Origin of the sequence: Collinsella sp. CLA-AA-H167 (genome assembly GCF_040095305.1) — a bacterium.
Lineage (GTDB): Bacteria > Actinomycetota > Coriobacteriia > Coriobacteriales > Coriobacteriaceae > Collinsella.
The window spans coordinates 1-57,006 of record NZ_JBBNGA010000006.1 but is presented as its reverse complement, the minus strand read 5'-3'; the positions used below and the strand labels follow the sequence as shown (position 1 = coordinate 57,006).

The window sequence follows — 57,006 nt, the reverse complement described above, 5'->3', positions numbered from 1 at the left end:
TTGCCAATCTCGCAGCTGGCAAAGCCGCACTGAGGCGACAGGTACAGGTTCTCGAGCGGAACATACTTTGCAGCCTCGTGAATACGCTCGACGATGGCATCCTCGTCCTCAAGCTCAGCGGCCTTGGTGGTCACTAGGCCCAACACGACCTTCTTGCCGGGGGCAACGTACTTGAGCGGCTCAAAGCCACCGGCACGCGGCGTATCGAACTCAAGGTAAAACGCATCGACGTTCTCGTGTGCGAACAGGTACGGCGCGATGGGGTCATAGCCGCCCTCGAAGGCATAGGTGGAGTGGTAATTACCACGGCACACATGCGTGTTGATGACCAGGTCGTCGGGCTTGCCCTCGATGGCGGCGTTGTTGAGCGCCACGCCCAGCTCGGACACCTTTTGCAGGTCGACCGGGCTCATACCAGTCTTTGCCACAAAGTCGGTATCGCAATAGATGCCCCAGGTGCAGTCATCAAATTGAATGTTGCGGCAGCCTGCGGCATACAGGTCGGCAATCACGGTGCGGTATGCCGCCGCGATGGCGTCGGCGAGCTCTTCGTCGGTCTTATAGACAGCGCGCAGGCTCTCCTGCTGGCCATCGCAGCGGTCGAGCGTGACTTCGGAGAACGTCTGGATCGGCGCCGGAATAGTTTGCCGCGCGACCTGGCCCTCCCCCTCGAGCGCCTTGACAAATTTGAAGTGCTCGACGAACGGATGGTTCTCGCCGCTAATGGGACCGGTTACCACGGCGGTGTCGGCGGTGGTCTCCTCATCGTGGAACATATAGCCCGTACGCGAGGTGCGACGCTCGACGCCGTTCAGCCCCCACATAAAATCGAGGTGCCAGTAGCTGCGGCGGAACTCGCCATCGGTGATGACCTGCAGGCCGGCGGCCTTTTGCTTGTCCACCAGGTCGCGAATAGCCTCTTCCTCGACGGCCTTAAGCCCCTCGGCATCAAGCGTGCCTGCCGCATAGGCAGCGCGGGCATCCTTTACGGCCTGCGGACGAAGAAAGCTGCCGACGATATCAGCGCGAAACGGCGCGTTCGGTTGAATTGAAGTGCTCATAGATATCTCCCTTTGTATTGGTTGCTTTACTGGGACAGAGTATGAGCGCTCATATGGCCATCGTAAAATATACGTTTATAACAGTTTGATATAGATAATTCCTATATCAGTCTGGACTGCCATAAAGAAATTTGACCCGCGCGGAGCACAGCAGCCTAGATATGCTGACGGATCGCGTCGATATAGGCTTGGCCGTAGCGCGTGAGCGTCGTATTTTTGCGCGTGATGATGCCGATCTCCATGTACTCGTCCACATCGAGCGGAATCGAGATGATGCCGGGGCCGTTGAGCTCGTGACTAATCACGCCCGAACACACCGTGTAGCCGTTGAGTCCCATGGCCAGGTTGAACAGCGTCGCACGGTCGCGCACGCGGATATTCTTGCGGCGCTCAAACGTCGAGGTCAGCTCCTCGGAATAATAAAACGAGTTGTAGCTGCCCTGCTCGTAGGATAAAAACGGATAGTCCTCGAGATCCTCGAGTGTCACGCTGGAACTGTCCGCCAGCGGATGGTCGGCACACACAAAGACGTGCGGCGTGGCGCAGAAAAGCCCTTCGAACACGAGCTCGTTGGCCGCCAGCATGCGCTCGATAACCTCGCGATTATGCTCGGACAAGTACAAGATGCCTAGTTCGCTTTTCATATGCGCGACGTCCTCGATAATCTCGTGAGTCTGTTCCTCGCGCAGGGTAAAGTCATAGCGCGCGGCATCGAACTCACGAATCACATCGACAAACGCATTAACGGCAAAGGAATAATGCTGACAGCTCACACTAAAATGCGGCACCTGCTCGGATGCGCCCTTGTACTTGCCCTCGAGCAGATCGGCCTGGTCGAGCACCTGGCGCGCGTAGCCCAAGAAGGTCTCGCCCTCCTCGGACACAATGACACCCTTGTTGGTGCGCTCAAAGATATGCACACCCATCTCGTTTTCGAGATCGCGGATCGACGCGGTAATCGAGGGCTGCGACACAAAGAGCCGGCGCGAGGCCTCGGTGATGCTGCCGCATTCGGCAACTTTGACGACATACCTGAGCTGCTGGAGCTTCATAGCGCCCTCCCTAGACGTTCGTGACGTCGAAACCCGTCGCATCCATCTGACGCATAAACGGCGGCATCTCCCCCGTCGCGGCGCAGGCGGCAATCTGATGTAGAGCCCCGGCAACCGCATCGTCTGCCGCAGCGCCGATATGCCAGCGCGCGGCAGCCGTGACAGCCTCGTTGGCATTGGCGACTGCAACGGAGTTGGGAACGGCATCGATCATGGGCAGATCGTTATCGGAATCGCCAAATACGGCCACCTCATCGGGCGTCAGGCCCAAAGCGCGCGCCAGCTCCAGCGCAGCGCAGCCCTTGTCCCAACCAGCCGGAAGGATGTCAAACAGGCGCACTCGGTTGTTGGGAAACACAAGCGAGAGTTCCGGCACCTCAGCGGCAACGCGCTCACGTAGCTCCGCGAGCTCCTCACGCGAGCGGGCGCTCCAGATATTTGCCTTGAACACCGGCGCGTCGTCGACAACAGGACGGCACGGAGCCTCTTCGCCTTTGAGCCATGCGTTGCCGCCCGACTCCATGGCGCGATGCACGCGCTCGGGGTCGCTCGTCACGCAATAGGCATCGTTATCCCAAAAGTCGTCACCCAGGCTGTAGACCTTTAGATAGGTATCGTCGGTCTCTTGCTCGAGGTAATCGGCCAGACGCATCAGGGCATCGTTGTCGGTCGCGCGCGAAGCGACCGCCTGACCGTCGACAAACATGACCTGGCCGTTGCAGAACGCACCGGTCGAAAAGCACTCGGAACGATTTTTGAACATCCAGCCCATCGCGGACGGTTGGCGACCCGAAACCGGGCCAAAGTGCAGACCAGCCGCCTGCATGGCATGAATACCCTCAATGGCGTAGTCGCTGGCACCGTCATGCCCGGCTGGAATCAGCGTATCGTCCATATCGGTCAGCACAAGTTTGATCATAGAGTCCCCCAGTCATTTTCACCGTAACCATTGTAACGACCTACCAATAAGGGACAGGTTTATTTTGGCAGGTTTTATCTGGGAAAATGCAGCGCCCCTGTTGCCACCTGCCAAAATAAATCTGTCCCTTTTTGGCAGGTGCGTTAGTATAGGGAGCAACAGATTCGATGCGGGAGTGCCGGCGGTGCAAACCACAAGGCTGAGAGGGCATAGGGCCCAATCCTTTGAACCTGTCAGTTAATGCTGGCGTAGGGAGCATGCCGCCTTTACAGGGGCGCTGTCTATGCACAGCGCCCCTTTTCTATGCCAAGGAGGCATGTGCAGTGATTGATTCGAAACAGCTTAAGCAAAATGTGGTCAAGGCCGTGGAAGAGATTCGCGCGGCCAATCCGATGGCCGGCTCCATCACCAACACGGTGACGATCGACTTTGTCGCCAACGCACAGCTCGCCGTGGGCGGTTCGGCCGCCATGGTCTATCTGCCAGACGAGGGCGAGGCACTCGTTGCCGGCGGCGGCGCCATCTATCTCAACATGGGCACGCTCTTCCCCATCTACGAGCAGACGATTCCCCGCGCGGCCAAGGCGGCATACGACGCCGGCAAGCCCTGGGTGCTCGACCCGGTGGGCCTGGGCATCGGCAGCCTGCGCACCCAGCTGGTAAACGAGCTCAAGCAGTACAAGCCCGCCATCGTGCGCGGCAACGCCTCCGAGATTATCGCGCTCGCCGGCCTGTGGGGTCTTGAGGGCGAGGCGGCCGATCTGAGCCGCGTACGTGGTGTCGATACCACCGACACGGTCGACGCCGCCCGCGATGCCGCCGTGGCGCTCGCCCGCTACACCGGCGGCGCCGTAGTGGTCTCTGGCGAAGTCGACCTGATCACCGACGGCACGACCGTGGCCAAATCCCACGGCGGCAGCCCGCTCATGTCCAAGATCACCGGCTGCGGTTGCTCGCAGGGCGGCGTCCTGGCCGTGTACGCCTGCGCTGCCGACCCGTTTACGGCAGCCGTCTGCGGCACCGCCGTCTACAACGTTGCCGGCACGCGTGCCGCCGCTGTCGCCGATGCCCCGGCAAGCTTTAAGGTCGCCTTTATCGACGAGCTCTACCGCGCAACCGCCCAAGACATCGCCGATAACCAACTCGAGCTCGAGGAGGCATAAGCCATGTCCGAACCCGCAACCAACGCCGGCATGAACACGCTCGTCGCCGTTGCCATCGCCCCGTGCGGCACCGGCGATGAGCTGTCCGCCGAGGTCGCCGAGGTCGTGCGCGTCATTCGCGAGAGCGGCCTTCCCAACCGCACCACCTCGATGTTCACCGAGATCGAGGGCGACTGGGACGAGGTCATGCAGGTCGTGCGCGACGCAACCTTTGTGTTGGCGAGCAAGGGCATCCGCACCGAAGTCGTGCTCAAAGCCGATATTCGACCCGGATTTACCGACACCATGACCGGCAAACTCGAGCGCATGGAAGCACAGATCAAGAAACAGGAGGAAGCACGATGAGCATCCGCGACAACCTTGATATCTCGGCCTATCTGGTACTCGGCCCCGAAAACACGCTCGGGCGCCCCGTGGGCGATGTGGTGGCCCAGGCACTCGACGCCGGCTTTACCTGCATCCAGGTGCGCTCCAAGGTGGCAAGCGCCCGCGAAATCATCGCACTGACGGGCGACGCCGCGCAGGCAATCGCAAAGGCTGGCAAGACCGGCCAGGTCGCCCTGCTGATTGACGACCGCCTGGACTGCGTACTCGCCGCGCGCGAGCAGGGCATTGCTGTCGACGGCGTGCACGTGGGTCAGAGCGACATTCCCGTCGAGGTCTGTCGCAAGCTGCTGGGGCCCGACGCCATCGTGGGCCTTTCGGCCCGTTGCGAGGAGATGCTCGAGTACGTCAAGACCGCCGACATGAGCCTAGTCGACTACCTGGGCATCGGCCCACTCCACGAGACCGAGACCAAGCGCGACTGCGGACGCGCGGCCGACGGCTCCATCATCACCAAGAGCTTTGAGGACCTGGCCGCACTCCACGCGGCAAGCCCCGTGCCCATCGTGGTGGGCGGCGGCGTCAAGACGGCCGACCTGCCGCAGCTCAAGGCCACCGGCGTCGATGGCTTCTTTGTGGTGAGCGCCGTCTGCAGTGCCGACGACCCCCACGCCGCGGCCAAGGAGCTTGTCGACACCTGGCAGCAGGCATAGACATAGGCCGAGCAGCTGCTCCGCGGCCTCATATCTTCAGCAATGGAAAGCGCATCCCAGTTTGGACGTCCATTCCGGGATGCGCTTTCCGCCGAGCACACGGCAAGTTGCTCTACCCCGCTAGGTAGGCCTCCAGCGCAGGCAAAGTCGCTTCCGCATCGTGGCGGCCGATCTGGTAGATGCGCTCGAGCTCATCCGGTTCGCGGCACAGCGACGGCACCTTCACCGATTCGCTCGGCCGCACTACAAAGATTTCGCCGGCAGCCTCGCGGCGTGCCAGGTCATCGAGCGTGGCATTGTAGACCTCATGCCGATGCTCAAGCGCTGCGACAAACTCCGGGTAGTGACGGAACACGCGCCGCAGCATGGGCATCACGTTGTTGGGCTGCTTCACAAAGCCCGCCGGCTGCGTGAGCACCACGATATTGCGGTCATACCCCTGCGCAAACAGCCAAGCGCTGGGAATGGAATCAGCCACGCCACCATCCAGATATTTATGCCCCTCAATGACAACGGGGCGCGTCGCCACGGGAATCGCCGACGACGCCCGGATCCACTCGATATCCCTCTCGTCGCCATAGGGCAGGTCGTGGTAGACGGCCTTGCCTGTCTCGATATCGGTACACACGCACGTAAACCGCATGGGGCAGGCGCGATATGTCTCCAGGTCGATGGGATCGCGCTCGATGGGTACCTCGTGATAGGCAAAATCGGCATTGAACATGTCACCGGTTCGCAACCAGCTCGTCACGCTCGCATAGCGCCTATCGGCACAATAGGCCTTGTTGTAGCGAATGGCGCGGCCGATCTGGCGCGATTTAAAGTTGTAGCCAAACGCCGCGCCCGCCGAGACGCCCACCATATGGTCGCAGGTCAAACCGTGCTCCATCCAAACGTCGAGCACGCCCGCCGTATACATACCGCGGTAGCCGCCTCCCTCGAGCGCGAGCCCCACCGTGCGCGCCGTATTCGGCTGTGCCATGCGACCATCTCCGTTCCTGCGTTTTAAAACGGGACAAGTATACCCGTCAACATATATCGTCTCATTCGCATTTTTATCGAACATCGCATCGCCGCGCTACCGCTTGTCGAATAATAGCCGCCCACAGCATGTGCGCCCATATATAATTGTGCGCTGTTGTTTATACTACGCAGCAGTTATCAACAACGAACATTAGCCGGCAAAGTAACTCAACAACGCAGCAAGGCGGGGCCTGGATACACGCAAAACGCCGAGCAACGACGCGTGTACACAACGAGCTCGCCCGACGCAATCCGCCCCGACCTCAGAAAGCCGCTTAGAACATGGATACTGTCAGCAATTACACCGAAACGCTCGAAAGGACCGTCCGTGACCTTCTCGAGCGTCAGGATGATCTGATTAGGACCGCCTTTACCGACCAGCTTACCGGACTTGGCAACCGCGGCGGCTTTGCCCGCTCCCTCGAGGAGCTCTGGGGGCAGGACACCCCCGTTACCATGGCGTTCATCGATATCGACAATCTCAAGCACTGCAACGACGTCTTTGGGCATGACGAGGGCAACCGCTATATCTTACAGGTAAGCCTCTATCTCAAACTGTATATGAAAGTGGACGAGGCGGCGTTTCGCATAGGCGGCGACGAGTTTGCCATCCTATCTACGATTGCGACCGAGGACGACCTCGCCGAACGTCTGAGACACTGCCGAATGATCCTGCTCAAAAACAACGATTCCGAGATGCCTCATTCGTTTAGCTACGGAGTGGCACACGCCGACCCCGCCCTGGGCGAAGCCTCCAATCGCATGACACTCGATGCCGACCATCGCATGTACGACCACAAGCTGCGCCATGCCATGCACCTTGATCGACGCAATATCGTGCAAGTCCACGCCGACGACTTCGAAATAAGCGACCGCGTTTTCGATGCCTTTTCGATGCTCAACGAAGGCCGTTATTGCTTTATCGAGAACTTGGACAAGCATCGCACCCTTTGGTCACAAGGCGCCTTGCGCGATCTCGGTCTTCCTTCCGAGCATATCGACAACTGCCGCGATTACTGGAAAACGCGTGTCCATCCCGATGACCTTGAGGCCTATACCAGCGATATCGACCAAATCTACAACGGCTCCAAACACCGCCGCGTCATGCAGTACCGTATGCGCAATGCCGCGGGCGACTACGTCCTTTGCCGCGCTCGCGGGTTTCGTATCGACGGCGACGGAAATACCCCCTCGCTCTATGTCGGCGAGCTCGTCAACCACTCGCTTGCCGAAACCGTCGACGCCGCTACGGGCCTCGGAACGCAGCGTATGCTGATCAACGCTATCGATGCCTGCCGTCGCGACCGTTGCGAGACGGGGCTTATAGCGGTCCGCGTTCGCGGCACGGCAAAGCTCAACGAGCTCTATGGGGCCGAGGCTGTCGACAACATGCTCGCCGAATACGCAGGCCGCATGTTGTCGATCACCCGCGGCAGGAGTCGCGTCTTCCGCTCACGAAACGCCCAGTTCGTCGTGCTTAGCAACGAGTTGGGCCACGAGGCATTCGAGCAACTGACCCATCATCTTAAAGAAGCCGTTTTCGCTCCTGTTCAAATCGCGGGCGATACCATTACCCCCGTCTGCCTCGTCGTTCCGGCCTTTTACGAGCGCTTAATCAATCAAGCGACCGCCGTTTTAGGCGAGCTCGACCGTCGTCTTCGTGCGGCCGGCGGGCTTGTTCCCAACGACAGCCTCCCCATACCTGAGATTGAGCGCAAAAGCGCCGTCGCCGAACGCATCGATACGCTCACGGGCCTCTATCGACCCAGCGAGTTTATGCGGCGTGCCAACGCATTTCTGAGGACAGGGCACGACGGCGCTTGGTGTATCGCCACCGTCGACATGGGACACATGCGGCTGTTCAACGAATGGCACGGACAGGCCGAGGGCGACCGCATGCTCGCCGATGTGGGCACGGTCCTCAAGGACATCGAGAATGCCGACATGGGCGTCGCAGGGTACTGGGGCCAAGATGGCTTTTGCGTACTCATCCCCTTTGAGCACGACACCGTCCATCAGATCTATAGCCGCATTCGCCAGGCCGTGGCCAAGCATGATAACGGCGTAGGTTTCTGGCCGTCCATGGGTGTCTACCCCATCGACTCCAACGAGGAAATCACCATCGATGCACAGGCCAAGGCCATGTTTACCAATCGACGCGCGAAAAACGACTTTAAGGATCGCATTGCCGTCTTTCGCCCCGAGGAATACAAGCGCGAGGTTGCGTTTCACCGCACCCTCACCGAGTTCCAGTATGCGCTCTCAAACGACCGCATCACCTACTACCTGCAGCCACTGGTTGATATGGAAACCGGCGAGATCATTGGCGCCGAGGCGCTCACACGCTGGATCGACAAAGATGGATCGTTAATTCCGCCCGCGTCCTTTATCCCGGCGCTCGAGGAAAGCGGCTTTGTGGTGACGCTCGACAAGTACATTTGGCAGGGTGTCGCCTCGTGGCTGCGCAAGCGCATCGACCAGGGGCTTCGCGTAATTCCGATTTCCCTTAACGTGTCGCGTGTCGACATCCTCGCCTGCGATGTCGCCAAACACATGAGCGCACTGGCTGCTCAGTACAACCTGCCGCCCGAGCTCATGCGCATCGAAATCACCGAAACCGCCTATACCGGAGAATCCGAGGCGGTGGACAAGCTGACGGCAGACCTGCATAATCAGGGCTTTTCGACCTATATGGACGACTTTGGCACCGGCCAGTCCACGCTCGCAATGCTCAAGAACGTCAACGTCGATGTTATCAAGCTCGACCGCACCTTTTTGCCTGATGGGAAAACCGACAACCGGAGCTCCCAGATCGTGTCGTCTATGCTCGAGATGGCGCAATCGTTGCACCTGCCCGTTGTGGTCGAAGGCATCGAGACAAATGAGCAGGCACAGCTGCTGCGCCAGATGGGCGCCCGCTACGCTCAGGGCTTCCTCTACCACTGCCCCATGCCGGCGAAGGATTTTGAGGCATTGTTCGATGGTGGCAATAACAACTGATACGCTCGCGCGCAAAACACCACCGTCTAGGGGAGCATTTGTCCCCATTGGCTAACTCATATCCCCAATTCAAACCGAATTGGGGATATGATACGGAGCATCCTGTCACCCAAGGAGGTTATCCATCATGAACGAGTCGTATCGCATGGGCGAGCAGTCAATCATTGCCCATCTTCAGCGGCTTGCGAACGGGGCCTCAACCGCCGAGCTCGACGTTGACGCGCTGCCCACGGAGTTGCGCGCCGTCGGCGAGCAACTGCAGAAAACGCTCGCCGTTTTGCAACAAGAACGCCAGTTGCTCGAACGTAGCGCCTATATCGATTCGCTCACCAATCTTGGCAACCGCGGTGGACTCGACCGCCATGTCAATCAGCTCTGGCGCAAAGGCGTCCCCTTCACCTGCGCCTATATTGACATCGATCACCTCAAGCACTGCAACGATAAGTTTGGCCACGCCGAGGGCAACCGCTATATTCTGGGCATCTGTCATGCGCTCACCGAGACCATGGAGCGCGATGACCTGCTGTTCCGTATCGGTGGAGACGAATTTGTACTCGTGTCCCCCACGACAGGCGAAGCCGAGCTCGAGCAGCGCTTGGAGCGGACACGCACCGATCTTGTCGAGGCAACATCGGACGGCAAGGCGCCCATGATCGCCAGTTTTAGTTTTGGTTGCTCGCACGTCGACCCGCTTGCAGGCGATTCGCGTCGCCAGATGACAATGGATGCCGATCGCAAAATGTATCGCTACAAGCTCATGCACCGCGTGCAGCAACCGAAAGAAGACAACGCGCCGATGCGGCCGATTGCCGATCAACTTCCTTGCAACGACCGCGTGTTCCAGGCGATCTCCATGAGCTCCGAGACACGCTATCCGTTTATCCTTAACCTCGATACGGGAGAATCGCAATGGTCGGTCAACGCCGTGCGCGATTTTGATCTGCCTTCCCAGCACCCTTTCAACTCGGTCGACATGTGGCTTGCCCGCGTTCATCCCGAGGACTGCGACAACGTACGCGCCGAGCTCGACATGGTGATAAACGGCACGTGGCACTTCCACTACATGCAGTATCGCGTAATGGACGCCACTGGAAAATACGTGCTTTGCGACTGCACGGGCTACCGCTTGGACGGCACCGATACCGAGCCCAACATGTATGTGGGCACTATCATCAACCGAAGCCTAGCAGATACGACCGACTCGGTAACGGGTCTGGGCGATGTCCACGCCCTGGTCAACGCTATTGGAGAGATGCGCCGCGTGCCGCGCGAAGCTGGCTTTATTGCCATTAAGGTCGACGATATCGCCGAGGTCAATGCCCGCTTTGGATTCGACGCAGGCGACCGCGTGCTCGCCGAAAGCGCCGCCTGCCTCATGGATTGTTCGCGCGGCAAGGGCCGCCTGTTCCGATCAACAGGACCGACATTCGTGGCGCTTTTCGACGACCTTGATCCCGAAGAGACCAACGCGATTGCAGAGGAAATCGAGCGGTTCCTGGGTTCGCCTGTGCTCATCGGATCGCTTGAATACCAACCGCCCATTCGCGTGGCTACGCTTCATCTGGACGCCGTCGACCGACAGCCCGTTTCCATTCTGAATGAACTCAAAGCACTGCTTAAAGAGGCGCCGCAAGTACCGGGCACCAAGCTGGACTAGCACCACGGGGCGCGATGTGAAACACAAACCGTTTCGCATCGCGCCCCACGCCATCTTCCCTCTCGTGCGATAATCCTCCGCAGAAGTCACCAACAGCAGAGGGAGTTTGTGATGAAGGTTCTTTTGGTCAACGGCAGCCCCAAGGCAAACGGCAATACCGCCCGCGCACTCGCCGAGGTCGCCGAGCAACTCAACGCCGAGGACATCGATACCGAGGTGTTCCAGCTGGGCGCCAAGCCCATTCGCGACTGCATCGGCTGCGGCCAGTGTGGCAAGCTTGGCGGTCGCTGCACCTTTGACGACGACGTGGTGAACGAGCTGATCGCTGCCGCCGAGCAGGCAGATGGCTTTGTCTTTGGCTCACCTGTCTACTATGCGCACCCCAGCGGCCGCATCCTCTCGGCTCTCGACCGCGCCTTCTATGCCGGAAGCAAAGCTTTTGCACACAAGCCGGGCGCTGCCGTCGCCGTTGCCCGCCGCGGTGGCACGTCGACCACGTTCGATGTACTCAACAAGTACTTCACCATCAACCAGATGCCCGTGGTCGCCTCCACCTACTGGAACAACGTCTTTGGCGCTGTGCCGGGCGAGGCCGATGGAGATGCCGAGGGTCTGGCCACCATGCGAAATATCGGCAAAAACATGGCCTGGCTCCTGCGTTGCATCGAGGCAGGACAGGTCGCCGGCATCGAAGCCCCCGAAGCCGATCGCGCCAGGACCAACTTCATTCGTTAGAACGGCGGAACATTATATGAACGTGCAAATTTTTGGCACCAAGAAGTCCTTCGACACCAAGAAGGCCCAGCGCTATTTTAAGGAGCGCCGCATTAAGGTGCAGTTTATCGACCTTAAGGAAAAGGAGATGAGCAAGGGCGAGCTCACGAGCGTGATGCAGGCGGTCGGCGGCATCGACAAGCTGCTCAACCCCAAAGCCAAGGACGAGGAGACGCTCGCGCTCATCCAGCACCTCACCCCTAGCCAGCGCTTCGACAAGTTGCTCGAAAACCAGCAGGTTCTAGCCGAGCCCATCGTGCGCAACGGCAAAAAGGCCACCGTCGGTTATTGCCCCGATGTATGGGGAGCCTGGGAGTAGCCTGTGTTATTTGCCGGCGCATGGGTATAAGAGCAGGCGTTTGGCATAAGATTCAACTGTAAGCCATGTCTAACAAAGGAGGGCACATGCCCAACAAACCCGTGAAGATCATCATGCTTACCGGATACCTCGGTGCCGGCAAGACCACGCTGCTCAACCACATCCTCGCTAACGACGGCGGCATCCGCGCCGCCGTGATCGTCAACGATATCGGCGAGATCAATGTGGACGCCAGTCTCATCGCCGACGGCGGCCTTTCCGAGACCGATGACCTCATCCCGCTCACCAACGGCTGCATCTGCTGCACGCTTTCGGATGACCTGGCCAACCAGCTGCAGGGCATCGCAGATTCGGGCAACTTCGACTACATCATCATCGAGGCATCGGGCATTTGCGAGCCCATCCCCATCGCCTACACCATCTCGAGCTTCTGCGACGAGGCCAAGGTGGGCGGCGAGCCCAAGCTCGCGCTCGACAACATCGTGGCCGTAGTCGACTGCGCTCGCATGTACGACGAGTTCAACGGCGGTCGCGACCTGCTGGCCGAGGATATCGACGAGGACGACATCGAAAGCCTGCTCATCCAGCAGATCGAGTTCTGCTCCACGCTGATCCTCAACAAGACCGATACCGTGACGCCTGAGCAGATCGCCGAGCTCAAGGCCATCGTGCGCAGCCTGCAGAAGGACGCCGTGATCGTCGAGGCCCAAAACGGCGAGGTCCCCATGGAGGAACTGCTCGATACCGACCGCTTCGACTTTATGCGCGCCTACAACTCCGCCGCCTGGATCGAGGCCATGGAGCACCCCGAGGAGCACGACGACCCCGAGGTGCTCGAGTACGACATCGAGACCTTTGTGTACTCGCGCCGCAAGCCGTTTGACCTGCAGAAGTTCACCGATTTTGTTGAGCAGGAGTGGCCCGACGAGGTCATCCGCGTCAAGGGCCCGCTGTGGCAAGCCAGCAATCCGGACATGTGCTACATGTTTGAGCAGGCCGGCCACCAGATGCGCCTGATGGAGAACGGCTTGTTCGTTGACTCCGCGCCCGAGGGCGAGAAGCAGAAGATCATCGACGAGAACCCCGAGATCATGCAAATTTGGGACGACGAGACAGGCGACCGCATGACGAGCCTGTGCATCATCGGCCGTCACATGGACAAGGATGCGCTCATCGCCTCCCTCGATGCCTGCCTGACTGACTGGCACCGCGCCTAGGTTATCCAAACGGGCGTTTTTCGCCCACGTAACCGCCAAACCACCACGAAGGTGCCTGTCCCCTTCGTGGTGGTTTTTCGTTCTGAGCCAAGGAGATTCATGTTCAATATCGTGCTGTATGCACCCGAGATTCCGGCCAATACGGGCAATATCGGCCGTACTTGCGTGGTCACCGGCGCCCATCTGCATCTGGTGGAGCCGCTGGGGTTTTCGCTCGACGACAAGACGGTGCGTCGCGCCGGCCTGGGCTACTGGCAAAACTTGGACGTGACGTCCTATGCCGGCTGGGAGGATTTCCTTGCTCGCAACGACCTCTCCCCTGCCGACGAGCGCCTACATCTGCTGACCAAAAAGGCACGCCGCACCTATGCGCAGAGTACCTACCGCGATGGCGACTACTTGGTCTTTGGCAGCGAGAGCTCGGGCATACCCGAGCCACTGCTTGCCGCGGCGCCCGAGCGCTGCGAGCGCATCCCCATGTTGCGCGATTGCGACTCGCTCGAAAACGCCGACGCCTGGGAGGCCCACGAGGAGTCGCTCGGGCATACCGAGGACAGCCACGAGGCTATCCTTCAGCAGGATATCTGCGGCAACTTCGTCAATCCGGACGACTACCGCATCAGCGCACTCAACCTCTCCAACAGCGCCGCCATCGTCCTCTACGAGGCCCTGCGCCAAACAGGCTTTCCGGGAATGCGACAAAGGGGCTGTCCCTTTGTCACATTCGGTTAGAGGTAGCGACCGGTGATGCTTGCGGAGCAGGCTGCAATGTCGCCAGGCGTGCCGGCGCAGACGATTTGCCCGCCCGCGTCACCGCCGCCCGGGCCCATGTCGATCACATAATCGGCGTTACGGATAAGGTCGAGATCGTGCTCGATCACGACAACTGTGGCGCCCTTGGCAACGAGGCCGTCAAACACACTCAGCAACACCTGGACATCGAGCGGATGCAGGCCGATCGTGGGCTCGTCGAACACGAATACGGCATCATCCTGCACGCGGCCCATCTCGCTCGCAAGCTTAAGGCGCTGCGCTTCACCGCCCGAGAGCGCCGGCGTGGGCTCACCGAGCGTGAGATAGCCCAAGCCCAGGTCATGCAAGGTCTGCAAGCGCGTCTGAACCTTCTTGAGCCCCAGCGTGGCGTCGAGAGCCTCGTCCACACTCATATCCATGAGCTGCGGCAACGTAAGCAGACTCCCGTCCTTGCCCTCGCGATGGATATGCGAAGCAGCGTCTGCATAGCGTGAGCCACGGCACGTGGGGCAGACGATCTCGACATCGGGCAGAAACTGTACGTCGAGCGATATCGAGCCCGTGCCATCGCACGTAGGGCAGCGCAGAGTGCCAGTGTTGTAGCTAAAGGCGCCCGCCTTGTAGCCGGCCACCTTGGCCTCGAGCGTACGGGCGAAGGCGCGGCGCAGCTCATCATGGATGTCGGCATAAGTTGCCACCGTCGAGCGCACGTTGGCGCCGATAGGCGTAGCGTCAATCAGGTTTGCGCGGGCAATGCCTTCGGCATCGACCCAACGCACGTGCCCCGGCAGGCGCTCGCCGGCCGCCTGCGCCTTGAGTGCCGGGATGAGCGTCTCGAGCACCAACGTCGTCTTGCCCGAACCCGAAACACCCGTAACCGCAACGAGACGGCCGCGCGGGATATCGACTTCAAGCGACTTGACGGTATGGATGGTATCGGTCGCCATGCGGATATGGCCCTGGTCGAACATTTCGTCGTCAGTCACCTGCGGACGCATGCGCTTGGGGTCTGCGCGCAAAAACGGGGCGATGCGGCTGCCCTGCGATTGCTCGACCTCGTCCACCGTACCTGCAGCGATCACATTACCGCCGCCTGCTCCGGCAACGGGGCCCATCTCGACCAGATAGTCAGCTTCCGCTAGAACGCGCGTACCGTGGTCAACAACAACCACGGTGTTGCCGTCATCCACCAGATCGCGCATTACGCCCACCAAGCCGTCGACATTGGCAGGATGCAAGCCAATCGAAGGCTCGTCCAGCACATAAAGCACACCTGTCGAGCGGTTGCGCACCACGCGGGCAAGCTGCACGCGCTGGCGCTCGCCTGTGGACAGCGTGGCGCCGGCGCGGTCGAGCGAAAGGTAATCGAGACCCAGGTCGACCAGGCGACGGGCCGCACTCAAAAACGAATCGCAGATATCCGTCGCCATGGGCCGCATTTCGGTCGGCAAGGATGCGGGCACGCCGTGCACCCACCCAATCGCCTCGCCCAGCGTCATGGCAGCCGCCTGCGCCAGATTGATACCGCGCACCTGGGGCTGACGCGCAGCCTCGGAGAGGCGCGTGCCGCCGCAGTCACGGCACGGCCCCTCGCGTAAAAAGCGTGCAACGCGCTTAAGCCCCTTATCGTCCTTAACCTTGGCGAGCGCATTCTCGACGGTATAGACGGCGTTGTAATAGGTAAAGTCAAGCGGCGTGGCGCCCTCGCCGTTTTTGGGAACGTAGAGGATGTGCTTCTTAACCGCCGGACCATGGAACACGATGTCGCGCTCTTTAGGCGTGAGCTGGTTAAACGGCACGTCGGTGCGCACGCCCATCTCGCCAGCCACCTGCTTCATCAGGTCCCACATGAGCGTGCCCCAGGGAAGCACCGCACCCTCGTTGATAGTCTTCGACTCGTCGGGCACCAGGCTCGCCTCGTCCACCTCGCGCATAACGCCCGTGCCGCCGCAGGTAGGGCACGCACCGCCGCTGTTGAAGGCAAGGTCCTCGGCACTTGGCGCATAGAACTCGCGGCCGCATGCGGGGCATGCGAGCGACAGGCCTGCAGCCACATTAAGGCTCGGCTCCACACGCGCCCCGCAGTGCGGGCACACGTGATGGGCGCAGCGGCTAAAGAGCAGACGCAGGCTGTTGTTGAGCTCGGTCATGGTGCCAAAGGTCGAGCGCACACCCGGTACGCTGGGGCGCTGATGCAATGCGAGCGCCGCCGGCACATGCAGCACTTCATCCACCTGGGCATGCTCGGCCTGCGTCAGACGGCGACGGGTATAGGTGCTGAGCGCCTCCAGATAGCGGCGCGAGCCCTCGGCATAAAGAACTCCCAGCGCCAGCGAACTCTTACCCGAGCCCGACACGCCGGCAATGCCCACGAGCCTTCCCAGCGGAATATCGATATCGATGTCCTTGAGGTTGTGGACACGTGCACCGCGCACCTCGATAGCACTTGGTTGTTGCGACACCGTCATCGCTCCCCTTCCTGTTAGCCGAACGTGGCAAAGGGACTGTCCCTTTGCCACGTTACTCGCACTGTGCTCGCCTGCGCCAGTCTTCGCAGGTCAAATACGTAAAGCACTCGGTACGCACATCGCCCATAAGCTCGCAAAGTACGTCGCGCTCAACGTGATGCGGCGCGAATCCGCACTTTTGCTGAACGCGTAACGACTTGTTATTGCCCTCGTAGTACCCGCACCAAAGCGCCTTGCAGCCAAGCGTATCGAACGCATAGCGCTGCATGGCTCGCACCGCTTCGGGAGCAAAGCCTCGACCCCAGAACGGCTTGGCGATCCAATACCCCACCTCAAACTCGAGTCCGCCTCTTTGGCTGTTCGACTCGCAGCGAGGCGGCATGAGCCCGATACTACCCACGGGCTCATCTGTCGCAGCCAGGCAAACGGCAAAGGTATGGGGCGCCGCAAAGACTGTCCGAATGATCTCCCTGCTCTCCTCAATGCTTCGATGGGGCGGCCAGCCCGCAGCCGGTCCCACGTCCGGGTCGCTCGCATGTGTAAACAGGATCGCCGCATCCGTCTCGCGCCACGGACGAAGCGTCAAACGCTCGGTATGAATCGCCATGTTTTGACCTCTCCCAAACATCAATGTGACAAAGGGGCCGTCCCTTTGTCACATTACTCGTGCCATAAAATGCGATCGCGGATGTACTCGCCCAGCATGGGCACGGTAAACCGGACAAGGCCGTATCCGGCAGCCTCGATGACGCGCTCGCGAATCAGACTTGCACGATAATTACTCGCCCAGCTCTGGGTACGGTCACAGCGTTCAATGATATCCGCCGTGCGCGTCGGCTTGTCCTCGTCAACCGCCATAGCCTCGATAAAGAGGCGCTGAGGGCTGCGCAGACCGTAATACAGAGGTGCGTCAACCGCTTCGTAGAACTCGGAGACGGCATCCGCATGGCCATTCTCGACATCGCGCCTTTCGATGACCTGCGAGCCACGCCGGACAGCAGACCGCCACATGTAATAGCCCACCAGCTGAACCATATAGGGATGCCCCATGCTCTTGCGCGCCGCAAGGTCCGCCGTCTCCGCGTCAACGTAAAGACCAGCGTCTTTGACCGTCTGGATATATGAATCGCGCACCTTGGGCAAAGATATCGCCCCCAACGTACGCTGCTGGGCACGCCGCAAAAACGTAACGCTCGGCTCTTCGAGCAGATCGTCAACCATTCTGGGTAAGCCGGCGAACACCAGCGCAAGACCGCGCTGGTCGCTATCGGGCAATCCCGTAGCATCCTGATCTCCGAGCACTTGCTGATAGAGAACGGCAAGAGCCGCCAGCTCTTCGATAGACGCAGATTGCGCCTCGTCAATCGCAAACAGTATGCCCTTGCCTGGACCGAGCTTCTTGAGGCGCTCGTTGACCAGCCCTCGCAACGTCTCGCCCTTTGCTCGCGCCGCCTCGACCGACATCCGGCCAAACGACGGACCGAACTCCATTGACGTCACAACGGGTTTATTCGAGCGAAGCGCGTCGGCCAGGCGATCGCACAAGCCAAGCGAAGCGGAATCGGAGACAACCGCCCATCCGCGCTCGCTGGCTAGACGTTGCAACTCCCGCAGGAGAACCGTTTTACCGCAGCCGCGGTTTCCCGTAATGAGCATGAGCCTGCCCGGCGCTCCGGCGCCGTTGTCGAGCCCTTCCTCAAAATCTTCGATGACCGACTCGCGACCGATGAGTATCGGGGGCCGCTTACCAGCTGTGGGCTTAAAGGGATTTGGATTCATACCGGCCTCCTCGGATTGGCAAACCCTGGTAACAGTTATACCAACTTATACCGAGTTATACCAACAGGATGCGACAAAGAGACTGAACCTCTATCACCTATGGCCGAAAAACTCGGCGTCCGCCGCCCGCCAGGGGCGGAAGGTGGCGGGATCGACCTTTACGTGCGCCGCGGCGGGTACGTCGTACCATTTGACCGTGTAACCGGCGCCGTGAGCGCAAAAGACAGAATCGGGCGTGTTGGGCAGATCGGCCTCGGGCTCATAGGCGGCCGCCTCGATTACGCGCTCAGTATCATGACAGGCCGCATAACCGGCGAACTCCAGGTACAGATGCCCGCGACCGCTCGTGTAGGCAGCCACCTCCAGCGCATAATCCTGCACCTCGGATGCCGGCACGCGACCCACAAGCTTCGCCCGGTCTCCCGCCATCGTGGGCGGCTCGTACTCGGCACTCATGCGCGTGGCATCTGAGAGCGCCCGGCCCACGCACTCCCCCGGCACCTCGAGCTCAAAGCGATACCACGGCTCCAACAACACCGCCGCGCCGGCCTCGCGCGCCTGCATCAAACCCTGGCGAATCGCGCGGTACGTGGCCTGGCGAAAATCACCGCCCTCGGTGTGCTTGGCGTGCGCACGCCCGCCCGTGAGCGTAATGCGCACATCGGTGATGGGCGAGCCCGTCAACACGCCCAGGTGATCGCGCTCCATGGCGTTGGTGAGCGCCAAACGTTGCCAGTTAAGATCGAGCTCGTCGGTCAAGGTCACGGTGCCAAACTGCACGCCCGAGCCCGCTGGCAACGGCTCTAGGCTCAAATGCACCTCGGCATAGTGGCGCAGTGGCTCAAAGTGGCCCACACCCTCGACCGGCTGCAAGATAGTCTCCTTATAGAGAATGCCGCCGGGCTCAAACTCGACCGCAAGGCCAAAACGATCGGCCAGCACGCGCTGCACGACCTCGAGCTGCACAGCGCCCATCAACTGCAAATGAATCTGCTCAAGATGCGTATTCCAGCTCACGCCAAGCATGGGATCTTCGTCCGCCAACTCAGTCAGCGCTTTTAACACCGCATGGACGTCATGTTCGCCCGGCAGCACCGTATAGGTGAGGACTGGCGCAATGACGGGCGCATCGCCCGCGGGCTCCGCGCCCAGGGCGTCCCCTGGGCGAACGTACGCAAGACCCGTCACGGCGCAGATGCCGCCAGCAGCAACTTCCTGGGCAAGCTCGTATTTCTCACCGTTATAGATGCGCACCTGATCGACCTTCTGTTCCCATGCCTCGGCACCGGAACGTCCGTCAATCATCTGCTTGGCGCGCAGCATGCCGCCGGTCACTTTAACCCAAGCCAAGCGCTCGCCACGATCCCCGCGGCTGACACGATAGACGCGCGCAGCAAACTCCGGGAGCCACGCCTGCTCACGCATCAGCGCGCATATGCCATCCAACAGCTTGTCCACACCCTGGTCCTTGAGCGCCGAGCCGGCAAAGCAGGGAAAGAGCTTGCGCTCAACAACCATGCGCGACAGCGTTGCGACGGAAAGCTCGCCCGCCTCGAGAAACTCCTCGAGCGCCGCCTCGTCCAACGCGGCAGCGTCCTCCCAGGCGGCACCGCCCGCCAGCAGCTCGTTGGCATCCAGGCAGCCCTCGGAAAGACGCTGCCCGAGTTGTGCCAGCAAAACATCGCGGCCGGGATTCTCCAAATCGATCTTGTTGATGAAGATGAACGTCGGGATGTCATAGCGTGCAAGCAGGCGCCACAGGGTTTCGGTGTGCCCCTGCACGCCATCGTTGGCGCCCACCACCAGAATCGCGTAGTCCAGGGCACGCAGCGTGCGCTCCGCCTCGGCAGAAAAATCGACATGGCCGGGAGCATCCACGAGCATGACGTGGGTATCGCCGTGGTCGAGCACGGCCTGCGACGAGAAAATCGTGATGCCGCGCTCGCGCTCGATCGCGTTAGTGTCCAGATGCGAATCGCCATCGTCCACGCGGCCACGCTTGCGAATGCGGCCCGCGTTGAACAGCATGGCCTCGGCCAACGTGGTCTTGCCGGCATCGACATGCGCCAAGATTCCAACGACCGCTTGCTTCGACATGGCTCTCCTCTTATTGCAAGCCCATCGCACGCGGCAACGGGCGTTCACGCTCCACACTGGATGATACAATTTACGGGCCGGTGGGCGAAGCGGGCCCTATCCCCCGACCGAGCTCATCGCCCCGCGTTGCCGCGCGGCGATTTTCGTAGGTTCGCGCCTTGCGAAAGCCGGCACCTCCCCTTTTTGTCTGCCCGGGTTCATCTGGGGCGGTAACAATGCGAGTCCCACAACGACGCGTTTTACCAAAAATTGCCCCACTCGGGGCCATTTTTTATTTGAGCTGGGTGATGATACGTGCCTTGGCTCCTACGCCTCGCGCAGCCAATCAAACGCGACACGCGCCGTGCCGTCGGACACATAGACGATACCGACACGCTCGAACCCCGCCTTGGCGATGGCGCCCTGCATGGGCAAGTTGTCCTCGTGCGTGTCAATACGCAGATGGTCGGCGCATTCCTTGGCAAAGGCAAACATCGCCGCCGCGATACCGTGCGCGGTGCCGTCGGATGCCACGCGATGCAGCACGGCATACGGAGTGTCGCTGCGCCATTGACCGTCCTCAATCACGTCATAGCACTCGTCCGGACCCGGTAAAAAGGCAAACGTCGCCACCACGCGGCCGTCGACTTCGCACACGTAACTGCCACCAGCGGCAATATCGGCAGCCAGCTGCTCGGCCGAAGGCGTGCCCTCGGGCCACTGCGTGGCGTTGCCATGCGCGCGCATAAAGGCGCGGGCCGCGTCATAGATAGCCATGACGGCGGGAATGTCGGTATCGAGGGTTTTTCTGATCATCACGCGGCGACCTCATGTTTATTGGTATCACTTTGATTGAGCAATGATACCAACGTTTGGAGAGGAGCGCGAAGCAGATGGGGAGCAAAAAGCGAGCCGCCTGGTCAAAAGCCAAAAGCGAGTTTTTGGGCGCTGCCACCGGCGGCGATATGGGCGACCTGTTTGCGCGCGAGGACGAGCGCCGCGACGCACTAGACGCCGAGCGCGATGAAGCCTGGCGCTACAAGTCGTGCGAACGCAAAAACCGTTACGACACGCGCGCCGAAGCCGAGGCAGTTATGGCCGACTGCGAAAACCGCGGGAGACGTGGTTTGGCCTGCTACAAATGCGAATACTGCGGCGGCTGGCACCTGACGTCGCACCCTTGGAAATAGGCCCCGCATCGGCACGGCGCTGACGGAGTGCCAGCCATCGCCCGCAAGCTACGGACGCGGCGGCACCAAGACATCGTAGCGGACGGCCTTGCCTGCAAGCTGATAGCTCGGCTTAACGCCGGCAAGCAGCGCCCCCTTCACCGGTCGCTTGATAACGACCTTGCGCGGGCGCACCGCGAGCGCAGCCTCGACCAGCGCCTCCTCATCGGCACACGGCTGCTCTAAATGGTGCAAGAGCTGGAACTTCTTTTTAACCGCCGCGCTCTTGGTGCGCTCGGGAAACATGGGGTCCAGATACACCACGTCGGGAGCCGTAAGCTCGCCCTGCTCGATTAGCTCAGCCGTATGGCGAAGGCCGGCAATGCTGTCCTCGCCCGCATGCAAACGCATGCGGGTCACGGCATCAGCAAGCGCCGGATCATCCACTGCGCGGTCCAGCGCATCTTGAAGCAACGCCGCGATCACACAATCCTGCTCATACAAATCGACCGCAAAGCCCGCGGCTGCCAGCAGCAGCGAATCCTCGCCAAAACCTGCCGTAGCGTCAATCGCCCAGGGGCTCTCAATGCCTTTTGTGCGCGCGGCCTTCACCAACAGCTCTTGCTGCAGACGGCCCTGCTTGAGCCGTGGGCGCATGCGGGCAAAATCGGCACGCAGCTCCATCGTGCCGTCGGTGAGCGTGAGCCCCTCGGGCTTCTCGGTCAGCTCTAGCCCTGCGGCCCGAGCAACAGAAAAGGGATCGACGACACCCATGGGCACTCCTTCACAAGCAAAACGGATACGCAGGCGCCGTGTCCGTCGGCACCCAGCCGTTCGTTATTGTCCCACATGCGACATGGCCCACAGCATCCCAATGCAAAGCACCGCCATCAATCCCGTGCACACGGCAGCGATCACAGAATCGCTCATGCGCCTTCCCAACGACCGCGGCTCGCGCACTTGCCCTGTTCCGTACATCATGGCTCCTCCTTAGACCAGCTCCTTGTTACGACTCCATCATCGCAGCGCTGCGCATGAGCTGCCATCGATTTGGCTTACGCCCGGCTTTCGCTTTTGAAAGGTTGGGCCGCACAGTCTCAAAGCGCTTTCATGCGCATGCATCGCCGCGTTGAACTACAATGTGCTTCACCATATATGCCGCAACCTGGGCGCGACAGATTCACCGTGCCCGCATCGAAAGGACCAGTTATGAGCGCCGCTCGCAAGACTCTCAAAATCCTTGCCCTGATTTATTTTGTTCTGGGCATCGCCAGTCTCGTCATTGGAATCGCCGGCATCGCGACCGGCAAGCTCGAGTCCACCTACGGGCCGAACGCCATGCTCGCCGCGGCCGTGATTATCGCCAAGGGCCTCATCGATCTCGCCGCGGGCGTTGCGGGCATCAAGGGCGCCAACAAGCCTTCGCAGGTGGACGGTGCATTCAAGCTCGGTATTGTCGCCGCGGCTGCCACGCTCGTCCAGGCCGTACTTACCCTTCCTGCGCTCGGCGGCAGCGTCGTCAACGTCGGTGCCTTTGTCATCGTGGTCTACGACCTGTTCTTTGTTCAGCAGGCTCACGCCGTTAAGGCCGAGAACAAGGATCGCCTGTAGGCACCTGTCTCCCATAACCCCTGCTATCAAGCAACTGAAAGGGCCGATCGCGCATCCCCGCGGTCGGCCCTTTACGTTTGCCCAGATAAAACCCGCCAAGATAAACCTGTCCCTTTTTGGCAGGTTGTTAGCTGTGGCGGTACTCGGCGATGATGAAGTCGATATCGGTTTGAAGGGTGTCCAGGTTTGCCAGGCGCTCTTTGTCGGCGGGGCGCGTGCGGTAGTAGTACGGCGTCATCTGGAACACCGCCTCGATGTCAGCCTGGGTCTGAAGCGTAATGTTCGCAGACACCCGCTGCGTTCCGACCAACTCGAGCTCGGTGGTCTTCGGCAGCTTCTCATCGTTGAGATATGGCGTGTCGTAGAGCACCTCCTTGAGCCCAAACAGGTGCCGAGCACCCGGCACCACGGTATAGAGCGAGCCCTCGGGCGCCAGCACGCGGGCAAACTCGCGCTCGTTAAAGGGAGCGAAGAGCTCGGTCACCATATCGAAGGCGCCATCGGCCACGGGGATGTCCTTCATATTGGCCACAAAGTAGGTCGCATCGCCGCGTTTGGCGGCCAGGCGCACCATCTCTTTGCCCAGGTCGAAACCGTAAGCATCCACGTCCGGCACCGCACCCATGGCGCTGGTGTAGTAGCCCTCGCCACAGCAAATATCGAGCAAGGTCATGGGGCCGTTCGTAGACGCGGCACGTTCAGACACCTGCTCGCGCACCAGTTCGACCATCGCATCGTGCAACGGCGCGTAGTATCCACGGTTCAGAAAGTCACGACGGCTGCGCGCCTGCGACTTGGGATCACCCATGGAGTCACCGCTCTTGGACGAGCGCAGCAGATAGAGATATCCCTCGCGCGCACGGTCAAATCGGTGTCCGCCCGCGCATGCGGCACCGCGCTCGTCGTCGACCAACGGCTCATGGCAAACGGGACACAACAACATGGCAACTCCTTAGCGCGGACAACACAACGCCCACCATTGTCGCACGCCTCCCCCACCTAGTCATTGGGGACGTTCTTGAATGACTAAGGAGTGTCCCCAGCTGCCGGCAGAAAAGGAACGTCCCTAAGTGCCGACTAGTCGATTAGGAGTATTATCGTCTGCGCAAATAAGCACGAATGAGCATGTTAGAGATTGAGAGCGTATGGCAGACACCGCATCTAAGCACATCGACATGACCACCGGCTCGCTGTGGCGCAATATTCCCCTGTTCGCCTTCCCCGTGGCCGCCACGAGTATCTTGGAGCAGCTGTCGAACCTCATCGCCACGGTCATCATCGGTAACTTCTCGGGCGACCAGGGAACCCTCGCCATGGCGGCGGTCGGCTCCAATGTTCCGCTTACCAGCCTTATGATCAACCTGTTTATCGGCCTGTCGCTTGGCTCCAACGTGGTCATTGCCAACGCCATCGGCCGCAACGACCAGAACATGGTCAAGCGCGCCGTCCATACCTCGATTCTTATGGCACTCGTGGGCTTTGTCGTCATCGCGCTGGGCGAGATCTTTGCCGAGCCCATGCTCGCCGCGCTCAACGTCCCTGACGAAACCATGCCGCTCGCATCGCTCTACCTGCGCGTCTTTTTGCTCAGCATGCCCTCGATCTTGCTCTACAACTTTGAGGCCGCAATCTTCCGCTCCGTCGGCATCACCCGCATGCCGCTGCAGGCGCTTGCCGTGTCCACCGTCCTCAACATTGGCCTGGACCTCATCTTTGTCCCCGTACTCCACTGGGGCGTCGCGGGCGTCGCTATCGCCACCGCCATCGCCTACACCGTCAGCGCCGCTACGCTCTTTATCCGCCTGCTCAAGACCGACTCTGTCGTCCGTGTCACCCCGCGCGACCTGGCCATCGACCCCGTAGCCCTCAAGCGCATCGTCAGAATAGGCCTGCCCGCCGGCATCCAAAGCGCTGTCTTTGCCGTCGCCAACATCATCATCCAGTCCGCCATCAACAGCCTGGGCACCGAGGTCATGGCGGCATCGAGCGCTGCCATGAGCTTGGAGTACGTGTGCTACAACCTGCTCAACAGCTTTAGCCAGGCCTGCACCACCTTTGTGGGACAAAACCACGGTGCCCGCCAGATCGACCGCTGCACCAAAACGCTCAAGGTCTGCCTGGTCGAAGGCGGTATCGTTGCGCTCACCACCATCGTCATCATCGTCGGTCTGGGGCGCGAGATCCTGGCGCTCTTTAACAGCGATCCCAACATCGTCTCGATCGGCTATATCCGCGTGTGCTCGATCTTCCCGGCATACGCCTTTAGCATGTTCTACGAAAACATGTCCGGTTACCTGCGCGGCTTTGGCATCTCGCTCATGCCCGCCCTCATCACCATGATCTGCGTCTGCGGCATCCGCTTCTATTGGGTGTTCTGCGTGTTCCCGAACTTCCGCACCTTTGCGAACATCATGATGGTCTACCCCATCAGCCTGGGCACCACGGCGTTCTTTATGGTCGTGGCGGTACTACTCTGCCACCCGGCACGCACCTATCGCGCCGCCCAAGCCAAAGCGACAGCCCGCTAAACACCGCACTCAACGCCATGCCAGTCATTAATTGACAATATGTGAGCTCATATAGTCGATAAAGTGCCTCGTGGCGATAGGCATGGTGTCCCAGCTGCGCCAGGCTGCCACTACGTCACGCGAGGGAGCGTGCACGATGGGGCGCACGCAGATATCGGCCTTCATGCCCTCGACCGTACGACGGTAGAGCATGCTCACGCCAAGGCCTTCCTCCACCATCGCCATAATGGTGTAGTCGTCGGTGACCTCACTCGTCACATGCGGCGACAGCCCGTGCGCGGCAAAGGCATCGAGCACCAGACTCTGTTCGCCCTCATCCAGCAGCACAAACGGCTCGGACGCCAGGTCGGCGAGCGTCACCTTTTCCTTTGCCGTCAGCGGATGCGCGGTCGGCAGCAGCGCCACCAACTCGTCGTGATAGACCACGCGCTTCTGGAGCCCCGCGGTAAATCCGCGCGCCGTAAAGCAAAAGTCAACCACGCCATCGTGCACCCACTGGGCGTTGCGCGTGTAATCGCCCTGCTTGAGGGCAAAGCGCACGCCCGGGTGCAGGGCCCCAAAGTCGCGAATCACGCGCGGCAACACGGTACGGCTCACGTTGGTAAACGTCGCAATACGAATATCGGTCGAGGAGAGTCCCAGCAACTCCTGGCGCTTGCCCTCGAGCTCGGCCTCGGCAGTTACGATCTGGCGCAGATACGGAAGATACTGTTTACCGTCGCGCGTAAGCGAGACACCCTGTTTGCCGCGCTCGATAAGCGTAGTACCCAGCTCACGCTCGAGCGCCTTGACGGCCTGGCTCACCGCGCTTTGCGTATAGCCCAGCTCATCAGCTGCACCCTTCAGGCTGCCGCGATCGACCACCATACAAACAATCTGATACCGCGATGCCATCGTGCCTCCACGTCGATGTAGCCGTAAAACGTTTTGCCAGCGCTTTTTCTAGTAGCATTAGTATTTCTTAATCATACTGAAGATACATTCGCTTTACTACATCCATCTCTGGGAGCAGAATCCTTTTTGCGAAACCGTTCTGTAACAAAAGGAGTCCCATGGATCGCAAAAAAGCAATCGCGCTCTCATTTTCCGTTCCCGTCGCATGGGGCTTTTCGTACCCCCTCATGAAGATCGGCATGGACAGCATGAACGCCACGAGCATTGTTGCGCTGCGCTGCATCATCGCCTTTGCAGCCTGTCTGCTGCTCTTCCACAAGCACGCGTTTCGCATCAACCGTGACGTGATGGTTCGCTCCGCCATCATCGGCGCCATCATGGCAACCGAGCTCACCTGCATGTGCTTGGGCTCCAGCCTTACCTCTGCCTCCACCGCTGGCTTTTTGCAGAGCCTGACGGTCGTGATCGTGCCGTTTGCCAACGCAGCCCTGCTGCGTCGCGCCCCCGAGCGCAAGGTGCTCATCGGCACCGCCATCGTCACCTGCGGCATGCTGCTGCTCTCGGGCGCCGACTTTACCAGCCTGAATCCCGGTGCGATGGTCATGCTGCTCTCGGCCTTTATCTATGCCAGCCATATCATTGTGGCGAAGCGCTTTGTCGAAGATGTCGACCCGCTGGCCCTGGGTGTTTGGCAGCTGGGCTTCGGTGGCCTGTTCTCGGGCATCGCCGCATGCACCTTTGGCGGTTTCACGCTCCCCAGCACGCCCAACGAGATCGTCGTTGTCGTTGCGCTCGCACTCATCTGCTCTGCCTACGGCTTTATCACCCAGACGCTCGTCCAGCCCCACGTACCTGCCGAGACCACCGGCTTCGCCTTCTCGCTCGAGCCGGTCTGCTCTGCCGTCTTCTCGTTCTTCCTGGTCGGCGAGGTCCTGAGCCCCATCGCCTTCTTTGGCGCCGCCCTTATCCTCACTGGCGTTATGGCGGCAACCGTCGAGCTTCCGTGCCTTCGCGCACATGGACAGGCTCGCATGGCAGGAGCGCCCGAGCACGTCTCGTAGGCCCCACTCCTTGTGCAGCCGCGGCATACAGGTAACCGGTGCGCCTTTACAATAGATGCCGACATAGCATCTGGCATAAAGGAGCTCCATGGACACCGCAACGCGCGACCGCAACATAGCAACTTGGTTGGGCGATGCGCCGCAGCCGGTACGTGACACGACGAACCAGCTGCTCAAGCGCATCGCCCTTCTGCGTGCCGAGCAGACCATTTACCCGGCACAAGACGATATCCTCAATGCCCTCGCCTACACGCCGGCCGACCAGGTCAAGGTTGTCATCTTGGGTCAAGACCCCTATCACGGACCCAATCAGGCCATGGGGCTGTCGTTTTCGGTCCCCGCGACGCAAACCAAGTTGCCGCCGAGCCTGCGCAACATCTATAAGGAGCTCAAGGCCGATCTGGACTGCCCCATCCCCGCCACGGGAGACCTAACCCCATGGGCACAACAGGGCGTCCTACTCCTTAACACGACGCTCACCGTGCGCGAGCATGCCGCGAACTCGCACGCCAAGCTGGGCTGGAGCACGCTTACCGACTACGTCATCGAGCGCTGCTGCCAGCTACCCCAGCCGGTAGTCTTTTTGGCATGGGGCCGCTTTGCCCAGCAGATGGTCGAGGGCAAGCTCGCCGCGACCGGCGCGGGCAAGGCAACCGGCAAGTTCTGCCTGGCCTCTACGCACCCCTCGCCGCTTTCGGCAAACCGTGCCACGGCGCAGCTCCCCGCTTTTATGGGGTCGCGCCCCTTCTCGGCATCCAATCGTCTACTCGAACAGCACGGCTCGATCCCCGTCAACTGGACTTGCCTCGGCTAAAAATCGATACATCAAAGACGCGCCCGACGGCAATCTTGCCATCGGGCGCGTCTTATTACTCGGGCCAGATAAACTGGGTGCGGCCGGCCTCGCCGCCATCGATCAGCAGGCTCTGCCCGGTCATAAACCGGTTGGTCACGCCCACAAAGTAGATCCACTCGGCGATCTCTTGGGCGGTGGCCCAGCGTTTAAGCGGCGTGAGCTCCATAATCTGGTTCCACAGGTGTTCGTCTTCCATCACGCAACGGTTGAGCGGTGTGATAACGCCACCCGGGTCCACGCTGTTGGCGATGGCCTGCGGCGCCAGGCGGTTTGCAAGGTTCTTGGTGTAGGCGATAACGCCGCCCTTGCTGGCGGCATAGGCGGGAAACTCCGATCCCGTATGCCCGCTCGCCGAGCCCACATTGACCACGGATTTGATAGCCGGCGTCGGCTTGGCGGCAAGCCCCTCCCCCACAAAGGCATAGCGCTCGGTCACATTGATGGTGCCACGTAGGTTGGCGGCAATGTCGTCGGCCGAATCCTGCGTACCGGCAACGTTTACGATCACCTGGGGTTCAAGGTCGTCTGGAAACGAGTCCGGTTCGCGGACATCAACGATCAGATGGCGGTAGCGCTCGTGTTCGATCGCCGCCGGCAGCAGATCAAAGCCCACGACCTCGTGGTCCTCGTCCAAAAAACGCTGCACGCACGCGGCTCCGATACCGCCCGAGGCACCCGTGATCAAAACCCGCATACTTGCTCCTTAGGCGGTTGCGTGACGCTCGAGGTACTCGGCGCCCACATTCTCGCGCTCCCAGCCACGCACGACCTTGTAGCCCACGGGGCTCAGGAAGACCTCGCACAGCAGCTCGGCAACAGCGCCGGTCAGCGAGCACATAAGGACCTGCACCCAAGTCCAACCAAAGAACGTGTGGCTCACCACAATGGCAAAGACCAGGTTGTCGATAAACTGACCGATGCCCGTGGACACATAGGAGCGGAAGGCAAAGCTCGCAAAGTTATTCTTTTTGAGCATACGGCCGAGCGACTGGTTGAGCGTGGAGTTGACCACGGCAGAAACGAGCATTGCCAGCGAAGAGCCCAGCACCACGTACCAGGTGCCGCCGATGGTGGCGTTAAGGGCGTTGTTGACCTCGATCATGCCGGTGTCGTAGTAGGCGCCCCACATGCCGGGCGTGAGCGAGCATGCCCAAAAGCACAGGCTCACGGCCAGGTTGACCAGCAGCGCGAGGATAGAGATTTTGATGGATGCCTTGGCGCCAAAGCGCTTACAGATCATGTCCTGGCACAAAAACGAGACCCAGCTCACCACAAAGCCGCAATCGAGCGCCAGATACGGCAGGCTGATGAGCTCTTTGTTGGCCAGCAGGTTCATCATGATGACGCTCACGAAAAACAGCGAAACCGTTGCCGCGGGAATGCTCCGCAACAGGACCTTATAGTCCTCCATGACCTTCTTGATCATTATGTACTCCTTTGGTTTTAGGTTTAACGAGCAGGATATCGGACCCGAACTGCTCGGCCGCCCCGGTCTTGAGGCAACGGTGGGTATGATAGCCGCTCACGCAGCCGCAGGCAAGCAAACGGCGCGGCAGCCCCGCAAGGCCACCGCACCGACGCGCTAAAAGGCTACGTTGCCAAACTCCGACAGGATAAGGTCGGGGTTGTGGTCGGTCGCCCAGTCGACGTTCCACGGGCTCGTGAACAGCAGCAGCTTACCGCCGCGCATGTCCTCGACGCGCAGCGTGTCACGCGTGAGCGAAAGGCCCGGGATATCAATGGTATCGGGGTCGTTCTGAATCCAGCGGATGTCCGTATAGGGCAGCGGCTGGCGACGGACCTCAACACGATACTCGGCCTTGAGGCGGCGCTCGAGTACCTCAAACTGCAGCACACCGACCACGCCCACGATGACGCTCTCCATGCCGGCACCCAGCTCGCGGAAGATCTGGATGGCACCCTCCTGGGCAAGCTCCTCCATACCCTTGACGAACTGCTTGCGCTTGAGCGTGTCGACCTGCGTAATGCGAGCGAACATCTCGGGGGCAAACGTCGGGATCTGCGGATACTGCACGTGGCGCTTGCCGGAGCACACGGTGTCGCCGATGCTAAAGATACCCGGGTCGAACAGGCCCACGATATCGCCCGCGTACGCCTCGTCCACGATGGCGCGGTCATCGGCCATCATCGACGTGCCCGTGGCAAGCTTGAGCTTGCGGTTGCCCTGCACGTGGAAGGCGTCCATGCCACGCTCGAACTTGCCCGAGCAAATGCGCACAAAGGCGATGCGGTCGCGGTGGTTCTTGTCCATATTGGCCTGGATCTTAAACACAAAGCCGCTAAAGTCATCGCGGCAGGGATCGACCGGTTCGCTGGTGAGCGTATCGGTATAGGCGCGCGGCGTCGGGGTCAGACGCAGGAACTCCTTGAGGAAGGGCTCCACGCCAAAGTTGGTGAGCGCCGAGCCAAAGAACGCCGGGCTCAGCTTGCCGCAGGCCACGGCATCCAAGTCGAGCTCGTCGCCGGCGCCATCGAGCAGCTCGATGTCGTCCATCAGGTTCTTATGGTTCTCCTCGCCAATAAGCTCGTCCATGGAAGGATCGCCCAGCTCGGCCTCGACCTCGGCGACCTTCTTGGTGGCATTGGCGTGGCCGTCGCCCTCAAAGGCGATAACGCGACGGGTCTGACGGTCGAACACGCCGCGGAAGTTGCGGCCGCTGCCAATCGGCCAGTTCATGGGATACGTATTGATACCTAGGACGTTCTCGATCTCTTCCATGAGCTCAAACGGATCGCGAGCCTCGTGGTCGAGCTTATTCACAAAGGTGAAGATGGGAATGTGGCGCAGCGTACAGACCTTAAAGAGCTTTTTGGTCTGGGCCTCGACGCCCTTAGCGCCGTCGATGACCATGACTGCGGCGTCGGCGGCCATAAGGGTACGGTAGGTATCCTCCGAGAAGTCCTGGTGGCCGGGGGTATCGAGGATGTTGACGCAGGCGCCATTATAGGTGAACTGCAGCACCGAGGAGGTAACGGAAATGCCGCGCTCCTTCTCGATGTCCATCCAGTCCGAGACGGCGTGCTTGGCCGAGCTCTTGCCCTTGACCGAACCGGCAGTCTGGATGCTGCCGGTATAGAGCAGCAGCTTCTCGGTAAGCGTGGTCTTACCGGCGTCCGGGTGGCTGATGATCGCGAATGTGCGGCGCGACGAGATTTCATCCGACAGGCTTGCCATGCGGATCCTTTCTTGCATTGAGTGCATTACGTCGATGTAACCGCACTATTGTAGCCGCGAAATCCCGCTCTAGGGCGCCTATCAGGACAAATTCATCAGTTGGGGCCTGGGTAGCCGGCCCAATCCGAATTTGTCTCTTGCGTAACTGTACATAGTGTATATATACTGTGCTTACCGGTTATATACACGTGTAGCCCAACAGCTAAGGAGCCGCTGTGGACATCATCCTATCCAATTCGAGCGACAAGCCCATCTACGAGCAAATAGCCTCGCAAGTCAAAGCTCAGATCCTTTCGGGCGCGCTCGCTGCGGGAGCCAAACTCCCCAGCATCCGTGCACTCGCGAGCGATCTTGGCGTGAGTGTCATCACCACCAAGCGCGCCTACGCCGACCTGGAGCAACTCGGCTTTATCTGCACCGTGCAGGGCAAGGGCTGTTTTGTCGCCGAGGGCAACCAAGAACTCTTGCGCGAAAACCAGCTCTGCCATATCGAAGAGCTGCTTGCGAAAGCAGCGAGCCAAGCCGAAGCCTTGGGCGTCACGCGCGACAAGCTGCACGAGATGCTCGACCTCGTAGCCCCCGAAACCATGCAGTAGCCATCTGCAAGAAAGGCTATACCATGCAAAAGTTGCTAGAACTTAAAGGTGTATCGCGCCGCGTGAGCGACCGCTTTTCACTGCGCGACGTCACGCTTGCCGTGGAGCCCGGCCAGATCGTTGGCTTTGTGGGCGCAAATGGCGCCGGCAAGACGACGACCATTCGCGCCGCGCTTGGGCTTATAAAGCCCGATGCCGGCGAGGTGCATCTGCTTGGACAGCGCTGCGACGCCAACGCGCCCGACGAGACGCAGCGCCACCTGCGCTCCCGCATCGGGCTTGTCCTGGACACGTGTCCCTTCCCCTCCACGCTCAAGGTGGGCCAGGTCGAGAAGCTCGTAGGCCCGGCATACCCCACGTGGAGCTGCGAAACGTTCGCCGGATTCATCGACCGATTTGGCCTCGATCCCAAGACGAAGGTCAAGGACCTCTCCCGCGGCATGGGCATGAAGCTGCAGCTCGCCTGTGCGCTCAGCCACAATGCCAAGCTGCTCGTTTTGGACGAAGCCACCGCGGGCCTCGATCCCATGGCGCGCGAGGAACTGCTCGACGAGTTGCTTGCCTTTGTCGCCGACGGCCAGCACAGCGTGCTGCTCTCGAGCCACATTACATCCGACCTCGATCGCACTGCCGACCGCGTCATCTGCATCGATAACGGCTCGATTGTGTTTGACCTGCCGCGCGAGGACATTACCGACCGAGCCGGCATCGCCCACTGCACCCAAGCACAGGCCGCAGAGCTTATGGCTTGCGTCGAAGGTGCCCGCGCCGCCCACCACGCCTATAGCGTGGACGTGCTCGTACCCAACCGTCGCGAGGCGCTCGAGGCCTTCCCCGAGATTCCCTGCGACCGGGCAACCATTGATGACTATCTTCGCCTCATACTGAAAGGGGCTTCGAAATGAAACGCGCCTTTATGTCTGAGCTCGCCATCGTCCGCACGCTTGTCCCGAGCATCGCGGGCGTCGGCCTGTTCATCTTCGTCGTACTGACCCTCGCCAACGCATCGGATGGCGATGCCAGTATGAGCGCCGGCGCCTGCGCGGTCAGTGCCATGTCGCCCATCGTGGTCATGAACTCGCTGGCCGGCTACGACAATCAAAACGGATGGGAGCGCTATCGGGCAACGCTGCCCCTCTCGCGCAAAGACATCATCTGCGCACGTTACCTCTGCATTGTTGCCTTCTCGGCCATCATGGCGTGTGCGACCGTGCTTTTGAGCACCATCACTCTTCCGTTCTTCGATCACACGGGCATGCCCTCGACGGGACAGATCGTCTTTGAGACCACAATAGCCTCCGCCGCATCGATGCTCATCTCCCTCATGATGGTGTTTCTGGCACAGCCGCTGTTCTTTCGATTTGGACACATGGAGGCGCTGCGCCTTTCCGTCGGCCTGTTTGCCCTGCTCGGATGCCTTGCCATGGCCACGCTGAGCTCCTCCAACCCCATCAGCAACTGGCTCATGTCGATTGCTGGGGCGAATCCCAATCCTGCCGTCCTCGGCTGCCTGTGCGCAGGAATTGCCGTACTGGCCCTCGCGCTATGTGCAATCAGCTGCACCGTCAGCACCAAGGTCTATCGAGCACGCGATTTGTAGCCACACGAAACTTGACCCACGTAGGCCACAATCGGTCGCAATCGCCCATCCGCAAATCCATGACAAACGGCATGTCCCCGGCGTGCGCCACCGTACTACTTGCGCAGCGGCTTGGGCAGCGGAATGCCCGCCGCGATGACGGCGGCGATGATCATGCAGACGATGCCCTTGAGTGGGAAGCACATGAGCAGCAAGCCCACAACCATGACCGGCTGACGCATAACGGCGCCCATCGTCGAGGCCGTGCAGACGGCGACGCAAAAGACCGGATCGGCGCCGGTGAGGATGGCAAGGCCATAGCCCAGGCTCACACCCGAGAAGATAACCGGGAAGAAGTGGCCGCCACGCCAACCAAGGTTGATGAGGGCGGGCGTCAGCATGGCCTTAACAAGACCGGTCGCGATAAGCACGCCGGCGGGAATGGTCATATAGGTCTCCATGAGCACGTCGGCTTGGGTCTCGCCGGCAAACATGGTGTAGGGCAGGACCGTGCCACAGATGGCGAGCGCCAGACCGGCCAGCATGGCCTTGACGACAGGGCGCTCCCCTATGGCGTGGGCCAACGCCTCGCTCGCGTGCTCCGAGACAAAGTACAGCCAGCCGCAGGCCGTACCGATGAGCGCCAGGGGAATAAGCCAGGCAAGCTCAAGGTTGCCCACCCGGGCAGCCTCGAACCTCGGCATACCCATACCGCCGCCCATGAGTTGGCCGAGCAGTAGATAGGTGCCCAGGCCGCCGGCAATCGCGATGCCGTAGACCACGGTCTTTTGCGCCTTGGGCAGTTTGATGGTGATCTCGTCGGATTCGGCGTCTCCATCGTCGTCGGCGCCCTGGCCGTCAGCGCTACCGGCGAGCGGCGCCACAAAGCCAAAGACGGGCGCGGTGAAGAGCGCCGTCAGGGCGGCCTGGGTGCCCAGCAGCGTGAGCTGCCTAAACTCGACGCCAAAGCGACGCATGCGGTCGCCGACCCAGCTGCACAGGCCCGCGATAACGCCGGTCAGGCCGGCCTCCGGTCCAATGCTTCCGCCAAACAGCAGCGGCAGCAATGCCGCAAGCGAAAGCTTGCCCAGGTTGTCGTACGGGTAGCAACCGTCCTGTTTAACCTTGGCCATCACCTGGTTAAGGTCGTCGGTCTTGGTGCCCGTCATCTTTTCGTACAGACCGATCAGCAGGCCGCCCAGCAAGCAGACAAAAAACGGGTACGGCAGAAAACCGAACGGGCCGCTCGCGAGCTCAGGCGAAGCGACGCCCAGCGCGTGCGGAATCTCGGTCCACAGATAGTCGACACCGTGCTCCATCGCAAAAAAGAACAGCCAGACCGCGGCGCCTGCGAACGCACCGGTCACGGCAACGCTAACTAAAAACAGCGCACGGTTTTTGGGTTTTGCAAGACTATCCATCGGGACCTCCCGTGGTCAAATTCGGCAAAGATACGTTTTATTGTAGAGCGAGCGTTGCCCGAACGAGCCAACCGTCTGCGCCGCAAACGGCACCATTGGGAGTCATAGTGGGGCAGGCTCAAGACTTATCCGTTGATAATCGAGGCAATCTCGCGCAAATCGTCGGCAAAGTAGATGCCGTGCTGGCGCCTCGGGCTCGAAAGCCCTTTATCAATCATGTGCTCGAGCAACGCCTTAAGATCGTTGTAGTAGCCCCCAAGGTTGTACAGAATGCACGGCGCATCGAGATGCCCCAACGACACGGCGGACATGACCTCGGCAATCTCCTCGAGCGTACCCGTCCCACCGGGAAAGGCGATGAACGCGTCACCGAGCTCAATCATCTTGGCCTTGCGTTCGGCCATGTCACTCGTCACGATAAGGTCGTCGATACCGTCATGTTGAAACTCGGCCTCGATAAAAAAGCTCGGCTCCACACCGGTCACGTGTCCGCCGGCATCGAGCACGCCATCGGCGAGCGCGCCCATCAGCCCCGACTTGGACCCGCCGTATACCAGCGCGTGGCCGTTGGAGCCAATCCATGTGCCGAGCTGCTGCACCGCAGGCAGAAACGCCGGGTCGTTACCGACGCTGGCGCCCAGGTATACCGTGATATTCATATTCAGCCCCCTTGTTGTGACGCGCGGCGCCCGCCCTAGCGTTGGCGTCGGCGATATTCGCGCACGCGGCGCGACAGGTCGGCGAGCTCATCGCGATCGAGCTCTTCCAGATGCTCAAGATCGTCCATAAAGCGCGCCATGGTGTCCTTTTGGCGCATCTTGATGAGCGTATTGCAGTAGTTCACCGCCACGCCCGTGAGCATGGCGATGTAGAAGATGCTGATGACGCTCAAAACGACGGTGATAGCGCGGGCAACCGGCGTTTCGGCCGGGATATCGCCAAAGCCGATCGTCGATACGGTCTCAAAGCTAAACCAGAGGCCATCGCCAAACGTAAGGGTCGCAGGGTCGGACAGCCAGACGGCCGTCGAGCACAGCAGGTAGAAGATAAGGAACAGGCCGGTGATGCGCGCAAAGCCAGCCTGGCGCAACACGTCGGCAAGCGTCCTCAACTTGTTCATCGCGACCCCTTTTCCAGACGCCCAATCACATTCGCTCGTTATTGTCCCACACCCGGCAGAAAGGGACTGTCCCCAACTGCCGGGAGTGACCGTTTAGCGGTGCGGCGGCTGAATGGGCAGGCTGAGCTGGTATCCTTATGCGAAACTGTCTCAACTCGATAGGATTTCATGTGAAACCTTCCGCTGTCTTTCGCTTGGCTCTATATCGCACCCTGGCCGTCGCGCTTGCCGCGCTCGCCATACTGAGCGCCGTCATGCCCGCCCCCGCCTTTGCCGCCGACTCCGACCGGCAGGTCAAGACGGTCCGCGTTGGCTGGCTCGTCAACAACAAAGGCTTCCAGGAAGGCACGCCGGGCGAGCGCCTCTCGGGATGGGGCTACGAGTACCTCCAGACCCTCTCGTATTACACAAAGGGCTGGCAATACGAATACGTTAGCGGCACCTTCTCCGAGCTTATGGACATGCTCGAGGCAGGCGAAATCGACCTCATGCCCAACATCTCGTATTCGGCAAAACGCGAGCAGAAGCTGCTCTTTTCCTCGAACCCCGAGGGCACCGAGCGCTACTACATCTACGCCAGGCCCGACCGCGACGACCTGGCCAAGGGTGACCCCCAGGCGCTCCAAGGCCTCACCATCGGCTGCAACTCTGGCGTTATGCAAACTATCGTCGGCCAGCAGTGGCTCGCCGACGAAGGCGTTACCTGCACCTATAAAGAAATCGACACCGGCAGTGCCCTCTTTGAGGCGCTTGCAGACGGCGAGGTCGACGCCGTCATCATGAACGACACCATTTCGTCGCCCGATGCGTCACCCATGTTCTACGTAGGCTCGAGCGACTACTATTTTGCCGTTCCCAAAAGCCGCCCTGATCTGATGAACGACATCAACGCCGCCATGACGACCATCGCCCGCGATAACCCACGCTATAACGAGGAAGTCAAATCGAGTTACTCGACCCAAAACAGTGGCTCGTCATCGCTCACCGGCCCCGAGACCACCTGGCTCAAAGAAAACGGCAATACCATCACGATCGGCTATCTTAAAAACCAACTTCCCTACTGTACGCAAAATGACGACGGCGAGATGGAAGGGTCGCTCGCCTCGCTTGCAACGACGTTGCACGACAAGTTTGGCATTACGGTCAAAACAATCGCACTCTCGAGCAACAAACAAATGATCAAAGCCCTTTCCAACGGGACCATCGATGTCGCCCTGCCGTTGTTTCGCGACTACTGGCTCGCCGAGCAGACAGGGGTCATCCAGTCAAACTCGATGGGAACGGTTTCGCTGACCGCCATTCACAGTGGCAAAAACCTGAACAGCGACCTTAAGAACATCGCTTGTACAAAGAGCACAATCGTTAACCGTTTTGAGCTCGAAAGTCTCTTTCCGAACGCAACGGTAACCGAGTATTCGAATGACGGCGAGGTGCTCAAAGCCCTCGATGAGGGGAAGGCACGTTGCATCATTGTCCCCAGCACGCGCCTGGAAACTCTCCGCGACATCTACGACATCGAGGATTTCGAAACACAGGAACTCACCAACACGGCACAACTATCGTGTTTAATTTCGCGCGGCAAGCCCGAGCTGCTGGGAATCATCAATAAGGGCATCGTCAATGCAGGTGAATCGCTCTCTGCAAACAGCTATTTCCCCACATCGTACTCGGCGCAAGAATCGGATGCGTTCCGACTTCTCTACCGCAACCGCATCGTCATTGCGGCAGTCGTCATTTGCATTTTGCTCACCGGCATCGTCATCCTTGTCTGGTCGCTTTACCGCGCACAGGAGGAACGGCAGAAAGCCGATGCCGCCAACGCCGCCAAAACCGCTTTCCTCACGCGCATGAGCCACGACATCCGCACGCCGCTCAACGGCATCCTGGGCCTTATCGAAATTGAGGAATTGAGAGAAGGCGACATGCAGGTCGCCCGCGAAAGCCGCGCCAAGGCGCGCGTTGCCGCCAATCACCTGCTGTCGCTGATTAACGACATCCTCGAGATGGGCAGGATCGAGGAGCGCAAAGTGACGCTCGAGCACGAATCATTCAACCTTAAAGAGCTGTGCGACAATGCGCTCGTACTGTGCAAGCTCCGCGCATCGGACCGCGGCATAACCATGCTCGACACCAGCGAGCCCTACGCTGTCGACCAATATATGATCGGCAGCCCCACCCATATTCGGCAGATCCTTGTCAACCTGCTCGACAACAGCATCAAGTACAACAAGCACGGAGGCACCGTCACGTTCTCATCGACCATCAAACCGGTCGACGACGAGCACGCCGTGTTTTGCTTTAGCGTCTCGGATACCGGCATTGGTATGACATCCGAGTTTTTGGCACACATTTACGAGCCGTTTGCCCAGGAAGGCGACGATGCGCGCAGCAAGTTCCAAGGAACCGGCATTGGCATGTCTATCGTCAAATCGCTCATCGATATGATGGGCGGCACGATTGAGATTTCGAGTGAATGTTGGCGTGGGAAGTACGTTTAACGTCCAGATTCCGCTCGAGATCGACAAGAACCCTCAGGCAAAAGAACGTACGGATAAGCAGGAAACCAGTTGCTCGCTTGCCGGCATGAACGTTCTTTTGGCAGAAGATAACGAGCTCAATGCCGAGATTGCCCAGGCCCTGCTCGAAAGCGAAGGCATCGTCGTAACGCGGGCCGCCGACGGCAACGAAGCGGTCGACCTATACGTTGGTCATCCCGCTGGCAGCTTCGATGCGATCCTGATGGACATTATGATGCCGGGTATGGATGGCTACGAGGCAACCCGCGCGATTCGCCTGAGCGAGAAGGCCGATGCAACCGACATCCCCATCATCGCGCTCACCGCCAACGCCTTTGCCGAAGACGCCAAGGCGGCACACGACGCCGGCATGAACGCCCATCTGCCCAAACCGCTCGACTTTAGCAAGCTCAAAAACATACTCGCCTGTATCAAGAAAAACGGGGCTGTTTCGCTATAGTTTGTGCTCAACCACCATGCGCAGTAGAAAGGAAGCCAACGATGTTTAGGCCCTTACGTCGAAAGAAACGCGCCATCACCGACGAGGAAGCGCGCGAACTGCTCGCTACCTGCAAGCGCGGCGTCCTTGCCGTCAACGGCGATGATGGCTACCCCTATGCCATTCCCGTCAACTACTTCTTTGACACCGAGCACGACAAGATTTATTTCCATGGCGCCAAGGCTGGCCACAAGGTCGATTCACTCAGGCGTGATGACAAAGTCTGCTTTACCGTTTACGGCAACGAGTGGTACAAGGACGATGACTGGGCTCCCTATGTTATGAGTACCGTGGTCTTTGGCCGTTGCCGTCTGGTAGATGAGGCCCCCGCGTTTATCGAGGACAAAGTCCGCCAGCTCGCGCTTAAGTATTACCCTTCCGCCGAAGAAGTCGAGGAGGAAATCGCCAAAGACATCAAGGGCGTCCAACTCTACGAGATTTCGATTGAGCATCTTTGCGGCAAGCAGATCCATGAAAAGTAGCGAATGCGGAAAACGCGCTCGCTACCCTCTGTGCCCCATGCGCCCACGCATTTTGACGGCGTGGGCGCATGGGGCAGCGCTCGAATCGAGCGCCCCCTATACCCCAAAAACGTAGCGGTCCAGGCGCTCACACGCCTCCTTTACCCGCGAAAGCGGCAGTGCCAGATTCACGCGGATGTGACAGGGCCCGTGGAACGGGCGGCCGTCCTGATACCCCACGCCCACACGCGCGCCTCCGTCGAGCAGCCACTGAATATTGCGGCCATGTTCGCGGCACCACTCGGTGCAGTCCAGGAACACCATGTACGTGCCCTGCGGGCGCGAAAACGCGACGCCCTTCCAATGTTTTTCTGCATACGTGCAGAAGTACTCGATATTGCCGGCAAGCACCTGGTTGAGCTCGTCAACCCACTCGTAGCCCTGCGGCTGGTAGGCGCCGATAAGCGCGTGCATCGAAAGGACGTTCATCTCGTTGTAGTGGGTCTTGTTGGACACGGCGCTCACGCGGTCGCGCAGCGTCTCGTTATAGATGATGTGGTAGCTGCCGACCAGGCCCGCCAGGTTGAACGTCTTACTGGGCGCATAGAGGGCAACCGTGCGCATGCGGGCATCCTCGCTCACCGACTGCGTCGGGATATGCTCGTGACCCGGCAGGATGATATCGGACCAAATCTCATCCGAGATCACCACACAATCGTGCTGGCGATAGATGTCCATGGCACGTTCGATCTCGTCGCGCTCCCATACTCGGCCGCAGGGATTGTGCGGCGAGCAGAACACCGCGGCATGGATGTGGTTTTGGGCGAGCTTGCGCTCCATGTCCTCAAAGTCCATACGCCACACGCCTTGGTCGTCGAGCTTAAGCGGGCTGTGGACAATGCGATAGCCCGCGGCTTCGATAGACTTGGTGAAACCGATGTAGGTGGGGCTATGGACCAGCACCGCATCGCCCGGCTGGACGTACGCGCGCAGCGTCGACACGACACCGCCCAGCACACCGTTTTCGTAGCCGATATGCTCCGGCGCCAAGCCCTCGACGCCGTTGCGACGGCTCTGCCATTCGATGATGCGGTCGAAGTACTCGTCACGCGGATTGAAATAGCCAAACATGGGGTGCTGGGCGCGCTGAATGATGTGCTCCTGGACCGTGGGCACCGTGGCAAAGTTCATGTCAGCCACCCACATGGGAATGCGGTCGAAGCCCTCGTCAGGTGCGTTCGGAGCCATGCCGGGGATCTCGCCCCAGGAGTCAACGGCGATGGCGTCCATGCCGTGGCGGTCGATAAGCGAAGTAAAGTCGTATTTCATGCTGGGCTCCCGTGCAAAGCGGATTGTTTTGGTAGGCGTTATTGTCCAACAGCGTGGGCGGTTTTGGAGCGGGGTTTGGCGCTTAATTTGGCGGGTGCGGACGAACGGCTGGTTAGTCTTGCGCGTCGTTGATAGCGGTTATCGTCAACCTGGTTCCGTCGACCGTAAACGATATGTCGAGCCCAGCGTAAGCCAAGTGGTAAATGCGGCTTGGCTCGTGTTTGCTGCCCGCGCGGCGCGGATCCTGGTGAAGAACCTCAACCAAGCCAGGGAGCTTTGCGGGCAGGACCATGTCTTGAAGCGCTTGCGGAAACTCGACGTCGAGCTCTTGCCACGGAGCATCCTCAATCCAGCCGCCGGTCGCGTCCGGGTGACAGTCTGCAAACGGAATGTAGGGCTTGATATCGTAGATGGGCGTGCCGTCGCGCAGGTCGGCCCCCAGTATATGGATGATCGGGCCATCATCGGTGAGCTCGACACGATCGAGCTTGACGCAGGTGAGCCCGATGGGATTAGGACGAAACGGACTGCGCGTGGCAAACACGCCCACGCGCTCGGCCCCACCCAGGCGCGGCGGGCGCACGGTTTTCGACCACTTGGCATTGGTGCCAGACCTGTCCTGCGTCTTGGCATCGGTAGCTATGTCCTTAGCCGTGCCGCCGGGCGTTCCGTTTTCGAAGCGCCACAACAGCCATAGGTGAGAGAAGGAGTCCAGACCCTCAACCGCTGCGTTGGAGGCAAATTCCGGCTCAAAGACGATGCGTCCCTGCAGATGGGGCGCCAAAAAGCTGTTGCGCGGAATGCCAAACTTCTGCGGCAGGTCGGTATGTATGTGTGCGATAGGTTCCATGCCGGTCATTGTACGGCATGGAGATGTAGGGCGTTGCGCGCAATTCTCCGCCGCGGTCCCCCGTCGCGCAACCAACGGTTGCTTGGAAGGGCACCTGCTGTCGCGTATGCTTAGGCCATCAACCAGCAGAAAGGAGCCATCATGGCCTTCGCAGAAAAGCTCATTGCTGTCCGTCGCGCCCATCACCTTACCCAAGAGCAACTCGCCGCCAAGCTCTTCGTCACACGCCAAGCCGTCAGTCGTTGGGAGCGCGGCGAGGTCACACCGGGCATCGACATGATGAAGCTCATTGCCGCCGTGACCGGCGAGCCCCTGTCTCACCTGCTCGAAATGCCCGAGCACTACTGCCAGAGCTGCGGCATGATACTCACGCCCGACGACTGCGGCACTGATGCCACGGGCGCCATGACCGACCATTACTGCAAGTGGTGCTACGACCACGGCCAGTACACCTACGAGACCACGATGGAGGCAATGATCGAGGACTGCGCTCCGCGTCTGGCGCAAAACACCGGCATGTCGCTCGACGAGGCCGTCTCGCTCATGGGCGCCGTTCTGCCGCAGCTGGAGCGCTGGCGCACCGTGCAGGAAAACGAGGAGCGCTACGGTGCCGAAGCACGGGCGCGCTATGGCGATGAGGCCATCGATACGGCAAACGAAGCATTACTGGACATGGATCCCCAGACATGGAACGACATGAAAGAACTTGAACGCGCTATTCTGGGCCAGCTCTCGATTGCCATGGGCGACGGCGATCCAAAGAGTAGCGAGGCCCAAAAACTTGTTGCGATGCATCGCCGTTGGATTGGCCTCAACTGGGGAGCCGAGCCCCAGGACGAAGCGTATCTGGGCCTCGCCCACGGCTATCTTGCCGATCAGCGCTTTGTTGACTACTACGACAAGCCCTGCGGCACAGGCGCCACGGCGTTTCTGGTCCAGGCCATCGAGTCGTCGCTGGCTCGCGCATAGACCGCGGCGGCTTTGGGTATCTCAATCGAAACCTCAACCGATTGGAGACCCATGGCTACTGATCACGAGCTCGTGCTGTACGTTATGACCGGCTGCCCGTATTGCATTAAGGTCAAGCGCTTCCTGGCCGATAACGGCGTGACCATCCCCGAGCGCAATATCTCGACCGACCCCGATGCCGAGCAGACGCTCATCGCCGTCGGCGGCAAGCGCCAAGTTCCCTGCCTGTTCATTGACGGAGAGCCGCTCTACGAATCGAGCGACATCATCGCATGGGTGCAGGAGAACCTGCTCTAGCACTCATTGGGGACGTACTTAAATGAGTAGATAGGGATTCACTTTCTCAACTATATAGAACATGCGTTTGCTTTTATGCTATACTCGCTTCAAGGCATGAGGCTGGTCGAGAGCTCCTGCGGAGGTCCCCAATGACACGCTGGAGCGAGCTCGGTAAGTAAGATCGGTGGTTACCGCACTCGTCCATCTCAGACAGGCTGCGCTCCTGTTCGTCGTCGCCATCAAAGAACGGCACTCACAACCAAACGTTTCCGTTATCCGTGAGTCACACAGGAGTGCATCGTTATGGCAAAAAAGATTCCAACCTTTACGTCCGACACCGTATCAAGCACCTGTTCAGATATCAGCAGGATCGTTGAAGCCAAGAACCTCAATCAAAAGAGCATCGATCATGGGACTTCGCTGGAGGGGGCATTGCTCATCGGGCGTCGTCTCGAACAAGAAACTGCCGGATATTCAATTTCCAACCTCAAAGGACTGCTCTCCCCTGTCGGCAGCCATCTGCACAAGCGCTTTGGTCCCCGCGTGGGACAATCCTATCTCACGCGCTGTATTAAGCTCGCTCGCGCGGTACCCAAGGGCGTGCCTTTTCGGTCAGAGCTTGGCCTAGCTCACTATGAGTCACTCGCTCGCGTCGCAAACGAGAACCTGCGCCTAGAGCTCATGAACGTCGCGGCAGACAACAAGTGGTCCTCATCGCACATCGCGCTTCACGCTAGATACCAGAGTCCACAAGATGCTCCTAGCAACAGGGAATTCCGCGAGCTCATATCGAACCAAGAAGTTTGGCGCTTTGCCCGCGCTTATACAGATGCCTGCGGAATCATTTCACTCGAGAAATTTGTTGAGCTTTACAATTCTTGCGCCCCCAAACCAGTCTCGATATTCGAAGTAAACGAAACCATTTGGAAAATCAGAGACGAGTCGGGGCGCATCGACAACCCCTGCATGTTATCCAAGGACGGAGAGCTGTACCTCATAGCGCCGGAACTAGACGACACGGTCGAAAATAACCCTTATTACTACGACGACTACGGATACTCTTATCGAAAATACGAACGCCATAGCGAGTACACCGAGGAAATGCGTTCGCTACGCGAACGACGCGTTCAGAGCAGGAGGGCAGCTATATTCGCTGGTCATGAACAGCATCCAATCGAAAAACTCGATTATGAGGACGTCGTCTGCGGATATGCCAGCTACACACGGCCTGTTAATAATCTCAAGCTGTATATCTTGAATGATTCTAAGCTGAGCGCCGCAAGCCTTCACGCAAGAGAGGCCGAGTTCGATTTCATCGTGGCAAAGCTCTTGCGTTCTATTGGTCTCAACGGCATGCCGACAGCGCAACAAACAACCGAAGATGCCGAATTTCTATTGATCGTCGTACGACCCGATTTTTACGAACAATCGAAGATATACAAGGTCTCCAAGCTCCTCGCAATAGTCTATGAAAACGCTCCTCTCTGGGAGTTCAACGGACGCTCGCATGCCGAACTTAAAAGCGATGAAGTAGCAGAGCCTCCGGTGCCGACGTTACATCAAAAAGTCCAACCAAAACAGGCTGCTTAACCCTATTAACTGCTTGCATTTTTGTTTACAAAACTGTATACAAAAAGAGAGGCCCTTATGGAGCTCATCGCAATCCACCCCCATGCCCTCAAACACGGGCTGACGGAGACGGATATTACCTGCGCCTGGAACTCCGCTTTCGCATGGTTCAGGCGTGATCTTGAAAATGGAGACATCGATTACGTTCTCGTTGGACTTGATGGAAGAAACCGTCTTATGGAGCTCATCGCTCGATGTTGTCCCGATCGAGATGGCTACATCATTTACCACGCCCTTGTCCCTCCTACGCGCAAGGTGCTCAGAGAACTTGGGATTGATCGATAGGAGGCGCTATGGACGCTCAGCAGCTCGAAAAGATGATGGGGTTTGCTCCCGGAGAACTAGAAAAGGCCGCGGAGGCATACGAAAAAGATGAGTGGCCGAAGGGTCGCACCATCAAGCTGGGAAGGCCGCCAATCTCCGATGAGCCCAGCGTTGTTTTATCGGCACGTGTAGGTGAGTCGGTTCTCGAGGCGTTTGACGCAAAGGCAAAGCGCCACGGACAAACACGCACGGAGCGACTCAGAGAGCTCATTACGCTCGACGCAATGATTGCCTAGTCCCCCCGCCGAGCCCAAACATGTACGCCAGCATCCAAAAGCGTCATTTTTCGACATCATTGGATGCTGGCGTACAGCTTTTAAGAGGCAAGCGGGGCATAGTCATTGGGGACGTTCTTTAATGACTAGTCGTTTAAGAACGTCCAACGACTACATTTAGCCGCAAAAGCGGGCGGCAGACGCGAGCGGCTGCTCGCGAAAGACGCGCTCGACGGCGGCGCGGTATTCGTCGACCTTTTTGGTCTTGCGCACGATCTTGTGAACGTTAGCGGGATTGGCGAAGGCGCATTTGGCGTAGAACCACCACTCCTTCATGCGAAAGACCGCATTGCCGCCAATCTCTTCCGCATATGCCGTAAACAGCGTGTCGTGGAAGCGCTGCAGCTCAGCAGCCGTGGCAGTAGGGCCGCCCTTAACCATGCGAGCCAGCGCGGGGTTCGCAAGCAAGCCGCGCCCCAACATTACGTGACGCGTTCCGGGATAGGCCTCCACCAGCGCATCCATCTCCTCAAGATCAAAGATGTCGCCGTTGTAGGCCACCGGGAACGGCGCCCGCTCCAGCGTCTCGCCGTAAAACTCTTTGCGCGGCGAACCCGCATAGCGGTCCTTTTGCACGCGCGGATGCACGATCAGCTCTGCCAGCGGCATGCGGCAATAGAGGTCAAGCACACGCTCGTATTCGTCGTCGCTTTCCAACCCCAGCCTGGTCTTGACCGACACCGGCAACGGCGAGCGTTCGCACACGTCGCTCAAGAACACCTCGAGCTCGTCGAGATTACGCAAGAAACCCGAGCCCTTCCCCTTGGCTACAACCGTGCCCGAGGGGCAGCCAAGGTTGAGATTGACCTCGTGATAACCCATGTCGGCGAGCACCTGTGCCGCCCACACAAACTCGTCCGCGTTCTTGGACATCAGTTGAGGCACCACGTTCAGCCCCTGGTTATTGGCGGGATCGACCTCTTTAAACGTCTTACCGCCAAAGCGGTTCCCCACGCGCGGCGGCGGCAAAAACGGCGTGTAATAGCAATCGAGCGCACCAAAACACTCCGCATGCACGCGACGGAACACATGCCCGGTAATCCCCTCCATGGGGGCCAGCGATAAAAACATCAACATCCACTCTCAAATCAATGTGACAGAGGGACTGTCCCTTTGTCACATCCTCCCATTCAAACGGTTCAGAAACTCTTCGCAGGCGCGAGAACGCAGACGATATTTTTTCCACACCAGATACGACGCAATGGTGAGCGGCGGCTCAAATGGGACAAAACGCAAATCGCTGCCTTCATCTATCTGCAGCAAGCTTCCAATGCTAACCGCACACGCAGCACCCGAACGCACCAGATGTGACGCGTTGCCGATCAGGTCAAAATGCCCCACAACGTTGAGCTCGTCGACGGTGAAGGCGCCGCTCGCCCACGCTTCTAGGTCCAGCGCCCGATTCGAGGTGCGCGAACTCACCAGCAGCGGCATCTTCGCCACGTCCGCAGGCGTCAGCACGTCAAGCTCACCCCATGGATCGCCCGCGGCGACAACGGCACCGACTCGATCCGCCTCGGGCATACGAATCCATTCGTATTTCTCGATGTTAACGGGCTCCAGCAACAGCGCAAAGTCGAGCAGGCCGCGCTCCAAGCGCTCCTCCACCGCATCGGCGTTGCCGGTATAGAGTTCAATCGTCACTCCGGGATGATCCCGATGCAGCTCTGTAAACGCGTCGAGCACCAGCCGCATCGATTTGGTTTCACCGGCGCCAATGCGGATAACGCCCGCAATGCCAAGCTCCCGATCCGCCAACTCCAGCTCGGTCTGCTCCACCAGCGAGACGATTTCCTCGGCACGTTGACGCAGGCGCATGCCGTCGCTTGTGAGCACGCACGATCGATTGGTGCGCTCAAAAAGCTCGACACCCAGTTCGCGCTCAAGATCGGCAATCTGACGTGACAGCGTAGGCTGCGTCACATGCAGCACATTTGCCGCCTCGGTCATGTTTTCCTCACGCGCCACCGCCAAAAAGTAACGCAACGTCCGTAGTTCCATTGCACCCCCAACTCAGACAAGGTATTCCACTCGCCAGCCATTTGGTATTCGTATACCTAGCTAGTCGATATGAGCAATATACATTATTAACCTATCAACGTACGCTATAGCCATCCCCTCAAAGATAAGGAGAACACCATGCAGTACACGACCCTTGGCCATTCCGGCATTAAAGTCTCTAAACTCTGCCTGGGAGGCATGAGCTTTGGCGAGCCCAGCCCCGACTTTCATCAGTGGACCATCGGACCCGACGACACACGCGCCGTCATCAAACGCGCACTCGACACCGGAATCAACTTTATCGATACCGCGAACTGCTACAGCTTTGGCACGAGCGAAGAGTACATTGGCGCCGCCCTGCGCAATCTGGGAATCGCTCGCGAGAGCGTCGTGCTGGCTAGCAAGGTTCACTTCAACGAGGGCGGCCTTTCCGCCGACGCCATCAAATGCGAGATCGAAGGCTCGCTCAAGCGCTTGGGCACCGATTACCTTGACCTCTACATCATTCACCGCTTCGATTACGACGTTCCCATGGAAGAGACCATGGGAGCACTCAATGACCTGGTACGCGAGGGCAAAGTTCGCGCACTCGGCGCCAGCGCCATGTATGCTTACCAGCTGCACAACCTGCAGATCGTCGCGGGCGACCACGGATGGGCGCCCTTTACGAGCATGCAGTGCCACTACAACCTGCTGTACCGAGAGGACGAGCGGGAGATGATTCCGGTGTGCCGCCAGTTTGACATGGCTCTTACGCCATACAGTCCCATGGCGTCGGGACACCTCTGCCACCCCACGTGGGAAAGCTCGAGCACACGTGGCACCACCGACACGACCATGGCCAACAAGTATGACGATGATCGCGCCATCGACATGCCCGTCATTGAGCGCGTGGCCAAGATTGCCGCCGACCACGACGTGCCGATGTCGAGGATTGCGCTGGCATGGCACTGGGCACGTGGTGTGGCGGCCCCCATCGTGGGCTGCTCCAAGCCCGAGCGCGTCGACGATGCCGTGGCCGCGCTCGACGTAACGCTCTCGCCCGCCGAGATCGAGTTCCTCGAAGAGCTCTATCAACCGCACGCGCTCGTTGGCCCCAAGGCCCGTCCCGGCGAAAAGCCGCTTGCCGGCACCACCAAGGTCAAAACCACAAAGTGATGCCATGGACGACAACATCATCGACGGCCTACGCGACGCCGGTTGCAGCGAAGAGTTTATCGAGCTATACGGCACTGCTGCCAGCGACTGTGCGCGCATTTGCCTACTAAAACGGCATCGCCGCGAATTGCTCAACGATATACACGCGGGGCAACAGAAGCTCGAATGCCTTGACTATCTCATCTATCGGCTACGCAACGCCTCAACCGGATGCTGTTCAAGCCGCTCGGTATCGCGGCCATGAGGCGGCACTTAATAGCACCTCACCATGGCACCAAATACTGCCTCACCATAAAGCCTAAACCGCAGCAACGAAAGGAACTCCAATGACTAAGGCACTTGTGGCATATTTCAGCGCATCGGAACCACGATGGACGTTGCGAGCCGCTTGGCTCGCGTGACGGACAGTGACCTGTTCGCCATTGTGCCCGCCAATCCATACACAAGCGCCGACCTTAACTGGCGCGACAAGCAGAGCCGCAGCACACTCGAGGCTGCCGACCCCTCCTGCCGCCCTGCCATAACCTCTAGAGTGGAGCACATCGAAGGCTACGACACCATCTTTTTGGGTTTCCCCATCTGGTGGTACGTGGCACCGGCGATTATCAACACATTCCTTGAGTCTTACGACCTGACAGGCAAGACGATCGTCCTGTTTGCCACCTCGGGCGGAAGCGGAATGGGCAAAACGGCGTCGGTCCTTAGGGCAAGCGCTCCGGGCGCAAAGATCGTTGACGGCGGCATTCTCAACAACGCAAGCAACGCCAGCCTCGAGAAGTTCGCGGCAAGGTACCTCTAACGCGACAAAGGCCGACAAATCGGCGGCGCGGCGAGCACGATGAAAGCGGCATCATCGAGTGGATATAGGAGCGCCTGCCCTATTCCAAAGTCGCCACCCTAACCTTTCATCCACTCCAAAACATGTACGTCAACATCCAAAGTCAACATTTTTTGACATCTTTGAATGCTGACGTACAGCTTTTTGTATGGACCGGAGAAGGCGCAAATGGCGAACCCATCGAGCCGTCAAGACACTTTAGCCGCATGACCATGCACTCATCGATGGCGGGATTCTCTATACTGAGTCTCATATGACGGTATCGCGCCAAAGGAGAACGCCGTGACCACGTCGCAGATATCCCTGCTCGCGCTCATCTCGGTTGGAGGCATCGGCATCCTGCTTATCGGAATGAGCACGCTCATGAAAGCCGCCGCCCGCAGGAAAGCCAAGGCCTGCACCGCTATGATCATGGGAACGGTCATTGACCACCGCTTTATGGGCGAAGGCAGAATGTATCCCGTTTTGGAGTACACCGTCGACGGCACGCGGTACCACGTGAGAAAACAATTCCGCGGCGTAAAGACCAAAAGCTTGTCGGGACTCCCCGTCCGCACGCAAAGCGCGGCGTACGAAGACGCCAAGGGCTGGTTGCACGTACAGACAGGACCCATCACACGCCTAGATACTCTCGCAGAGCAGCTTTGGCCCCTCGGCAGCCAAATGACTGTGCACTACAACCCCAGCAGCCCAGACAAGAGCTATGTCGAGCGCCCTATCGTGGGCGACTTTGCCACGCTGATGTTTAAAATCGCGGGTATCTTGCTCATCGCGCTGAGTATTTTGCTCTATGTTCTTATCCAGCGCTAGCTCAGACTGATACATCCCGCGCGCCGCGCGCCACAACGACCGCCACGACACCAAGGACCAGCTATGGCAACACTCTCCGAACAAGAACGTAAGCGCATCCAGCGATACTGCATTTGCCCCAAGGTTGCCGGCGCGGCGCTTGCCATGGCATTCGTGCTGCCCTTATCGATCATTCCTTTCGAAATGGTCGACGACATCGTCTTCCATCACGAAGGCTTCCAAGAGACAGGCATGATGACCGCCTTGGTGCTCACCGCCATCGAGCTCGTTATATTCTGCTACTGCGCTCTCGCCCCGCGCTTTGGCATGCGTGGCAAGCAGTGGAAGGAAATGCAGCGCCGGCTCGCCGTCGAGCAGAGCGAGAAAGACCGCTCGGCACAAATCGCAGGCGTTGTTGGCACGCAGGCCGCCGCGCGCCTGCTCAAGAACAGCGACAACGAGACCGCGCGCAACCTGGGCGACGCGGCAGAAGTCGCCGCTGCCGTAGGCGCCGTCGCCACCGCGGCAGACGTGCTTACCGAGAGCTTCGCCAACGCGAAGGCTATGGCAGAGGCCTGTGGCGTACCTATCCCCCATGCAAAAAAGTGGATCGTCGCGCTTGTGGCGCTGCCCCTCGCGATCGTATGCGGCGCCTATATCCCGCAGCTGGCGCAGGGAAACATCGAGATGCAGGAGAACGCCGCGGCCGCGGCTGAGCAGATCGCCATTGCTCGCAAGGCATTAGAGTCCTCATGCGAGTACGTGTCCGCCGATGACCCCTACGAGCGATATCAAGATTACGGCTATCACGTCCGCTGTTATCTGCACGACGGCGACTCCGATGCCCAAAAGACCTATACGTACCTGGATTTTGACAACAAGGGAACGCTCACAGAAGTGAGCTACGCGGCAGAGGTCGACCCCAGCGCGAGCCTTGAGGACAACCTCGCCCGCATCGAGCGCGACCTTGACGAGCTGTTCTCTGCCGTTCAAACCGTAGACGTCAAGACGGTGAGCCCCGAGCTCCTGGCACCGCATAAGCTCCCCGAAGAGTTTAGGCAAACGTTTTTGAACGGCTCGCTCTACGAGAGAATCTCTATCAGGACGAGCGACGACCACATCAAAGCGTATTACTCGTTTGACACGGAGCCCGAGGACGAGTTTGACGAGTACACCCATCCAAGCATCCGTATTACGCTGATGGGTAAAACAAACTAAAAGGCGCAGGAGGGGCCACCCCCTTCCCGCGCCTTTTCATCCAATGTGACAAAGGGACAGTCCCTTTGTCACATTATTCGGAGCGCAGGGCTTCCACGGGGTCTTTCTTGGATGCGCTGCGGGCCGGCAGCAGGCCGGCAACGACCGTCAGCAGCACCGAAATCGCAATGAGCGTCAGTGCATCCTGCACGGGCAGACTCATCAGGTTAGGAACCTGCTTGGCAGCAAGCGCCCAGGCATTAACCGGAAAGCTCACGGCCACTACGACGACAACGGCAAAGACGCCGGCAATGAGGCCTTCGATAAAGGTCTCGGCGTTGAACACGTTGGCCACGTTGCGCTTCGACGCGCCAATCGCGCGCAGGATGCCAATCTCCTTTTTGCGCTCCAGCACGCTGATGTAGGTGATGATGCCGATCATAATGGAGCTCACCACCAGACTGATACTCACAAATGCGATGAGCACCAAGCTGATGGTGTTCACGATGTCGGTCACCGAGCCCATGATGATGCCCATGTAGTCGGTGTACGAGATTGCCTGCTCATCGTGGCCAGCAGCTTTGACCTGCTTGTTGTACGCATCGATGTGATCGAGCACGCGCTCCTTGGCCTCAAAGTCGCGCGGGAAAATCTTGACCGAGATGGGGTCTGCCTCGTCCGCATAGCCCAACGTGGTCAGATTGTTGTCGTAGGTGAGTTTCGAAGCCTTGGCATAGCTCATCATGAGCGAACTCAGGTCCTCGGCGTCCATGTTGAAGTGGATGGCACGAGCAAAGGCGCCCGCATCCACGCGCATGGCGCTCGCCAGGTTGGCAAAACTCGACGACATCTGCGTCGCCATTTGGTCCATGAGTCCTGCCGCACCCGCCTTGAGCTGAGTTGATACCGTCGCCTCAATCTGCTCTCTGATTGCCTTTGTCACCTGATCCATAGCCTGCTGCAAATACGGAGCCAGCTGCTTTTGCACATAGTCGCTCATCGCCTGCTGCAGGCGCTCGGCCAGGGCATCGCCGCCAAGCGCTTTGAGCTGGGCCAGGATTTGCTGGGCTGCCGTATCGCTCTCAAGATACGTCGAGAATGCGGCAGCAAGCCTTGACGCATCCTTAAGATCTTCGGGCGACAGTGCCTTAAACTGATCAGACTGAAGGAAGCCCTCAAACAGCTGATTGGCAAGCGTTCCCACCTGCTGCATTTGCTCGGGCGTGAGCTCCAGACCGTCAAAGATGCCCGAGAAATCCGGGGCCGGCGCCTTGGCCATGATGTCACCGAAGTCGATGTCTCGCCCAACACCCGAAAGGTCAATATCCAGCCCGGACAAATCAAGGCTAGAAAGGTCCATGCCGCCGGCCGCACCCGAGAGCGCAGACGAATCGAGAGAGAACGCGCTCTTCAGCGCCGCCTCGTCCACACTGAACATGCTGCTCAGATCCACACCTTGCTTGGCCTCGCCCTGCAGCTCGTCGAAGGTTTTACCCGTAAAGACATCCGTCTCGGGGTGGGCAAGCTGCTCCTGCACGATCTGCGAATCGGCGGCGCGCTTCATAAGCTGGCATGTCAGCGCATGCGTATAGGCAATGCCCGGAGTCAATGCGCTCGCGTTGGCCGTCTCGTTGGGTCGCACCACGCCCACAATGCGCACGTCAATACCGTCGGCAACTTTGGCCGTCATAAAGTCGGCATCGCCAGACATGTCAGTCCACATGCCGGTCTCTTCATTTTTGCGATAGGCATCGGACGGCGACAGCACTTTAAACGTCGTGGACAGCGCATCGTCGTAGGTAAAGTCGGTGCCGGCCTTGGGCGTCTCGACCTTGCCGTCGGCCGTCATGGCACTGTTAACCAGGTCGTTGAGCTCATCGATATCCAGCGCACCGATGCTGTAGAGCGTGTAGTCACCCACCGTGCCGCGGCTCGAAAGCACCATCACGGCCTCGTTGGCAGACGTAGGCCAATGGCCGGCAACGACATCGTACTGGCTATCGAGCAGGCTCTGGTCGTCAATCATCTCGTTAAAGACCGAGGTTCCCATGGATTCCATGCTCACCGTCGCCGCCGAACTCGCGCCGCCGCTCATGGCCTCGGTCATAGCGTTGGGAACAAGTCGAACGGGCTTCTCGTCACCCTTGCCCGCACGATAGACAACCGGCGTCACGCCATAGCCGTACTGGATGGCATTGACCTCTTTATTGATGCCGTCGCCACCGGCATCGAGCCATGCCTTAAAGCTCGTCATGTCATTGGACTTAACGCTCGCAAACATATCCTTTACGGCCGTGACAACGGAGATCTTATCGGTTCCCTTAGCCTTGCCGCCAGCACTGTCGTCGGACGAATTCACGTTTTCAGGCGAGTCATCATCCGCGGCCCCTTGCCCGCCCATCATGGACGACAGGTCGTAATCCTGTTTGGAAATGGTGAGCGGGTAGCTCGAGAGCGTATCCTCCTCGACCTTTTTGATGTAGCCGTTTACGCCATTGGAAAGCGCCAGAATCGCCGCGATACCGATAATGCCAATCGAGCCCGCAAAGGCAGTCATGGCCGTACGGCCCTTTTTGGTCATGAGGTTTCGAGCAGAAAGCCCCAGCGCCGTCACAAAGCTCATCGAGGTTTTGCGCGTAGGCTTGGCCTCGCGACGCGCGGCATTGGCAACATCAAAGGGGTCGGAATCGTCGGTGATCTTGCCGTCCGCCAGGTTGACGATGCGCGTGGCGTATTGGTACGCCAGCTCAGGATTGTGCGTGACCATGATGACCAGGCGGTCGCGCGCAACGTCCTTAAGCAAGTCCATGACCTGTACGGATGTCGTTGAATCCAAAGCGCCGGTCGGCTCGTCGGCAAGGACGATCTCAGGGTCATTTATCAGGGCGCGGGCGATGGCCACGCGCTGCATCTGCCCACCCGATAGCTGGCTCGGGCGCTTGTTAACGTGCTCGCCCAGGTCGACCTTCTCCAACGCCTCGCGCGCACGCTGGCGACGCTCGGCATGCCCCACGCCCGTGAGCGTCAGCGCCAGCTCCACGTTTTCCAAAATGGTCTGATGCGGAATGAGGTTATAGCTCTGGAACACAAAGCCGATGCGGTTGTTGCGGTAGGCATCCCAATCGCGATCGTGAAAGTCCTTGGTCGAAATACCGTCGATCAGCAGGTCGCCAGAATCAAAGTGGTCGAGTCCGCCGATAACGTTGAGCAGCGTGGTCTTGCCCGAACCCGAGGGACCCAGAATGGCCACGAACTCGTTATCGCGAAAAGCCAGGCTTACGTTGTCGAGCGCCACCTGCGTAAACGACTGCGTAACGTACCTTTTGCAAATTCCTTTGAGCTCCAGCATGGACGGCAACCTCTCCTGCGCAGGCACCCCGCCCGCTCTCCTCCGCCGTTCGTATTCGACGCGTTTGTCTTACTCTATCCCCGTTTTCTGCCGGTACCAGTGAGAAATGTAGGGAACCGCCCCAAATAACGAACGGGACGGCACGCCACGTGGCGCACCATCCCGCACATAACATCGACGATGTGACAAAGGGGCTGCCCCTTTGTCACATTCGGACTTACTGCCCGCTCTTAGCAAGCGCCTGATCGATCAGCTTGTTGAGCGCCTCTCGCTGCTCGGCGGAGTTGATGCCGCCCATGATTGGCTCTCCCACGATGTTGCCGTTCTGGTCGATCACGTAGGTGGTCGGGAACGAGTACAAGTTGGAGGTGAACTTGCCGGCCTCGCTATCCGACTTAAACCAGATGTTCTTGTACGTCACGCCCTTCTTGGAAAGTACGTCCTTGGCGTCTGCCACCTCGTCTTTGTTGCCATCGAGCGTAAAGGAATTAACGCCCACGACCTGGCCGCCCTTCTCGGCAAGCTCCTTGTTGAGCTTCTCCAGATCGCCCAGCTCTCCCACGCACGGCTTGCAGGTGGTAAACCAAAAGTTCATGACGGTGACCTTGTTCTTGGAGAACAGCTCGTCGCTGTTTACATCGTTGCCGTCCAAGTCCTTGCCCTTAAAGCTGGGGAACTTCGTCTCCCCGCTCTCGCCGTTGGTCATGCCTGCGGTCGAGGCATCGACGCTCTCCCCCTCGCCGGGCGTGCTGCCGCATCCGGGAAACTCCTTCTCCAGCGCCATGAGCTTATCCTCGATCTCCTTGACCTGCTGTGCGCCGGCCTTAAGCGTCTTGAGCTCGTCAGCCGTAAACTGATCCTTGGCGCCCTCGATGGTATCAAGCAAAAAGTCGCCGTAGTTCTTGCCGTCCTCAATCATGGGAGTGTCTTTGTTGGCCGCAAGAAACACCTTTTCCCATAGGGCGTTATCGCTCGCAAAGATCTCGTTTTCCTTTTGCAGCAGCTGCTGGTACAGCTCGGCCGCCTCCTCGGCGCTCGACGGCTTTTGCGCTATAAGCTCGGTAATCTGCGCATCGCCGCTCGTGGCATCCTTCGCGTCGCCCTTGGGGGCAGAGCACGCCGCGAGAGTCAGCGCCAGCACGGGCAGCATCAACAAGGCCGCAATTTTTGACAGTTTCATGGTTCCTCCGTTTATATCGAAACTTATATAGGTGCCTATTTGTTTTCGCGGGCTTGCGTGGGCTGCGCGAGCTTGTCGCCCGTCACACCCAGCCCGTAGCGAAAGCTAATAGCATCGACGGGGCACGCGCCCACGCATTTGCCGCAACGAATGCACTCGGCATGGTTGGGCGTACGCGTAACGTCCACGTCCATCTGACACACCTTGGCGCACTTGCCGCACGAGACGCATTTGCACTGGTCAACCTGAATCCCCAGCAACGACACCTTGTTCATGAGCGCATAAAACGCACCGAGGGGGCAGATCCATTTGCAGAAGGGGCGGTAGAACAGCACGCTCAACACCGCAACCGCAATGAGGATCGCGAGCTTCCAGGTAAAGAGCTTTCCCAGCGCGGAACGGATTCCCGTATTCATGATGGACAGCGGAATCGCGCCCTCGAGCACGCCTTGCGGACAGATGTACTTGCAAAAGAACGGGTCGCCCATGCCCACATTGTTGACTACCAGAACGGGCAGTAGCACCACGGCAAACAGCAGCACGGCGTACTTGATGTACGTGAGCGGCTTGAGCTTTTTCGTCGAGAGCTTTTTGCCGGGAATCTTATGCAGAAGCTCTTGCAGCCATCCAAACGGGCATAAAAAGCCGCATACAAAACGTCCCAGCAGCACGCCGATCAGAATGAGTGTTCCGGTGACGTAATACGAAAAGCTGAACTTAGACGAGCCCACCACCGACTGAAACGACCCGATGGGGCACGCACCCGAGGCCGCCGGACACGAGTAGCAGTTGAGCCCCGGCACGCAGACGGCTTTGCCCGCCCCCTGGTAGATGCCTCCCTTGGCAAAGTTAGGCAGGTGAATATTGGTCGCAAGCGTTGCCGCCGCCTGAATCAATCCGCGAAATCTGGTTGATTTTCAATCTCAACGCAACAGTCTGAACGGACCCCGCGTTTCCGCAGCTAGCGCAACGCGGAAATAGCCCCCGGCACCTGGCTATCGCCTCGTTTCCGCAGGTGGAGAGGCTATGGAGGC

54 protein-coding genes, 1 pseudogene and 1 riboswitch (1 of these 56 only partly in view) are annotated in these 57,006 nt (G+C 59.5%); of the genes and pseudogenes, 30 read left to right on the top strand and 25 right to left on the bottom strand.

Going from position 1 to position 57,006, the window contains the following annotated elements; genetic code table 11:
* From AAAT03_RS05360 to AAAT03_RS05350, 3 genes are all read right to left on the bottom strand, one after another.
* A protein-coding gene (locus tag AAAT03_RS05360; RefSeq protein ID WP_349102779.1) for a 5-methyltetrahydropteroyltriglutamate--homocysteine S-methyltransferase crosses the window boundary here: on the bottom strand, positions 1–1,061 show its 5' portion. It extends 73 nt beyond the left edge of the window; 1,061 of the gene's 1,134 nt are visible here — the first part of the coding sequence; its start codon is at positions 1,059–1,061; the stop codon falls past the left edge of the window.
* 155 nt (positions 1,062–1,216) lie between these two features.
* Complete coding sequence (locus AAAT03_RS05355; RefSeq protein ID WP_349102778.1) at positions 1,217–2,113, bottom strand: LysR family transcriptional regulator; 897 nt, start codon at positions 2,111–2,113, stop codon at positions 1,217–1,219.
* A gap of 10 nt (positions 2,114–2,123) precedes the next feature.
* Positions 2,124–3,032, bottom strand: coding sequence for an HAD family hydrolase (locus AAAT03_RS05350; protein ID WP_349102777.1), 909 nt, complete (start codon positions 3,030–3,032; stop codon positions 2,124–2,126).
* Positions 3,033–3,193: 161 nt separating this feature from the next.
* Positions 3,194–3,304, top strand: a riboswitch (TPP riboswitch).
* Positions 3,305–3,355: 51 nt separating this feature from the next.
* On the opposite strand from AAAT03_RS05350, the gene thiM reads away from it, so the two are divergent.
* From thiM to AAAT03_RS05335, 3 genes are read left to right on the top strand one after another with little or no spacing between them, the layout of a single operon-like run.
* Positions 3,356–4,195, top strand: a complete 840-nt coding sequence (gene thiM, locus AAAT03_RS05345; protein WP_349102776.1) for a hydroxyethylthiazole kinase — start codon at positions 3,356–3,358, stop codon at positions 4,193–4,195.
* Positions 4,196–4,198: 3 nt separating this feature from the next.
* Complete coding sequence (locus AAAT03_RS05340; protein ID WP_225093307.1) at positions 4,199–4,540, top strand: thiamine-binding protein; 342 nt, start codon at positions 4,199–4,201, stop codon at positions 4,538–4,540.
* A complete protein-coding gene (locus tag AAAT03_RS05335; protein ID WP_349102775.1) occupies positions 4,537–5,232 on the top strand; it encodes a thiamine phosphate synthase in 696 nt (231 codons plus the stop codon). Before AAAT03_RS05340 ends, AAAT03_RS05335 begins: the two co-directional genes overlap by 4 nt.
* 112 nt (positions 5,233–5,344) lie before the next feature.
* Here the strand turns inward: AAAT03_RS05335 and AAAT03_RS05330 are convergent, their stop codons facing one another.
* Positions 5,345–6,214: a patatin family protein gene (locus AAAT03_RS05330; protein ID WP_349102774.1), complete on the bottom strand. Its 870-nt coding sequence runs from the start codon at positions 6,212–6,214 to the stop codon at positions 5,345–5,347.
* A 323-nt stretch (positions 6,215–6,537) separates the two neighbouring features.
* On the opposite strand from AAAT03_RS05330, the gene AAAT03_RS05325 reads away from it, so the two are divergent.
* From AAAT03_RS05325 to AAAT03_RS05300, 6 genes are all read left to right on the top strand, one after another.
* Positions 6,538–9,255: an EAL domain-containing protein gene (locus tag AAAT03_RS05325; RefSeq protein ID WP_349102773.1), complete on the top strand. Its 2,718-nt coding sequence runs from the start codon at positions 6,538–6,540 to the stop codon at positions 9,253–9,255.
* Positions 9,256–9,382: 127 nt separating this feature from the next.
* Positions 9,383–10,912: a diguanylate cyclase gene (locus tag AAAT03_RS05320; RefSeq protein WP_349102772.1), complete on the top strand. Its 1,530-nt coding sequence runs from the start codon at positions 9,383–9,385 to the stop codon at positions 10,910–10,912.
* 111 nt (positions 10,913–11,023) lie between these two features.
* Entirely contained in the window at positions 11,024–11,647 is a 624-nt protein-coding gene (locus AAAT03_RS05315; protein WP_195246895.1) for a flavodoxin family protein, read from the top strand.
* A gap of 16 nt (positions 11,648–11,663) precedes the next feature.
* The gene (locus tag AAAT03_RS05310) at positions 11,664–12,005 is read left to right on the top strand and encodes an ArsC/Spx/MgsR family protein (RefSeq protein WP_055252194.1); all 342 of its coding nucleotides are present in this window, start codon (positions 11,664–11,666) and stop codon (positions 12,003–12,005) included.
* An 86-nt stretch (positions 12,006–12,091) separates the two neighbouring features.
* Positions 12,092–13,222, top strand: coding sequence for a GTP-binding protein (locus AAAT03_RS05305; protein ID WP_118226587.1), 1,131 nt, complete (start codon positions 12,092–12,094; stop codon positions 13,220–13,222).
* A 99-nt stretch (positions 13,223–13,321) separates the two neighbouring features.
* A complete protein-coding gene (locus tag AAAT03_RS05300) occupies positions 13,322–13,954 on the top strand; it encodes a tRNA (cytidine(34)-2'-O)-methyltransferase (RefSeq protein ID WP_349102771.1) in 633 nt (210 codons plus the stop codon).
* Here the strand turns inward: AAAT03_RS05300 and AAAT03_RS05295 are convergent.
* The 5 genes from AAAT03_RS05295 to AAAT03_RS05275 form a co-directional block, all read right to left on the bottom strand.
* Positions 13,951–16,443: an excinuclease ABC subunit UvrA gene (locus AAAT03_RS05295; protein ID WP_349102770.1), complete on the bottom strand. Its 2,493-nt coding sequence runs from the start codon at positions 16,441–16,443 to the stop codon at positions 13,951–13,953. The genes AAAT03_RS05300 and AAAT03_RS05295 overlap by 4 nt on opposite strands.
* Before the next feature lie 52 nt (positions 16,444–16,495).
* On the bottom strand, positions 16,496–17,050 hold the full coding sequence (locus tag AAAT03_RS05290; protein WP_349102769.1) for a GNAT family N-acetyltransferase: 555 nt from the start codon (positions 17,048–17,050) through the stop codon (positions 16,496–16,498).
* A 53-nt stretch (positions 17,051–17,103) separates the two neighbouring features.
* The gene (locus AAAT03_RS05285) at positions 17,104–18,222 is read right to left on the bottom strand and encodes an ATP-binding protein (RefSeq protein ID WP_349102768.1); all 1,119 of its coding nucleotides are present in this window, start codon (positions 18,220–18,222) and stop codon (positions 17,104–17,106) included.
* A 93-nt stretch (positions 18,223–18,315) separates the two neighbouring features.
* Positions 18,316–20,319, bottom strand: a complete 2,004-nt coding sequence (locus tag AAAT03_RS05280) for a translation factor GTPase family protein (RefSeq protein WP_349102767.1) — start codon at positions 20,317–20,319, stop codon at positions 18,316–18,318.
* Between the two features lie 306 nt (positions 20,320–20,625).
* Complete coding sequence (locus AAAT03_RS05275; protein ID WP_349102766.1) at positions 20,626–21,114, bottom strand: GNAT family N-acetyltransferase; 489 nt, start codon at positions 21,112–21,114, stop codon at positions 20,626–20,628.
* Positions 21,115–21,191: 77 nt separating this feature from the next.
* On the opposite strand from AAAT03_RS05275, the gene AAAT03_RS05270 reads away from it, so the two are divergent.
* The gene (locus AAAT03_RS05270; RefSeq protein WP_349102765.1) at positions 21,192–21,488 is read left to right on the top strand and encodes a hypothetical protein; all 297 of its coding nucleotides are present in this window, start codon (positions 21,192–21,194) and stop codon (positions 21,486–21,488) included.
* A 48-nt stretch (positions 21,489–21,536) separates the two neighbouring features.
* Here AAAT03_RS05270 and AAAT03_RS05265 read toward each other — a convergent pair whose 3' ends face one another.
* Entirely contained in the window at positions 21,537–22,241 is a 705-nt protein-coding gene (locus AAAT03_RS05265; RefSeq protein WP_349102764.1) for a class I SAM-dependent methyltransferase, read from the bottom strand.
* A 435-nt stretch (positions 22,242–22,676) separates the two neighbouring features.
* Between AAAT03_RS05265 and AAAT03_RS05260 the strand changes: the two genes are divergently transcribed.
* Positions 22,677–23,078, top strand: a complete 402-nt coding sequence (locus AAAT03_RS05260) for a hypothetical protein (protein WP_349102763.1) — start codon at positions 22,677–22,679, stop codon at positions 23,076–23,078.
* Positions 23,079–23,205: 127 nt separating this feature from the next.
* Here the strand turns inward: AAAT03_RS05260 and AAAT03_RS05255 are convergent, their stop codons facing one another.
* The gene (locus AAAT03_RS05255) at positions 23,206–24,021 is read right to left on the bottom strand and encodes a putative RNA methyltransferase (RefSeq protein ID WP_349102762.1); all 816 of its coding nucleotides are present in this window, start codon (positions 24,019–24,021) and stop codon (positions 23,206–23,208) included.
* Positions 24,022–24,223: 202 nt separating this feature from the next.
* Here AAAT03_RS05255 and AAAT03_RS05250 point away from each other — a divergent pair, with 202 nt between their 5' ends.
* Positions 24,224–25,606 carry an MATE family efflux transporter gene (locus AAAT03_RS05250; RefSeq protein WP_349102761.1) on the top strand — a complete coding sequence of 461 codons (1,383 nt, stop codon included), beginning with the start codon at positions 24,224–24,226 and terminating at the stop codon, positions 25,604–25,606.
* Positions 25,607–25,633: 27 nt separating this feature from the next.
* Here AAAT03_RS05250 and AAAT03_RS05245 read toward each other — a convergent pair whose 3' ends face one another.
* On the bottom strand, positions 25,634–26,500 hold the full coding sequence (locus AAAT03_RS05245; RefSeq protein WP_349102760.1) for a LysR family transcriptional regulator: 867 nt from the start codon (positions 26,498–26,500) through the stop codon (positions 25,634–25,636).
* Positions 26,501–26,658: 158 nt separating this feature from the next.
* Between AAAT03_RS05245 and AAAT03_RS05240 the strand changes: the two genes are divergently transcribed.
* On the top strand, positions 26,659–27,561 hold the full coding sequence (locus tag AAAT03_RS05240; protein WP_349102759.1) for a DMT family transporter: 903 nt from the start codon (positions 26,659–26,661) through the stop codon (positions 27,559–27,561).
* 88 nt (positions 27,562–27,649) lie between these two features.
* The gene (locus AAAT03_RS05235) at positions 27,650–28,375 is read left to right on the top strand and encodes a uracil-DNA glycosylase (RefSeq protein WP_349102758.1); all 726 of its coding nucleotides are present in this window, start codon (positions 27,650–27,652) and stop codon (positions 28,373–28,375) included.
* A gap of 55 nt (positions 28,376–28,430) precedes the next feature.
* Here the strand turns inward: AAAT03_RS05235 and AAAT03_RS05230 are convergent, their stop codons facing one another.
* From AAAT03_RS05230 to AAAT03_RS05220, 3 genes are all read right to left on the bottom strand, one after another.
* A complete protein-coding gene (locus tag AAAT03_RS05230; protein ID WP_349102757.1) occupies positions 28,431–29,111 on the bottom strand; it encodes an SDR family oxidoreductase in 681 nt (226 codons plus the stop codon).
* Positions 29,112–29,120: 9 nt separating this feature from the next.
* The gene (locus tag AAAT03_RS05225; protein ID WP_349102756.1) at positions 29,121–29,843 is read right to left on the bottom strand and encodes a VUT family protein; all 723 of its coding nucleotides are present in this window, start codon (positions 29,841–29,843) and stop codon (positions 29,121–29,123) included.
* Between the two features lie 156 nt (positions 29,844–29,999).
* Positions 30,000–31,613: a peptide chain release factor 3 gene (locus AAAT03_RS05220; RefSeq protein ID WP_349102755.1), complete on the bottom strand. Its 1,614-nt coding sequence runs from the start codon at positions 31,611–31,613 to the stop codon at positions 30,000–30,002.
* A gap of 215 nt (positions 31,614–31,828) precedes the next feature.
* Between AAAT03_RS05220 and AAAT03_RS05215 the strand changes: the two genes are divergently transcribed.
* From AAAT03_RS05215 to AAAT03_RS05205, 3 genes are read left to right on the top strand one after another with little or no spacing between them, the layout of a single operon-like run.
* The gene (locus AAAT03_RS05215; protein ID WP_117640582.1) at positions 31,829–32,209 is read left to right on the top strand and encodes a GntR family transcriptional regulator; all 381 of its coding nucleotides are present in this window, start codon (positions 31,829–31,831) and stop codon (positions 32,207–32,209) included.
* Between the two features lie 23 nt (positions 32,210–32,232).
* Positions 32,233–33,114: an ABC transporter ATP-binding protein gene (locus AAAT03_RS05210; RefSeq protein WP_118333974.1), complete on the top strand. Its 882-nt coding sequence runs from the start codon at positions 32,233–32,235 to the stop codon at positions 33,112–33,114.
* Positions 33,111–33,809, top strand: a complete 699-nt coding sequence (locus AAAT03_RS05205; RefSeq protein ID WP_117805923.1) for an ABC-2 transporter permease — start codon at positions 33,111–33,113, stop codon at positions 33,807–33,809. Before AAAT03_RS05210 ends, AAAT03_RS05205 begins: the two co-directional genes overlap by 4 nt.
* 95 nt (positions 33,810–33,904) lie before the next feature.
* Here AAAT03_RS05205 and AAAT03_RS05200 read toward each other — a convergent pair whose 3' ends face one another.
* The 3 genes from AAAT03_RS05200 to AAAT03_RS05190 form a co-directional block, all read right to left on the bottom strand.
* Positions 33,905–35,209, bottom strand: a complete 1,305-nt coding sequence (locus AAAT03_RS05200; RefSeq protein WP_349102754.1) for a chloride channel protein — start codon at positions 35,207–35,209, stop codon at positions 33,905–33,907.
* Positions 35,210–35,334: 125 nt separating this feature from the next.
* Positions 35,335–35,868 (bottom strand): TIGR00730 family Rossman fold protein, encoded by a 534-nt coding sequence (locus AAAT03_RS05195; RefSeq protein ID WP_349102753.1) that lies wholly within the window; start codon positions 35,866–35,868, stop codon positions 35,335–35,337.
* Positions 35,869–35,903: 35 nt separating this feature from the next.
* The gene (locus AAAT03_RS05190) at positions 35,904–36,329 is read right to left on the bottom strand and encodes a potassium channel family protein (RefSeq protein WP_117862347.1); all 426 of its coding nucleotides are present in this window, start codon (positions 36,327–36,329) and stop codon (positions 35,904–35,906) included.
* A gap of 170 nt (positions 36,330–36,499) precedes the next feature.
* Here AAAT03_RS05190 and AAAT03_RS05185 point away from each other — a divergent pair, with 170 nt between their 5' ends.
* The 3 genes from AAAT03_RS05185 to AAAT03_RS05175 are packed head-to-tail and all read left to right on the top strand — an operon-like array spanning position 36,500 to position 39,826.
* Entirely contained in the window at positions 36,500–38,827 is a 2,328-nt protein-coding gene (locus tag AAAT03_RS05185) for a transporter substrate-binding domain-containing protein (RefSeq protein ID WP_349102752.1), read from the top strand.
* The gene (locus AAAT03_RS05180) at positions 38,811–39,305 is read left to right on the top strand and encodes a response regulator (RefSeq protein ID WP_349102751.1); all 495 of its coding nucleotides are present in this window, start codon (positions 38,811–38,813) and stop codon (positions 39,303–39,305) included. The genes AAAT03_RS05185 and AAAT03_RS05180 overlap by 17 nt, the downstream gene beginning before the upstream one ends.
* Before the next feature lie 41 nt (positions 39,306–39,346).
* Positions 39,347–39,826, top strand: coding sequence for a pyridoxamine 5'-phosphate oxidase family protein (locus tag AAAT03_RS05175; protein ID WP_349102750.1), 480 nt, complete (start codon positions 39,347–39,349; stop codon positions 39,824–39,826).
* A 96-nt stretch (positions 39,827–39,922) separates the two neighbouring features.
* Here AAAT03_RS05175 and AAAT03_RS05170 read toward each other — a convergent pair whose 3' ends face one another.
* Together AAAT03_RS05170 and tsaA are read right to left on the bottom strand one after the other, a co-directional pair.
* On the bottom strand, positions 39,923–41,134 hold the full coding sequence (locus tag AAAT03_RS05170; protein ID WP_349102749.1) for an aminotransferase class I/II-fold pyridoxal phosphate-dependent enzyme: 1,212 nt from the start codon (positions 41,132–41,134) through the stop codon (positions 39,923–39,925).
* A 112-nt stretch (positions 41,135–41,246) separates the two neighbouring features.
* A complete protein-coding gene (gene tsaA / locus AAAT03_RS05165) occupies positions 41,247–41,984 on the bottom strand; it encodes a tRNA (N6-threonylcarbamoyladenosine(37)-N6)-methyltransferase TrmO (protein ID WP_349102748.1) in 738 nt (245 codons plus the stop codon).
* 141 nt (positions 41,985–42,125) lie between these two features.
* Here tsaA and AAAT03_RS05160 point away from each other — a divergent pair, with 141 nt between their 5' ends.
* The 5 genes from AAAT03_RS05160 (at position 42,126) to AAAT03_RS05140 (ending at position 45,421) form a co-directional block, all read left to right on the top strand.
* The gene (locus AAAT03_RS05160; RefSeq protein ID WP_349102747.1) at positions 42,126–42,953 is read left to right on the top strand and encodes a TipAS antibiotic-recognition domain-containing protein; all 828 of its coding nucleotides are present in this window, start codon (positions 42,126–42,128) and stop codon (positions 42,951–42,953) included.
* A gap of 51 nt (positions 42,954–43,004) precedes the next feature.
* On the top strand, positions 43,005–43,250 hold the full coding sequence (locus AAAT03_RS05155; protein WP_349102746.1) for a glutaredoxin: 246 nt from the start codon (positions 43,005–43,007) through the stop codon (positions 43,248–43,250).
* A gap of 285 nt (positions 43,251–43,535) precedes the next feature.
* A complete protein-coding gene (locus tag AAAT03_RS05150) occupies positions 43,536–44,822 on the top strand; it encodes a hypothetical protein (protein ID WP_349102745.1) in 1,287 nt (428 codons plus the stop codon).
* A gap of 57 nt (positions 44,823–44,879) precedes the next feature.
* Positions 44,880–45,146 (top strand): hypothetical protein, encoded by a 267-nt coding sequence (locus tag AAAT03_RS05145; RefSeq protein ID WP_349102744.1) that lies wholly within the window; start codon positions 44,880–44,882, stop codon positions 45,144–45,146.
* An 8-nt stretch (positions 45,147–45,154) separates the two neighbouring features.
* A complete protein-coding gene (locus tag AAAT03_RS05140; protein WP_117655604.1) occupies positions 45,155–45,421 on the top strand; it encodes a ribbon-helix-helix protein, CopG family in 267 nt (88 codons plus the stop codon).
* A gap of 156 nt (positions 45,422–45,577) precedes the next feature.
* On the opposite strand, the gene AAAT03_RS05135 is transcribed toward AAAT03_RS05140, so the two are convergent.
* On the bottom strand, positions 45,578–46,531 hold the full coding sequence (locus tag AAAT03_RS05135; RefSeq protein ID WP_349102743.1) for a tRNA-dihydrouridine synthase family protein: 954 nt from the start codon (positions 46,529–46,531) through the stop codon (positions 45,578–45,580).
* 45 nt (positions 46,532–46,576) lie between these two features.
* Positions 46,577–47,461, bottom strand: coding sequence for a LysR family transcriptional regulator (locus tag AAAT03_RS05130; RefSeq protein WP_349102742.1), 885 nt, complete (start codon positions 47,459–47,461; stop codon positions 46,577–46,579).
* 138 nt (positions 47,462–47,599) lie between these two features.
* On the opposite strand from AAAT03_RS05130, the gene AAAT03_RS05125 reads away from it, so the two are divergent.
* The 5 genes and pseudogenes from AAAT03_RS05125 (at position 47,600) to AAAT03_RS05105 (ending at position 51,464) form a co-directional block, all read left to right on the top strand.
* Positions 47,600–48,619 carry an aldo/keto reductase gene (locus AAAT03_RS05125; protein ID WP_349102741.1) on the top strand — a complete coding sequence of 340 codons (1,020 nt, stop codon included), beginning with the start codon at positions 47,600–47,602 and terminating at the stop codon, positions 48,617–48,619.
* A gap of 4 nt (positions 48,620–48,623) precedes the next feature.
* Positions 48,624–48,863: a hypothetical protein gene (locus AAAT03_RS05120; RefSeq protein ID WP_147350670.1), complete on the top strand. Its 240-nt coding sequence runs from the start codon at positions 48,624–48,626 to the stop codon at positions 48,861–48,863.
* Positions 48,864–48,945: 82 nt separating this feature from the next.
* A pseudogene (locus AAAT03_RS05115) lies at positions 48,946–49,418 on the top strand (flavodoxin).
* Positions 49,419–49,739: 321 nt separating this feature from the next.
* Entirely contained in the window at positions 49,740–50,267 is a 528-nt protein-coding gene (locus tag AAAT03_RS05110) for a DUF3592 domain-containing protein (protein WP_349102740.1), read from the top strand.
* A 63-nt stretch (positions 50,268–50,330) separates the two neighbouring features.
* Positions 50,331–51,464 carry a hypothetical protein gene (locus AAAT03_RS05105; RefSeq protein WP_349102739.1) on the top strand — a complete coding sequence of 378 codons (1,134 nt, stop codon included), beginning with the start codon at positions 50,331–50,333 and terminating at the stop codon, positions 51,462–51,464.
* 73 nt (positions 51,465–51,537) lie between these two features.
* Here the strand turns inward: AAAT03_RS05105 and AAAT03_RS05100 are convergent, their stop codons facing one another.
* From AAAT03_RS05100 to AAAT03_RS05090, 3 genes are all read right to left on the bottom strand, one after another.
* Positions 51,538–54,792 carry an ATP-binding cassette domain-containing protein gene (locus AAAT03_RS05100; RefSeq protein ID WP_349102738.1) on the bottom strand — a complete coding sequence of 1,085 codons (3,255 nt, stop codon included), beginning with the start codon at positions 54,790–54,792 and terminating at the stop codon, positions 51,538–51,540.
* Positions 54,793–55,009: 217 nt separating this feature from the next.
* Positions 55,010–55,972 (bottom strand): redoxin domain-containing protein, encoded by a 963-nt coding sequence (locus AAAT03_RS05095; protein ID WP_349102737.1) that lies wholly within the window; start codon positions 55,970–55,972, stop codon positions 55,010–55,012.
* A gap of 35 nt (positions 55,973–56,007) precedes the next feature.
* Positions 56,008–56,868, bottom strand: coding sequence for a 4Fe-4S binding protein (locus AAAT03_RS05090; protein ID WP_349102736.1), 861 nt, complete (start codon positions 56,866–56,868; stop codon positions 56,008–56,010).
* Positions 56,869–57,006 lie beyond the last annotated feature (138 nt).

Coding starts and splice junctions, on each gene's coding strand:
- AAAT03_RS05140 (WP_117655604.1), top strand. CDS start 45,155: ATGGACGCTCAGCAGCTCGAAAAGATGATGGGGTTTGCTCCCGGAGAA.
- AAAT03_RS05210 (WP_118333974.1), top strand. CDS start 32,233: ATGCAAAAGTTGCTAGAACTTAAAGGTGTATCGCGCCGCGTGAGCGAC.
- AAAT03_RS05230 (WP_349102757.1), bottom strand. CDS start 29,111: ATGCGGGTTTTGATCACGGGTGCCTCGGGCGGTATCGGAGCCGCGTGC.
- AAAT03_RS05305 (WP_118226587.1), top strand. CDS start 12,092: ATGCCCAACAAACCCGTGAAGATCATCATGCTTACCGGATACCTCGGT.
- AAAT03_RS05190 (WP_117862347.1), bottom strand. CDS start 36,329: ATGAACAAGTTGAGGACGCTTGCCGACGTGTTGCGCCAGGCTGGCTTT.
- AAAT03_RS05275 (WP_349102766.1), bottom strand. CDS start 21,114: ATGATCAGAAAAACCCTCGATACCGACATTCCCGCCGTCATGGCTATC.
- AAAT03_RS05100 (WP_349102738.1), bottom strand. CDS start 54,792: ATGCTGGAGCTCAAAGGAATTTGCAAAAGGTACGTTACGCAGTCGTTT.
- AAAT03_RS05290 (WP_349102769.1), bottom strand. CDS start 17,050: ATGGCGATTCATACCGAGCGTTTGACGCTTCGTCCGTGGCGCGAGACG.
- tsaA (WP_349102748.1), bottom strand. CDS start 41,984: ATGGAACCTATCGCACACATACATACCGACCTGCCGCAGAAGTTTGGC.
- AAAT03_RS05265 (WP_349102764.1), bottom strand. CDS start 22,241: ATGGGTGTCGTCGATCCCTTTTCTGTTGCTCGGGCCGCAGGGCTAGAG.
- AAAT03_RS05330 (WP_349102774.1), bottom strand. CDS start 6,214: ATGGCACAGCCGAATACGGCGCGCACGGTGGGGCTCGCGCTCGAGGGA.
- AAAT03_RS05240 (WP_349102759.1), top strand. CDS start 26,659: ATGGATCGCAAAAAAGCAATCGCGCTCTCATTTTCCGTTCCCGTCGCA.
- AAAT03_RS05095 (WP_349102737.1), bottom strand. CDS start 55,972: ATGAAACTGTCAAAAATTGCGGCCTTGTTGATGCTGCCCGTGCTGGCG.
- AAAT03_RS05285 (WP_349102768.1), bottom strand. CDS start 18,222: ATGAATCCAAATCCCTTTAAGCCCACAGCTGGTAAGCGGCCCCCGATA.
- AAAT03_RS05225 (WP_349102756.1), bottom strand. CDS start 29,843: ATGATCAAGAAGGTCATGGAGGACTATAAGGTCCTGTTGCGGAGCATT.
- AAAT03_RS05120 (WP_147350670.1), top strand. CDS start 48,624: ATGGACGACAACATCATCGACGGCCTACGCGACGCCGGTTGCAGCGAA.
- AAAT03_RS05260 (WP_349102763.1), top strand. CDS start 22,677: ATGAGCGCCGCTCGCAAGACTCTCAAAATCCTTGCCCTGATTTATTTT.
- AAAT03_RS05130 (WP_349102742.1), bottom strand. CDS start 47,461: ATGGAACTACGGACGTTGCGTTACTTTTTGGCGGTGGCGCGTGAGGAA.
- AAAT03_RS05325 (WP_349102773.1), top strand. CDS start 6,538: ATGGATACTGTCAGCAATTACACCGAAACGCTCGAAAGGACCGTCCGT.
- AAAT03_RS05160 (WP_349102747.1), top strand. CDS start 42,126: ATGGCCTTCGCAGAAAAGCTCATTGCTGTCCGTCGCGCCCATCACCTT.
- AAAT03_RS05205 (WP_117805923.1), top strand. CDS start 33,111: ATGAAACGCGCCTTTATGTCTGAGCTCGCCATCGTCCGCACGCTTGTC.
- AAAT03_RS05335 (WP_349102775.1), top strand. CDS start 4,537: ATGAGCATCCGCGACAACCTTGATATCTCGGCCTATCTGGTACTCGGC.
- AAAT03_RS05175 (WP_349102750.1), top strand. CDS start 39,347: ATGTTTAGGCCCTTACGTCGAAAGAAACGCGCCATCACCGACGAGGAA.
- AAAT03_RS05145 (WP_349102744.1), top strand. CDS start 44,880: ATGGAGCTCATCGCAATCCACCCCCATGCCCTCAAACACGGGCTGACG.
- AAAT03_RS05350 (WP_349102777.1), bottom strand. CDS start 3,032: ATGATCAAACTTGTGCTGACCGATATGGACGATACGCTGATTCCAGCC.
- AAAT03_RS05310 (WP_055252194.1), top strand. CDS start 11,664: ATGAACGTGCAAATTTTTGGCACCAAGAAGTCCTTCGACACCAAGAAG.
- AAAT03_RS05195 (WP_349102753.1), bottom strand. CDS start 35,868: ATGAATATCACGGTATACCTGGGCGCCAGCGTCGGTAACGACCCGGCG.
- AAAT03_RS05340 (WP_225093307.1), top strand. CDS start 4,199: ATGTCCGAACCCGCAACCAACGCCGGCATGAACACGCTCGTCGCCGTT.
- AAAT03_RS05300 (WP_349102771.1), top strand. CDS start 13,322: ATGTTCAATATCGTGCTGTATGCACCCGAGATTCCGGCCAATACGGGC.
- AAAT03_RS05150 (WP_349102745.1), top strand. CDS start 43,536: ATGGCAAAAAAGATTCCAACCTTTACGTCCGACACCGTATCAAGCACC.
- AAAT03_RS05235 (WP_349102758.1), top strand. CDS start 27,650: ATGGACACCGCAACGCGCGACCGCAACATAGCAACTTGGTTGGGCGAT.
- AAAT03_RS05355 (WP_349102778.1), bottom strand. CDS start 2,113: ATGAAGCTCCAGCAGCTCAGGTATGTCGTCAAAGTTGCCGAATGCGGC.
- AAAT03_RS05315 (WP_195246895.1), top strand. CDS start 11,024: ATGAAGGTTCTTTTGGTCAACGGCAGCCCCAAGGCAAACGGCAATACC.
- AAAT03_RS05220 (WP_349102755.1), bottom strand. CDS start 31,613: ATGGCAAGCCTGTCGGATGAAATCTCGTCGCGCCGCACATTCGCGATC.
- AAAT03_RS05320 (WP_349102772.1), top strand. CDS start 9,383: ATGAACGAGTCGTATCGCATGGGCGAGCAGTCAATCATTGCCCATCTT.
- AAAT03_RS05280 (WP_349102767.1), bottom strand. CDS start 20,319: ATGTCGAAGCAAGCGGTCGTTGGAATCTTGGCGCATGTCGATGCCGGC.
- AAAT03_RS05155 (WP_349102746.1), top strand. CDS start 43,005: ATGGCTACTGATCACGAGCTCGTGCTGTACGTTATGACCGGCTGCCCG.
- AAAT03_RS05295 (WP_349102770.1), bottom strand. CDS start 16,443: ATGACGGTGTCGCAACAACCAAGTGCTATCGAGGTGCGCGGTGCACGT.
- AAAT03_RS05245 (WP_349102760.1), bottom strand. CDS start 26,500: ATGGCATCGCGGTATCAGATTGTTTGTATGGTGGTCGATCGCGGCAGC.
- AAAT03_RS05270 (WP_349102765.1), top strand. CDS start 21,192: ATGGGGAGCAAAAAGCGAGCCGCCTGGTCAAAAGCCAAAAGCGAGTTT.
- AAAT03_RS05125 (WP_349102741.1), top strand. CDS start 47,600: ATGCAGTACACGACCCTTGGCCATTCCGGCATTAAAGTCTCTAAACTC.
- AAAT03_RS05200 (WP_349102754.1), bottom strand. CDS start 35,209: ATGGATAGTCTTGCAAAACCCAAAAACCGTGCGCTGTTTTTAGTTAGC.
- AAAT03_RS05250 (WP_349102761.1), top strand. CDS start 24,224: ATGGCAGACACCGCATCTAAGCACATCGACATGACCACCGGCTCGCTG.
- AAAT03_RS05255 (WP_349102762.1), bottom strand. CDS start 24,021: ATGTTGTTGTGTCCCGTTTGCCATGAGCCGTTGGTCGACGACGAGCGC.
- AAAT03_RS05170 (WP_349102749.1), bottom strand. CDS start 41,134: ATGAAATACGACTTTACTTCGCTTATCGACCGCCACGGCATGGACGCC.
- AAAT03_RS05135 (WP_349102743.1), bottom strand. CDS start 46,531: ATGTTTTTATCGCTGGCCCCCATGGAGGGGATTACCGGGCATGTGTTC.
- AAAT03_RS05105 (WP_349102739.1), top strand. CDS start 50,331: ATGGCAACACTCTCCGAACAAGAACGTAAGCGCATCCAGCGATACTGC.